Consider the following 56,157-nt stretch of genomic DNA (forward strand, 5'->3'; position numbering starts at 1 on the left):
CGACCACCGGCACACCGAGGTCCCGGATCTCCCCGGCGACCACCCTGGCCTCCGCCACGGTGCCGTGCCGGGTGAGGTCCCCCGCGAGCAGCAGCACGTCGGCGGTCTCCGGCAGCCTCTCGAAGGAGGGCCGCAGGGCGCCCTGACTGTCGGGGCCCAGATGGATGTCGCCGACGGCCGCCACGCGGATCACAGGAACTCCTCGGCACGGTCGGGCACGGACGCGTCCGCGATCACGAGGTCGGCGTGGACCGGGCAGTCCGGCAGCTCCGCACGGGCGAGCCGGACCACCTCGTCGCGGCACTCGGCGGAGGGGACCGTACCGGTCAGCAGCACCGCCTCGCCGCGGATCTCGATCCGCACGCCCAGTTCGGCGAGGGGTCCGGCCGCCAGATGGTCGTTGAGGTGGGCGACCCGGTAGTCCAGGTGGTGCGCTCGGCCGGGTCCGGGAGGGGGCTCGGCAAGGGGGTGGTTCATCGCTCCTCCTTCGGGGGCTCGATGACGTTCAGGCGCTCCAGGAGGAAGAAGAACGCCGCGGGCATGGGCTCGTCGCCGCAGTCTCGTCGTACGTCCTCCCAGTGGACCTTCTCGCGCAGGGCGCGGGCCACGGCGAGCGCGGACCCGAAGTCGCAGTAGTGCTCGGAGAAGGCCTCGATGAGGCCTCGCATCAGGTCGGTCGGGGCGAGGACCGGCATGTGCACCGAGTCGACCGCGAGTTCCTCGGCCCGGCCGAGCGTCTCCGTGGTGACCGGGCGGTGTGCCAGCTCGAAGATGATGTCGACCTCCTGACCCAGACAGGTGGTCTTCATCAGCCAGTCCTCGGGCGGTGTGCGGACGGTCAGACCGGCTTCGGTGAGCGTCCTGGTGACCGCCTCGGTGTCCTCGCGCCGCACGCAGAAGTCGACGTCGTGCCGGAGCCGCGCACCGGCCCCGTGGGCGTAGGCGGCCACGCTTCCGGCCAGGGCGAACAGGTGATCGCCGCGTTTGAGCAGCGCCGCGACCTGCTTGGTCGCCTCCAGGATCGCCTGGCTCCTGTCGTGCGGCGGACCCTGGGAACCGGCGTTCGGCAGATCGTGCACAGGCAGCAGGACGGTCTCCTGCGCGGCCGGTTCGCGCGGCGCGCTCTCCACGACCGGGCGGAAATCGGGGATCGCCGCCCGCCGGGTGGGCGTCGGGCTTTCACCGTTCTGCGTCATGGTCTCTCCCTCGCGGTACGCCGGTCCCGGGCATCACCCCCGGTCAGGGCAGGTGCTGCCTGGGATGCGGCCCCGAGTACCCGGCTCCGGCGGCCTTCACGCCGACGGTCCTGACACCGGGGCGCCGCCCGTCCACCGACTGCGACAGCACCACGCCAAGGCATCGGTTGCCCGAGGTCAGCCACCGCACACCTACCGGCTCCGGCGCCATCCGGACCCGAGCGAGAGCAGCCCGGTGGCGCCCCCGTGCGCCCGCCGACCGCCGCCGCATCACACCGCAGGACCGCCGGCCGGTCTTCGCCCCCCGCTCACCCACCCGAACAGCACCACCGAACACACCGCCGCCACGGCACACCACGTGGAGACGAACTCCGTCCGCCACAGCCCCGTGCAGAGCAGCGCCCCCACGGCCACCAGGTACCCGAGGCGGACCAGCCCGCGGTCGCCGGAGAGGAGGAGCGAGCCGATGGTGGCGAGCAGATAGCCCGCGATCAGGACCTCGGCATGCGGCAGATCCACCACGTAGCCGATGGTGTGGCCGCGGATCTCCGCCCGGACGGGGCGCGTGGCCAGGGCCAGGCAGAGCATCGCCGTGGTCGCGATGCCGACGGCCAGCGGCAGCAGCAGCCGACGCCGGGCCCGGCGGGGCGCGGCGGCGAGGACGCCCGCCGGCACCCACAGCGGTAAGAGGGGAAGGGCGATGACCGCCCAGAGCACGGTGGCCGGGCCCGTACCGCCGTCCCGGGCCCACACCGCCGCCTCGACCATCTGGTGGACGCCCAGCAGCAGCGGCAGCGACGCCAGCGGCAGGTCCCGGACGCGGTGGGCCCGGGCCATGCAGGCCACGCCCACGGCGGCGATGCCGACGCCCGCGACGAGGTCGGCCTCGGCACTCCAGCACATCGCTCCACCCGGGGTCGGACGGCAGGAGCTCCAGTTTCTCCTGTGAACGCCGGTTGCACTCAGTTCCCGCCCGGGCAGCACTGAGTGCCATGCGCAGTGATCAGGTGCTACGTTCCGGGCCATGAGCTCCAGCAGTGCGGCGCCCGGCCGCGACGGGACGGACCAGGTGGCGGCCGCGAAGCCGCCGATGCGGGAGGCGCTGGTCGCGGCGGCCTTCCGGCTGTTCCTGGAGCGCGGGTACGAGCAGACCACGGTGGACGACATCGTGGCGCTGGCCGGGGTGGGGCGCCGGTCGTTCTTCCGGTACTTCCCGTCCAAGGAGGACGTGGTCTTCCCCGACCACGAGCGGTGCCTGGCCGACATGACCGCTTTCCTGGCCGCCAGTGCGCCGGACGTGGAGCCGGTGGGCCGGGTGTGCGACGCGGCCCGGCTGGTGCTGCGCATGTACGCGGAGAACCCGACCTTCTCCGTGCAGCGCTACCGCCTCACCAAGCAGGTGCCGGGGCTGCGCGCCTACGAACTGTCGGTGGTGTGGCGCTACGAGCGGGCGCTCGCCGAGTATCTGCGGGCGCGCTTCGCGGCCCGGCGCGAGGGCACGCTGCAGGCCGATGTGATCGCGGCCGCCGTGGTGGCGGCGCACAACAACGCGCTGCGCTCCTGGCTGCGCTCGGACGGCCGCAGCGACGCGAGCGCCACGGTCGACCATGCGCTCGGCTACGTGCAGTCCGCCTTCGGCACCACGGCCCCTCCCCCTCCCCTGCTCCCGTCCCGGGCCTCCCTGGCGCCCCTGGCCGACGAGCAGCCCGAGGACGTGGTGGTCGTGGTGTCGCGCCGGGGCGCGCCGCTGTGGCGGATCGTCCAGGAGCTCGAGACCACCCGGGCGAGCTCCCCAGATTGAGGGTACGCAGTGCCTTTACCTGTGGCACTGAGTGCCATACGCTGACCGCGTGCACGGTGGCACAGCGACCGGGCACGTACGTGCGCGGCCGTCCCGCGTGCGTGGGATTTCCGGCCGAGCGCAGGGAGTTGACCAGCGTGTACCACCACTCAGGAAGCGTTGCTCGTCCGACAGCCGGTTCCGCCGTCGGCGTGCTGGAGACGACCGGCGCGGCCCAGGACTCGGACGCCATGCTGTTCCAGCGCTGCACCTGGTGCGGCACCGCGATGTACCACCGGCTGCTGTGTCCGGTCTGCCAGGGCAGCGACCTGCGCACGGAGCGCAGCGAGGGCACCGGCACGGTGCGGCACTCCACGGTGGTCCACCGCAACAGCCCGGCCGCGCGCAATGTGTCGCTGATCGAGATGGCCGAGGGGTTCGTGGTGCGGGGCCGGGTGATGGGTCCGCCGATCGGCATCCACAGCGGGGACCGGGTGCGGCTCTCGCAGGCGAAGGACCCGGTTCGCGGCGAGCCCGTCTTCCAGCTCGTCGACGAGCCCTACCGCGCCTGGACCTGAGAAGACGGGTCAGCCCCCGGCACGTTCCTGCGGTGCGAGGCTGACGCGGATGCCGACCGTCCCGTCCGCTCCCCTGCGGATCCGGCTGCCGAGCAGGGTGAGGCGGCCGACCATCCCGTACTTGCGGGCGATCAGCTTGCGGTAGCGGGCGACGGTCTCCCGGTCGGTGATCTCGGCCGTGGCCGGGATCTGCTCGCCGGTGGGCTTGCCGCGCAGGTCGCAGGGGCCGACCAGGACATCGGCGCGGGCCCGGATGCGCTTGACCTTCCAGGAGTCGGCGACGGTCCACACGCCGAGGGCGTCCCCGTCGCGCACCACCCACACCGGGGTGGGCACCGCGGTGCCGTTCTTGCGGTAGGTGGTGATCAGCAGGTACTGGCCGGTGCCGAGCCGCTCCAGCGGCGTGTCGTCCATGGGCGGCAGTCTAAGCAGGCACGGCACGGACCTCGCGCGAGGGACGGCGGCGAGGGCAGCACCCATGATGCGGGCCGCACGAGGTGAACGCGGCCGGTCCCGGCCACGTATGGAGTGCGGGCCCTCAACTCCGGGAGGGCCCCGCGGTGTTGCCACCGCGCTGCTCGGGTTCGGGAGCCAGGCATGAGGCACGCACGACGACGGATCGTCCGGCGAGTGACACGGCTGGCGGCCGTCGGCGGACTGCTGCTCGGCTCGGCGATGGTGACCCGCGCCGTCGCGAGCGAACCTCCCGACCCCTCCGCCCGGGGCGCGACCGTGCGGTCGGCCGGCGACACCGCCGCCGCTCTCGTCGAACGGCTCGGCACCTCCCGCACGGCGGGCAGCTGGATCGGCGCCGACGGCCGGCCGGTCGTCGCGGTGACCGACGAGGAGGCCGCCGCCGAGGTGCGCCGCGCGGGCGGGCGGCCGAAGACGGTGTCGCACAGCATGAACGAACTCAAGTCGGCGACGCACACGCTGGGGTCCGCGCCCCGGGTGCCCGGTACGGCCTGGGCACTGGACTACCGGTCCAACCAGGTGGTGGTGCGGGGCGACAGCACCGTCTCCACGGGCGACTGGTCGAAGCTGACCCAGGTCGCCGGCGGCATCGGCGCCTTCGTCCGCATGGAGCGCACCGAGGGCGCCTTCACCACCCGCCTCAACGGCGCGCTGCCCATCCTGTCCACCGCCGGGCGCTGCTCGGCGGGCTTCAACGTCACCGACGGGCAACGGGACTTCATCCTCACCGCCGGGCACTGCGGGCCGAACGGCTCGGTCTGGTTCGCCGACAACCGCGGCCGGGACCAGGTCGGCAGCACGGTGCGGCAGAACTTCCCCGGCGCGGACTTCTCGCTGGTGCAGTACGCGGGCGGGGACGCCGGGGAGGGCGCCGACGTAATCGCCGTCGGGGGCGGGCAGGGGGTGCGGATCACCGGGGCGGGCGATCCGTCCATCGGGCAGCGGGTGTTCCGCAGCGGCAGCACCAGCGGGCTGCGCGACGGCACGGTGACCGCGCTGAACGCGACCGTGAACTACCCCGAGGGCACGGTGACCGGGCTGATCGAGACGAACGTGTGCGCGGAACCCGGGGACAGCGGCGGGCCGATGTTCTCCGAGGGCATCGCGCTCGGTCTGACCTCGGGCGGCAGCGGGGACTGCGCCTCGGGCGGCACGACCTTCTTCCAGCCGGTGACGAAGGCGATGGCCGAGGTGGGCGTCCGGCTGATCACGCCGGCCGCTCAGGGCGCGGGCCGGCAGGACGCGGCGCCCTCGCCCGAGCCGTCGGCCCCGCAGGGCGCGGTCGCACCCGGGGCGGCCACACCGGGGTCGTCGGCGCCGGTCGGCGGCGAGGGGTCGCGGCTGCTGGCCCGGCTGGCCGATCCGCGCAATGTCGGGCCGGGACTGCTGATCGTCGCGGGGTCGCTGGTCGCCCTGGTGGCGACGCGGTTCATCCGGGCCGAGCAGGACCGCAAGGCGTACCAGCGGTACTACTCGGCGACCTGGGGATGAGACCGCCGGGAAAATGAACCGGAAAAGTAAAGGGGCACCCCGTGTGATGCAGGGTGCCCAGGGGGTCTTCGAGGCCTACGGGGCGACTGCGGCCCACTCAAGGACGAGTCGCTGGTACTCCTCGCGCTCTTCGACGCTCAGTGTCCCGCCCGCCCGGCGCCACAGGGCCCGGATCTCCTCGTTGACCTCGTCAGCCGATCGATCGGAAACGGGTTCAACACTGGTGGACATGCTGTGAAGCATACGGCCATGGAGGTGAAGGCCATGTGAGTAAGCATGCCCAATACGGACATAACAGACCGTGTTGCTGATCACGTCCCATCACGGCCGTACGTCAAGCCCCTGGGGCCTGCCAATTTTCCCGGCCGACGGGGACACCCGGAGGTGTCGATGGTCACAGTGAAAGGCATCCACCCCATGACGCTCTCCCTCGGCATCGTCGGCGCGGGGCAGTTCGCCGGCAGCCTCGCCAAGCTGTTCCTGGCCCACCCCGGCGTCAGCGACGTGCACGTCACCGATCTGCTGCCCGAGCGCGCCGAGCAACTGGCGGCCGCCGAAGGGCTGTCCGGCACCTTCCCCTCCTACGACGCGATGCTGGAGTCGCAAGCGGTCGACGCGGTCGCGCTCTTCACCCAGCGCTGGACCCACGGCCCGCTGGTCCTCCAGGGCCTGCGGGCCGGGAAGCACGTGTACTGCGCCGTCCCCATGGCGGTCACCACCGAGGAGATCGCCGCGATCATCGAGGCGGTCGAGGCGACCGGACTGACCTACATGATGGGCGAGACCAGCCACTACCACCCGGCCACCGTGCACGCCCGCAACCGGATCGCCGAGGGCGCCTTCGGGCGGCTCTTCTACGCCGAGGGCGACTACGTCCACGACATGGACCTGGGGTTCTACGACGCCTACCGGTACAGCGGCGGCGAGAACTGGAAGGCGACCGCCTCCTATCCCCCGCTGCTGTATCCGACGCACTCCGTGGGCGGGGTGCTGGGGGCCTGGCAGACGCACGCGGTGAGCGTGTCGGCGATCGGGGTGGTGGACGAGCGGGGCGACGGCGTCTTCGACAAGAGCGTCAGCCAGTTCGGCAACGACATCTCCAACGCCACCGCGCTGTTCGAGGTCGCGGGCGGCGGAGCGTTCCGTACGAACGAGTTCCGGCGGGTCGGATATCCCTCCCACATCCGGGAGTCACGGTTCCGCTTCTTCGGTACGGAGGCGAGCATGGAGCAGCTCGCCACGGTCGCCCTCTGGCAGGACAAGCAGGGCGTGCGGGACATCAGCGAACTGCTGGAGCCCAAGGCCACCCTGTCCCCCGACGACCCCTCGCTCCAGCACATCCCGCCGGAGCTACGGGCCGCCTTCACCTCCGGTTCGGCACCGGTGCACGACCGCGCCCGGCTGCCGCGGGTGTTCGACCGCCTGCCCAACGGCCACGAGGGCAGCCACCACTTCCTGGTGGACGACTTCGTGACCGCGGTCACCACCCGCACCCTGCCGTCCGTCAACGCCTGGGTCGCGGCCCGCTACACCCTGCCGGGCATCATCGCCCACGAGTCGGCACGGCAGGGCGGGGCGAGGCTGCGGATCCCGGACTTCGGGGACGCGCCGCGAGGGTGACTCAGGTGCCCGGCTTGCGGCCGTACACGAAGACGTCGTCGCCCTTCTTCAGCAGGGACCAGTACTTCTTGGCGGTGGTCGTGGTCATGTTGACGCAGCCACGGGAGCCGGGCGGGTTCCACATGCTGACGCCGGCCTGGTGGAAGGCCTGGCCGCCGTCGAAGAACTGGGCGTAGGGCATGGGCACGTCGTAGATGGACGAGACGTGGTCGATGTTGCGCCAGTAGATCTTCTTCAGGCCGGTGCGGGTCTCGTAGCCGTCACGGCCGGTGCGCACCGGCACCGGACCGTAGACGAGCTTCTCGCCGTCCTGGATCCAGCTGAGTTGGAGGGTCAGGTTCACGCAGGCGATGCGGCCCTTGTTCACCGGGCACTTGCCGTCCTTGTTGGGCGTGTTGCCGACGGCCTTCTGCTTGTTCATGAGGTCCATCACGCCCCAGGTGACGGGACCGGCGTAACCGGCGTTCGGCGTGATGCCGTGCTTGGTCTGGAAGGCCTGGATGACCTTGCAGTCGGAGCTGGACTGCTTGCCGTCGACGGTCAGCCCGAGGAACTTCTCCACCTGCTTCTGGTACGGCCCGGTCTGTGCCGTGCAGCTCGCGGCCTGGGCCGGCGCGGCCCCGAGCGCGAACGTGAGCGGTGCCGTCAGCGCGGTGATCCCGAGGATGACGGCTCCTCGTCTGCGTATGTCCCCCATGGTCGCCCATTCCCTTCCGCCAGTGCGTCGCGCTGTCCCGCGATCTCTGCCTTCTAGACAGGTGCGCGAGGGCAGAGGTTGTAGGGCGGCCCCGGCTGTGACGAAACGGTGAACTTCAGGCGCCGTGTCAGGAGGGGTGGGCTCACTCCCCGTCGTCCACCGGCACGGCCGACCGGAACCCCGTGTTGACGGAGGTGAGGCCGCCGTCGACGACCAGGGTCGTGCCCGTGATCCAGGAGGCGTCGCGGGAGGCGAGGAAGGCGACCGCGGCGGCGATGTCCTCCGGTTCGCCCACCCGGCCCAGGGGATACACCTGCCGGAACGCCTCCAGCTGGTCCTCGCGGCCCGCCCAGGCCGTGGTGCGTACCGTGCCGGGGGCGACCAGGTTGACGCGCACCCCCCGGGGTGCCGCGTGCCCGGCGAGGGTGCGGGTGAGGGACCCCAGGCCCGCCTTGGCGGCGCTGTAGGCGTGGTTGCCGAAGCTCTGGATGCCGTTGACCGACCCGATGGTGACGATCGCGCCGCGCCCGGAGGCCACCAGGTGGGGCAGGGCGGCCCGGCAGCAGCGGTAGGCGCCGGTCAGGGTGAGGTCGAGGTCACGGGCCCAGACGTCGTCCGGTTCGTCCTCGAAGAGGGGCGCGTCGGGGGTGCAGCCGTAGGCGTTGTTCACCAGCACGTCCAGCGAGCCGAAGGCCGTCACGGCGTGCGCCACGGCCGCCTCCACGGACGCCCGGTCCCCTACGTCGCAGAGGTACGCCTCCGCCGAGAGGCCCTGCCCCCGCAGCGAGGCCGCCGTGCGCTCTGCCTCCTGCTCGTCCACGTCCGTCACCAGCACCCGCGCGCCCTCCGCGGCGAACCGGCGGGCGGTGGCCGCGCCGATGCCGCGGGCGGCGCCGGTGACCAGAACCCCATACCCCTGGAAGCGTGTTGTGTCGGTCATGGCAGCACCGTAGTGCCGTTGAGATCAACTCGGCAGATACCGTGCACCCATGTCTGCCTTTCTCCAGCAACTGCCCGCTCTGATAGGCGTGGTGATCGGGGCCCTCGGCTCGTATCTGGCCCTCGTCCGCAGCGACCAGGCCCGGTTCCGCAGGGAGGAGGCGGCGCGGTGGGAGGAGCGGCGGCTCGCGGTGTACTCCGACTACGCGCGGTCGGTGAAGAGGACCGTCACGGTGACCTACCGGGTCGCCGCCGCACTGGACTGCGGCACGCACCCCGACCCCCTCCCCCTGGACGAGGCCAAGCCCCTGCTGGCCGAGGCGAACAACGGACGGGACCCGTCGGGGGAGGCACTGCTCATGCTGGGCAGTGTCGAGGTGGTGGACAAGGGACGCGCCTGGGTCGTGACGGTGATGGAGATGGAGCGGTTCGTGCGCGACGGCCAACGGGATCCCGACGCGTGGCAGGCGCTGCTGGCTCGGCAGCGTGCCGGTCGTGAGGGCTTCTACACGGCGGTGCGGCAGGACCTGGGCCTGCCGCCGGGCCATTCGGCTCGCTGGCGGCTGCCGGTGACGGAGCCGGCGCCCCCTCAGCGGTAGCCGGTGGTGTCGGCCGGTTTGCCCGGGTCCTGGACCTCGACCAGGTAGCGCCAGGCGTCGGGGCGGCTGCCGTCCAGGTCGGTGAAGCCGTACTCCTGGGCCAGGCCGCCGCTGGAGAGGGACGCGCCGTTGAAGCGGGCCACGCCGGGGTCGGCGGCGAGGGCGGCGACGGCGCGGCCGACGTAGCGCGGGGTCTCCGAGATGGCGAAGTGCGGGACGCGCTCGAGGGCGTCGCGCCAGTTCTCCTCGCGCACCCCGTAGGTGTCGAGCATCATCTCCGAGCGCAGCCAGCCCGGTGTGAGCGCCAGGGCCGTGGCGCCGCGCGGGCCGAGTTCATGGCCGAGGGAGAAGGCCATGCGCAGGACGGAGGACTTGGCGAGGTCGTAGAAGAAGGAGGCGCGGTAGCGGTCGCGGTTGTAGTCGGCCGTGCCGTCGGTCATCTCGACGACCAGGCCGCCGGGGTGGCGCAGCAGCAGGGGCAGGGCGTGGTGGCTGGTGATGGCGTGGGTCTCGACCGCGAGCCGCAGCAGGCGCAGGCCCTTGTCGAGGTCGTGCTCCCACACCGGGGTGTCCCAGCCGAAGAGGTGCTCCCCGCCCCAGACGTCGTTGACGAGCACGTCCAGCCGGCCCTGCTCGTCGGCGATGCGGTCGACGAGCGCGCGGACCTGGTCGGGTTCGAGATGGTCGGTGGGCACGGCGACACCGTGGCCGCCCGCCTCGGTGACCAGGTCGGCGGTGTCCTCGATGGTCTCCGGGCGGTCGTACTCGGAGCGGCGCTCGCGGGTGGTGCGCCCGGTGACGTAGACGGCCGCCCCGGCGGCGCCGAGTTCGACGGCGATCCCCCGCCCGGCCCCGCGGGTCGCTCCGGCGACGAGGGCGACCTTGCCCTTGAGTGGCTGTGACATGTCCGGCCTTCCGTGTGACGGCTTTGTAGCTGCCACCCTCCCCGGCAAGCCGGACATCTTCTGTCACCTTTTACGGCGGGTCACTCCTGTGCCGTCAGTGGCCCCGGGCGATCCACTCCTCCAGGTGCGGGGTCTCGGCGCCGATCGTCGTGGCGTCGCCGTGGCCGGTGAGGACCTTCGTCTCGGGTGGGAGCGTGAGGAGGCGGTCGCGGATCGAGTCGATGATCGTCGGGAAGTGGGAGAAGGAACGGCCGGTGGCGCCGGGGCCGCCCTGGAAGAGGGTGTCGCCGGTGAAGACGGTGCCGAGTCCGGGGTCGTAGAGGCAGACCGCGCCGGGCGCGTGCCCGGGGGTGTGCAGGACGCGGAGGTCGGCGCCGGCCGCCTCGATGACCTGGCCGTCCAGGAGGTGGGCGTCCGGGTCGCGGTCGGGGTGGGTCTGCTTCCACAGCGGCAGGTCGTCGGGGTGCAGCCAGATGGTGGCGCCGGTGCGCTCGGCGAGGGCAGGCGCGGCGTCGATGTGGTCGTTGTGGGCGTGCGTGCACACGATGGCGGTCAGCCGGCGGTCGCCGACGGCCTCGGCGATGGCGTCGGCGTCATGGGCGGCGTCGATGACGACGACCTCGTGATCGTCGCCGACGATCCAGACGTTGTTGTCGACGTCCCAGGTGCCGCCGTCGAGGCTGAACTGCCCGGAGGTGACGAGGCGTTCGATGCGGGCGGCCATCACAGCACCACCACCGAGCGCAGGACGTCACCTTCGCGCATCCGCTCGAACGCCTTCTCGACATCGGTGAGTTCGATGGTCTCCGTCACGAACGCCTCCAGGTCGAGGCGGCCCTGCAGGTGCAGGTCGATCAGCATCGGGAAGTCCCGGGAGGGCAGACAGTCGCCGTACCAGGACGACTTCAGGGCGCCGCCGCGGCCGAAGACGTCCAGGAGCGGCAGTTCGAGCTTCATCTCGGGGGTGGGCACGCCGACCAGGACGACCGTGCCGGCCAGGTCCCGGGCGTAGAAGGCCTGCCGGTAGGTCTCGGGCCGGCCCACGGCCTCGATGACGACGTCGGCGCCGAAGCCGCCGGTGAGTTCACGGATCGCCTCGACCGGGTCGGCCGTACGGGAGTTGACGGTGTGGGTGGCGCCCATGGTGCGGGCCTTGTCGAGCTTGCGGTCGTCGATGTCCACGGCGATGATCCGCGCGGCGCCGGCCAGCCGCGCCCCGGCGATGGCCGCGTCCCCGACGCCCCCGCAGCCGATGACCGCGACCGTGTCGCCCCGGCCCACGTTCCCGGTGTTGATCGCGGCCCCGATGCCGGCCATCACCCCGCAGCCCAGCAAGCCCGCGACCTGCGGGGACACCGCCGGGTCCACCTTGGTGCACTGCCCTGCCGCGACCAGTGTCTTCTCCGCGAAGGCGCCGATGCCCAGGGCCGGGGAGAGTTCGGTGCCGTCGGTCAGCGTCATGCGCTGCCCGGCGTTGTGGGTGTCGAAGCAGTACCAGGGCCGCCCGCGCAGACAGGCCCGGCACCGCCCGCACACCGCACGCCAGTTGAGGACGACGAAGTCACCGGGGGCGACCTCGGTGACGCCGTCGCCGACCGACTCGACCACACCCGCGGCCTCGTGGCCGAGCAGGAAGGGGAACTCGTCGGAGATGCCGCCCTGTTTGTAGTGCAGATCGGTGTGGCAGACCCCGCAGGCCTGGATCCGTACGACGGCCTCGCCGGGACCGGGGTCGGGCACGACGATCGTCTCCACCCGTACCGGTTGGTCCTTGCCCGGTGCGATCACGCCGCGTACCTGCTGAGCCATGGTGCCGACCCCTCTTCCCTCCAGCGGTGTCCGTCTTTTCCGACCCTACGCGTGACCGATCGGAAAACGGCACGCGACCCGGAAAGCGGCTCAGCCGCGCAGGACCTGCTCCAGCGACGTGGCGGGACGGCCGGTCAGGTCCTCGATCGCGGTGGTCACCCCCGCCAGGGAGCCGTCGGCGATGGCCGTGTAGGTGGAGACCCAGGCGTCGAGCTGCCAGTCGGGCGCGCCGTGGCCCTTGCGGGAGGCGTAGGCCTCCTCGACCGTCTCCGGCACGTAGCTGACGGTACGGCCGGTGACGGCGGTGAGGGTGGCCGCGACGTCACCGAGGCCGAGCGCCTCGGGCCCGGTGAGTTCGTAGGTACGGCCCACGTGCCCGGCCGGGTCGCGCAGGACCGCGACGGCGGCGTCGGCGATGTCGTCCTGGGCGACCACGGCGGCGCGCCCGGTCCCGGCCGGGCCGCGGATGACGCCGTCCTCCCCGACCAGGGCGGGCATGAAGTCGGCGTACAGGTTGTCCCGCAGGAAGGTGAACGGCACCCCACTGGCGCGCAGGTGCTGCTCGGTGTGCCAGTGGTCGCGGGCCAGGGTGAAGGTGGCGTCGGGGGCGGCGCCGTAGAAGGAGATGTACACCAGGTGCGCGACGTCGGCGGCCGCGGCGGCGTCGATGAAGGTGCGGTGCTGTGCGACGCGGTCGGGGGTCTCCGAGGCGGAGACCATCAGGACGTGGTCGGTGGGGCGCAGGGCGCGGGCGACGGCGTCGTGGTCGTCGTAGGCGCCGGGTACCGCGGTGGCGCGGGGCAGTTCGGGGGCGCGGGCGGGGGTGCGGACGAGGAGGGTCTGGGGGATTCCGGCCGCGGCCAGACGGCGGGCGATCCGTCCGCCCAGGCGGCCGGAGGCGCCGGTGACGGCGTAGGTGGGGGCCATGGTGGTTCTCCTTGCGGCGGGCGAGGGGACCGACGATCCGTATCAGACAGGTGTGCGCACGCCCGGAGGCGACACGCCGAGGCCCGCGCGCCGGAGGGCTCGTTAGGCGAACGGACCCGCACGGGGTGCGCGAGGGCCCCTGCGCGGGGCCGTGCCGGGACTGAGTTCGAGCAGGCGGACGACGCGGTAGCGGTGCGGGCGGAAGGGGGCGTAGAAGGGCTCGACCTCGTCGTCCGCCAAGGGGCGGCCGAGGAGCGCCAGGCCGGTCATGGTGGCGAGGTGGTAGTCGCCCAGCGGCAGCGCGTCCGCGTCGCCCAGGGCCCGGTGGCCGACCTGGGCGGCGGTCCAGACGCCCACGCCGGGCAGTTTCGCCATCACTGCGTAGGCGTCTGCCGGGTCGCCGGCCGCCCGCTCCAGGCGGGCCGCGTGCCGGGCGGCCTCGACGAGGGTGGCGGACCGGTGCAGGTCCACCCCCGCCCGGCGCCATTCCCAGCTGGGCACGGTCCGCCACGTCTCGGGTGGCGGCGGCAGGCGCATGCCCTCGGGGGCGGGGCCGGGCGGCGGATCGCCGTACCGCCGGACCAGGCGGGCGAAGGACGCGAAGGCGTCCAGGCCGACGACGCGTTGTTCGAGCACGGCGGGCACCAGGGCCTCGAAGAGGCGTCCGGTGCACGGGACCCGCAGACCGGGCAGCCGGCGCACGGCGTCGCGCAGGACGGGGTGGTCGGTCCGGAACAGCTCGGGCCGGTCGTCCGCGCCCAGCTCACGGCGCACCGAGTCGGCGAGTTCGGCCGCTCCGGGCCCCCAGGCGTCGATGCGGAGGTCGTCCGGGCGGTGCTGGCGGATGCGGTAGGTGACCGGTCCGGAGGCGGTCAGCGCGGTGCGCCACAGCGTGCCGTCGGACTCCAGCCGGTGCGTGGGATCGCGCGGGCCCCGGCGCAGGCTGCTCAGGGTCAGGCGGGCGTCGACGGGGAAGCCGGGCTGCCAGCGCACCGACCGGTCCGGCGGCTGCGGCACCGCTCACGCTCCTGTGGGGGACATGCCGAGGGCCGCCCGGCGGTGCGGGCGGCCCTCGTGGATACGGCGGGTCATTACCGGATGCCGGGGAGCAGTCCCGTGACCGGGGAGACCATGCCGGTGACCTGCTGCAACTGGTTCAGATCCCGGAGCCGGTTGAGCTGGTTCAGCTGCACGGAGGGCCGCGGGATCGCCGTTTTGTGCTCCTTGGGGATGTCGCTCACGGTGAGCGAGTCGAGCGTCCTCAGCGGGCTGAGCCCGGCACCCGGGGCCTTCCCCTCGGCCGCGCTCGCCAGCGGGGCGGCGAGGCCGGTGGCAGCGGCGGCCAGGCCGACGGCGGCGACGATACGTCGTGTTGAGATCATGTCGGGAGCAACGCCGCGGGGCCCCCGCCGGACACGGCCGCGGGGCGCGGCTCACCCGTCAGGCGGACCGCCGCGGCTGGGCTTGCCGAGGCCGCCGGGGCGGAGGAGCCTCGAAGGAGAGGGCCGTCGCGGCACGCTCCCCGAGGCCGCGGGCCGTCGAGGAGGTCACCATGGGCAGCGCGGCAGGCACCGGCTTCGACACCGAAGCACTGCGCCGGGGCATCGAGGGAGACACGGCGACGACGCTCATGTCGCTGTACGCGGACGACGCGGAACTGCGCGTCGTGGACCGCAACACCCAGCCCAGCAGTCCCCGGGTGCTGCATGGCCGGGACGAGATCGGCGAGTTGCTGGAGGACGTCTACCGCCGCGACATGACGCACAAGCTGGAGCGGTGCGTCGTCGAGGGAGACACCGTCGCCTTCACCGAGTCGTGTCGGTACTCCGACGGGGTACGCGTGCTCGCCGAGTCGATGGCGTCCCTGCGGGACGGCAAGATCGTCGAACAGACGATGATCCAGGCCTGGGACGAGTAGCGGGGTTGGCGACCCCGCGGCGTGCGCACGCGGTGACGGTTCCCGGGGCCATACTGGCGGGCGTGCGCGTTGCGATCATGACGGCGGGTTCCCGGGGCGATGTGGCTCCCTACACCGGTCTGGGCCATGCACTGGCCCGGGGCGGACATGAGGTCACTCTGGTCACCCATGGCTGCTTCGAGCGGCTGGTGACGGGGTCGGGCGTGGGTTTCCATCCGCTGCCCGTCGATCCGCGGGCGGAGCTGGAGTCCGCCCGCGGACGGGGGCTGCATCGCAGCGCGACCGGCGTGGGGAAGCTGATGCGGGTGTCCGCGCTGGCGCGGGCGCTGGTGGGGAGGATGACGGACGATCTGGTGACGGCGGCGCGCCGCAGCGACGTACTGCTGCTGTCCAGTTCGCTCGCGCCGCTCGGCCGGACGATCGCCGAGGGGCTTCGGCTGCCCGGCATCGGTGTCTACCTCCAACCGGTCGCCCCCACCGGGGAGTTCGCGCCGCCGGTGCTCGGGGGCGGCTCCTGGGGGGCCGTGGGCAACCGGGTCGCCGGGCACGGGGTGAACCTGGTGATGGACCGGATCTTCGCGTCCACGCTGCCGTCGGTGCGGGCCCGGCTGAGGCTGCCGCGCACGGGCGGCGCGGGTGCCCTGCCGGTGCTGCACGGCTTCAGCCCGCTCGTGGTGCCCCGCCCCCGGGACTGGTCACCGGGACTGGACGTGACGGGCTACTGGTGGCCGTACGACCTCGATGCCCGGCTCCCCGCCGAGGTCGAGCGCTTCCTCGACGCCGGGGAGCCGCCGGTCTTCGTGGGTCTGGGCAGCGCGACCGTGCCCGATCCCCGCGGGCTCAGCGCCCGGATCGTGCGGGCGCTGCGGCGGGCCGGTCTGCGCGGGGTGATCCAGCGCGGGTGGGGCGGGCTGGCGGCGGACGGCGAGGACATGCTGACCGTCGGCGAGGTGCCGCACTCCGTGCTGTTCCCCCGGATGGCCGCCGTGGTGCATCACGCGGGTGCCGGTACGACGGCGGCGGGGCTGCGGGCCGGGGTGCCCGCGGTGCCGGTGCCGGTCCAGTTCGACGAGGGATTCTGGGCGGAGCGCCTGGTGGCCCTCGGGGTGGCTCCCCGCCGGGTGCCGCTGCGCGGTCTGACGGAGGACGTCCTGGCCCCGGCCCTCGACCGTGCGGTACGCGATCCCGGGCACCGGGAGCGGGCGCGGGCGCTGGGCGTACGGATCCGCGAGGAGGACGGCACGGCGCCGGTGCTGACGGCGGTGGAACGGCTCGCGGGGTAGGGCGCGAGGGCCCGCCAGGAGCACTTCCGCGACGACCCCGCCCAGGGCGCTGCCCCGACGGCCCCGCTCGGAGCACTCCCCGACACCCCGCCAGCCGGTGCTGACGGCGGTGGAACGGCTCGCGGGGTAGGACGCGAGGGCCCGCCAGGAGCACTTCCGCGACGACCCCGCCCGGGGCGCTGCCCCGACGACCCCGCTCGGAGCACTCCCCGACACCCCGCCAGCCGGTGCTGACGGCGGTGGAACGGCTCGCGAGGTAGGACGCGAGGGCCCGCCAGGAGCACTTCCGCGACAACCCCGCCCGGGGCGCTGCCCCGACGACCCCGCTCGGAGCACTCCCCGACACCCCGCCCAGGGCCCTGCCCCAACAACGCGCCCAGGGGCGTGCCAACAACCCGCCCGAAGCACCCCCCGACGCCCCGCCCAGGGTGCTGCCCCGGCAACCCCGGCGCCCTTGAGCAGCCGCGTCGCTCGCCGCTACGCCGCCTCCCACCCCACCGGCCGCAACATGGACAGGAGTTGGCGGACCAGTTCCTCCACCACCTCGTCCAGGGTCGCGGCCACCCAGCCGGCGCTCCAGTCGTGCAGCAGGCCGTTCACGCTGCCGATGAACGCCGTAGCGGCGAGGCGGTAGTCGCGGGGCGCCGCTTCTCCGCGGTCGGCGGCCGCCCGGGCCTCCGCGCAGATGAGGTCGACCCAGCGGGAGCGGCGGGCCAGGCGCTGCTCCTCCAGCCGGGGGCTGACGCCGACGATCTCCACGAAGGTGATGCGGACCCGGCGGGGATCGGCGGTGACGTGGGCCGCGTAGGCACGGAAGATCGCGGCGGCGCGTTCGGCGATCGGTGCGTCGCCGATGGCGGCGGCGCCTGCCAGGACGGCCTGCTCGGCCCAGTCGTTGACCTGGAGATGGAGGGCCGCGAGGACGTCCTCCAGGGTGCGGAACTCCTCGTAGAACTGTCGCGTCGACAGGCCCGCCGCCTCGCTGAGCGCCGCGACGGTGGTGCCGCGGTAGCCGGGGGTGTCGCCGAAGAGCTGGAGTGCGGCGTCCAGGAAGCGGCTGCGGCGCTCGGCCTTGCGTTCCTGCGCCGACTTGCCGCCGTAACGGCCGGTCGGTGATCTGAGCCTGCCCTCCAACGCCCCTCGCCTCCCTCGCCGTTCGCCATTTTGTCGGGTACGCAGTCTTGTGCAGAAGGCCCCCCGCTCCTTACTTTCCAGTAAGTCGAACTCTGAACGACCGCGTTTTCAGAGTCTCGCTTTGGCATGCACACGCCATCTCCCATCCTGAGGAAGCACTCATGCCTGTCATCGGAGCCCGCCGCCTGCGCACCCTGGCCGCCGCCCTCGTCCTGACCGTCACCGTCCCCGCGACCGCCGCCTCGGCCGCCACGGACACAGCCGCGCTGCGCGAGGTGCTGTTCGTCGGCAACAACTGGGACGGCACCGCCGATGTCCTCCGCTCCAGCGGTGACTTCGCGAGGATCGGGCGGATCGACGTCGTCCCGGACAAGGACCGGCGGATGGCGGAGATCAACGCCGACCCCATCAAGTGGATCTACTTCATGGCGATCCGCAACAGCGTCGGCGAGGGGCACGACCAGTTCGTCGACGACATGTACTCGACCCCGGACGGAACCTCCGTGGTCGTCTCCCGGCCGAGCTTCGCCGACGTCGTCTCCATCGACCTGGCCACCGGCGCGCTCAACTGGCGCTTCCCCGTGTCGGGTTACCGCTCCGACCACATGGCCGTCTCCCCCGACGGCACCCGGGTGGCGGTGTCGGCCTCGACCTCCAACACCGTGCATGTGCTCGACATCGACACCGGCAGGGAACTGGGGAAGTTCGGCACCGGCGACAAGCCGCACGAGAACATCTTCACGCAGGACGGCAAGTACCTCTACAACATGGCGATCGGCGACGTGAACACGCAGACCGACGCGCCCTGGCTGGACTGGACGAAGGGCAACCGGTACATCACGGTCGTCGACGCGAGCACCTTCCAGCGGGTCAAGGTCATCGACATGCGGCAGCGGCTCGACGCCATCGGTCTGACCGGCTACTCCGACGCGGTCCGGCCCGCGGTGTTCTCGCCGGACGAGTCCAAGCTGTACTTCCAGGTGTCGTTCTTCCACGGCTTCTTCGAGTACGACCTCGCCACCGACCGGATCACCCGCACCAAGGCCCTGCCGAAGAACCCGGCGACCGGCGACGACCGCACCACCTTCGTCAACGACTCGCGCCACCACGGCCTTTCGATGAGCCCCGACGGCCGCAAGCTGTGCGTCGCCGGCACCATGGACGACTACGCGACCGTCGTCGACCGCGCCACGCTCCAGGAGGGCCCGCTGGTCACCGTCTCCAAGCCGTACTGGGCGACGGTCAGCGGCGACGGCAGGTCCTGCGTCGTCTCCGAGAGCGGCACCGACCAGGTCACGGCCATCGACTTCGCGACCGGCCGGAAGCAGGTGTCCGTCCCGGTCGGCGACCACCCCCAGCGCGTCCGGCTGGGCCACGTGGAGTCCGACTGGACCTCCCCCACGGCCCGTTGACCGGACCGGCACTTCCGTCGGGTGAACGCGCCCGCCGCGGGTAACCGCCCGTACATGATTGCTCTGTCGACCTACCGCACGTACCACGGCGCGACGACGGTATGGGCCTTCGTGGTCGCCATCCTCATCCTCCTGGTGGCGGCGTGGTACATCCGCCGCCGCCGGTAGGGCCCCGGCTCAACCACCCACCCGGCGCGTCACGTTCAGCAGGTACTCCTTCCGGTCGAGCGGGTTGTGGTCGGTGCGGGCCCGCTCGGGGACCGCACCGCGGGTGACCGGCGCGTAGTGGTCGAAGGCGCTCTCCAGCTCGCCCTCGCCCCGGGTGAGCCCCGGCAGCCGCTGCTCCAGCCCGTGCACCCGGGCCGCGGGCACCGCGCCCTCCAGGACACAGGCCGCCCCGCGGGTCTCGGTGGACCCCGGCACCGCGCCGAGCGCGGCCAGCACCGGCAGCAGGGCGCCGAGGGTGTCCGCCGGGGCCTCGATGCGGAAGCGGTGCATCGGCTCGTGCACCCGGGTGCCCGCCCGGCGCAGCGCCTCGATCAGGACCAGCGGGGTCAGGCCGCGGAAGTCGTAGCCGGTGCTGGACATGCTCTTGTCGAAGCCCTGGTGGGCGTGGCTCTGCCGGGGCGAGTAGCCGCAGTGCGTCATGGTGACCGCGCAGTCGGGGATCCGCCAGCCGTGCAGGCCCTCGCCGAGGGTCTCGCGGACGGTGTCCTCGACGGCCTTGAAGAAGGCGTACGGCATGGAGCCGAGCTCCACCTCCAGGGCGAAGGTGACGCCGGTTCCGGGCGGGGCGGGGTCGACGCGCAGGCCGACCGTCGCGAGGAAAGGGTTGGCGTCCTTCTTGTTGAACTCGACGGCCGCCCCCGGCCCCACGGGCCGCTCGATGCACAGCGGGGTCGTCTCCCGGAAGGTGACCTCCAGGCCGTAGTCGTCGGCGAGCGTGGCCTGGACGACCTCCTTCTGCACCTCGCCGTAGAGCGAGACCGAGGTCTCCCGGCGCATCTCGTCGTGGCGCAGGCCGATCAGCGGGTCCTGTTCTGCGAGCTGGGTGAGCGCGACATGCAGGGCCCCCGGGTCGGTGCCCGGTGCCGGCACGACGACCGTCTCCAGGGTGGGCGGGGCGAAGAAGTGGCTCTCCGCCGAGCGGGGCCGCCCGAGCGCGTCGCCGATCCTGATGTCGGCGAGGCCCCACAGCTTGGCGATCCGGCCCGCGGGAACCTCGTCGCGGCGCACCTCGCCGCCGTGCTCGAAGACGCCGGCCGCGGTGACCTTGCCCTCCCGGCGGGCAGCGCCGAACAGGACGGGGCCGCGGACGCGGAGAGTGCCGGAGAACATCCGGGCATAGGCGACCTTCTCCCCCGCCGGGCCGCGCTCCACCTTGAAGACGGTGCCCGAGACCGGACCCCGGGGGTCCCCCTCGGCAGGGGGCAGCAGCTCCTTGATTCCGCTGATCAGCGCGTCCACGCCCGCACCGGTCACGGCCGAGCCGAAGTACACCGGGTGGACGAGGCACTGCCGGGTCTGGTCGAGGAGGGCGGCGCGCAGGCGGTCGTCGCCGACGGTGTCCTCGACGTACGCGGTGAGCAGGTCGTCGTCGTGGTCGGCGAGCGCGTCGAGCGCGGACGGGCCGAGCCCCGGCGTGAACCCGGCCGCGCGGGTGCCGAGCCCGGCGGCGCGCCCCATCGGTGCCACGGCGATGCCCAGCCGCCGGGTGAGCGCCCGCAGCAGCTCCCGCTCCCGGGCCCCGCGCCGGTCGATCTTGTTGACGAAGATCAGGGCGGGGATGCGCAGCCTGCGCAGGGTCCGCATCAGGACCCGGGTCTGCGCCTGGACCCCTTCGACGGCGGAGACGACGAGGACGGCCCCGTCGAGGACGCCGAGCACCCGCTCCACCTCGGCGATGAAGTCCGGATGGCCTGGGGTGTCGATGAGGTTGACCGTCACGTCGTCGACGGGGAAGGAGACGACGGCGGACTTGATGGTGATCCCGCGCCGGCGCTCCAGCGCCAGGGTGTCGGTCCGGGTGGTGCCGGCGTCGACGCTGCCGATCTCGTCGGTGACCCCGGCCGCGTGCAGCAGCCGCTCGGTCAGGCTGGTCTTACCGGCGTCGACATGGGCGAGGATTCCGAGGTTGAGCAACGGCACGAAGCGTCATGTCCTTCGATGAGGGGGTGATTCCTTCCTGGGGGGACATGAACGCAGTGCGCATGGAAGCTCCTCGTGGTGCGGCGTCGGCTCCCGTGCAGTGCAGCAGCAACGGGCCCGCACCGGCAATGGATTAACGTTCAACGACCTCTGGCGGGGTACCCGGTCCGGCAAGGGCGAAAGGAGCCGGCCATGCGTGACCTGTTTCCGGTGCTGGGCGCCTGGTACGCGGCGGGATCGCCCTTCGGTCTGGCCACGGTCGTCGCCACGAGCCGCAGCGCGCCGCGCGATCCGGGGGCCGCGATGGCCGTGGGCCCGGGCGACGAGGTCGTGGGCAGTGTCTCGGGCGGCTGCGTCGAGGCAGCGGTGTTCGAGCTGGCGCAGGAGGTGGTGGCGAGCGGCGAGGCGCGCCTGGAGACCTTCGGCTACAGCGACGAGGACGCCTTCGCGGTGGGGCTGACCTGCGGCGGCGAGATCACCCTGCTCGTCCGTCCGGTGACGGCCGCCCTCGATGCGTCCTTCGGCGCGGTCGCGGAGTCCGTCGCCGCCGGCGAACCGGTCACCGTGGCCTCGGTGACCGACGGGCCCGCGCCGCGCGGGGCAACCCTTGCGGTCTGGCCCGACCGGGTCCTCGGCACCCTGGGCGCGGCGGGCCTGGACGCGGCGGTCACCGCGGACGCGCGCGGCGAACTCGCCCTCGGGGTCACCGGCCTGCGCCACTACGGGCCGCACGGCGAGCGCCGCGAGGACGCCGTCACCGTCTTCCTGCACTCCTTCGCGCCACCGCCGCGGATGCTGGTCTTCGGCGCGATCGACTACGCGGCCGCCGTCGCCCGGATCGGCGACTTCCTCGGCTACCGGGTCACCGTCTGCGACGCCCGCCCCCTCTTCGCGACCCCGAAACGCTTCCCCGAGGGCGTGGAGGTCGTCGTGGACTGGCCGCACCGCTATCTGAACGGCACGGACACCGACGGCCGCACGGTGATCTGCGTGCTCACCCACGACCCCAAGTTCGACGTGCCGCTGCTGGAGGTGGCCCTGCGCAGGCCCGCGGCCTACATCGGGGCGATGGGCAGCCGCCGCACCCACGACGACCGGGCGCGCCGGCTGACCGCGGCCGGACTGAGCGGCGCCGAACTGTCCCGGCTGCGCTCACCGGTGGGACTCGACCTGGGCGCCCGTACGCCCGAGGAGGTCGCCGTGTCGGTCGCCGCCGAGATCGTCGCCCTGCGCTGGGGCGGCACCGGCGCCCCGCTGACCGCGACGCAGGGGGCGATCCACGCGGCGCCCTGACGCACCGCCCGGGACCGCCCGGCGTCAGCGCGGTGGCAGGCGGTGCAGTTCCACGTCCGTGAGGGAGCCGTCGGTGACCGTCGCCGTGAGGTAGGTGCAGTGCGGCTGGCGGCGGCGGTCGGTCGGGGAGCCCGGGTTGAGCAGGCGCAGCCCGGTGGGCGCGGTGGTGTCCCAGGGGATGTGACTGTGCCCGAACACCAGCACGTCCAGGTCGGGGAAGCGGGCGGCGCAGCGCGCCTCGCGGCCCTGGGCGGGGCCGGTCTCGTGGACGACGCCGAAGCGCAGGCCGCCGAGGTCGGCGCGGGCCACCTCGGGGAGCCTGGCGCGCAGTTCGGGGCCGTCGTTGTTGCCGTACACCGCGATCAGCCGGCGGCTGCGGCTCTCCAGCAGGTCGAGGGTGGCCGCGTCGACCCAGTCCCCGGCGTGGATCACCACGTCGGCGTCCGGGAGTTCGGCGAGGAGCGGACCGGGGAGTGCGCGGGCGCGCTTGGGCAGGTGAGTGTCGGACATCAGCAGCAGACGCACCCCGCCAGCCTACGGCTCGGGCCGGGCGGAAGGTGGCAAGCGACGGGGAGCGGGTTAGCATCGGGAGGCGCACCGTGCCGCACCCAGCAGACGCAGGCGAACACCCGAGGGGACTTGGAGCGCGATGCCGGTCAAGGTCAGCGTCATCGTTCCCGTGTACAACCCGGGGGCCTACATCGAGGACTGCATCTCCTCGCTGCTGCGGCAGTCCCTGCCGCCCGATACCTATGAAGTGATCTTCGTCGACGACGGCTCCACCGACGACACGCCCGGGCGGCTCGACGAGCTCGCCGCCGCGGACCCCCGGGTGACGGTCGTGCACCAGGAGAACTCCGGCTGGGCGGGCAAGCCCCGCAACGTCGGCATCGCCGCCTCGCGCGGCGAGTACGTGATGTTCGTGGACAACGACGACCACCTCGGCGACGAGGCCCTCGAGCGGATGTACGACTACGGCGTGGCGAACGGCGCCGATGTCGTCGTCGGCAAGATGGCCGGCCAGGGCCGCGGAGTGCCGGTGGAGCTGTTCCGCCGCAACCATCCGCGGGCCACCGTGGAGAGCGCGCCGCTGATCGACAGCCTCACCCCGCACAAGATGTTCCGCCGCGCCTTCCTGGACCGCATCGGCCTGCGCTTTCCCGAGGGCCGGCGGCGCCTGGAGGACCATGTCTTCGTCACCGAGGCCTTCCTGCGGGCGGACAACGTCTCGGTCCTCAGCGACTACGTCTGCTACTACCACGTGCGCCGGGACGACGACGCCAACGCCGGCTTCCAGCGCTTCGACCCGGTCGGCTACTACAAGAACCTGCGCGAGGCGCTGGACGTCGTCGAGCGCTACACCGAGCCGGGTCCGCTGCGCGACCGGCTCTTCCGCCGCTGGCTGCGGGTGGAGATGGTCGAACGGATGCGCGGCAAGCGGCTGCTGGCCATGCCCCCCGACTACCGCAGGGAGCTGTTCCGGGAGATCCACTCCGTGGTCGTCGAGCGGTTCGGGCCCGGTGTCGCGGCCGGACTGCAGCCCACGCAGCAGGTCGTGGCCGCGCTGATCGCCGCCGACCGCTACGACGACGTGGAGGCGTTCGCCGAGTGGGAGGCGGGCATCGTCCTCAAGGCCGTTCCGGAAGGGATCGAGTGGGCGGACGGCACGCTGCAGGTCTCCTTCGCCGCGGAGTACCACGCGGGCGGGGCGCCGCTGACGTTCGGCGCGAGAGGCGGCGGCGATCCGCTCCAGGCGCCGCCGAAGGACGTCACCGAGGCCATCGCCTGGGTGGGCGCCGACACCGTCTCCCGGTTCGGCTCCGCGACCGCGGACCTGCTGCTGCGCCGGCGCTCCGATGCCGCCCAGTACTTCCAGCCGGTGCAGTTCACCCGGGAGACCGTGCCGACCGAGGACCCGGGTCGCTTCCGGCTGATGCTGCGGGCCACGGCCACCGTGGACCCGGCGGCGGCCGCCGAGGGCGCGCCGCTGGCCGGCGGACTGTGGGACGCCGTGGTCCGGGTCAAGCTGGGCGGCTGGACCAAGGAGTGCCGGCTCGCCCCGGCCCCGCGCGCCGAACGCCCCACGGTGCCGGCCGGAGTCGTCGCCGGGCGGGTGGTGCTGCCGTACTGGACCGCGCGGCACCTCTCGCTCGCCCTGGACGTCGACCGCGCGAGCCGCACCCTCGGACTCGGCCGGGTAGTGCCCGAGTCGGTCACCGCCACCGACGACCGGCTCAGCGCCCCGGTGCCGCTGTACGTGCCGCACGCCACGGACGTGCTGGTGCGGCTGACCGCGCGGGGCAGGGCACTGGACGCGAACGGCACGCTCTCCCCGGCGCCCGACGGCTCCGGAGCGCTGCTGACGGCAGCTCTGCCCGCCCTGGTGATGGGCGGTGCGACCTGGCGGGCCGCGCTGGTCCCGGCCCCGGACGCGGCCCAACAGCGGGTTCTGGCGCTGCCGTTCGCGCTGCGCGCCGGCGCGCACGGGGTGCAGGTGCGGCGCACTCCCCGGCCCGGGGTGCTGCGCCGGCTGGGACGCAAGGCGAAGGTCCTGCTCAGGGCCCGACGGAGGTGACGGAGTGCGCTCACTGGGGATCGACGGTGCCTGGCTGCTGGAGCCCAAGGTCTTCCCCGACGACCGGGGCACCTTCCACGAGTGGTACCGGGGCGAGGAGTTCCGCGAGGCCACCGGCTACGACCTGACCCTCGCGCAGGCCAACTGCTCCGTCTCCCGGCGGGGCGTGGTGCGCGGGGTGCACTTCTCCGACGTGCCGCCGGGCCAGGCCAAGTACGTCACCTGCGTGCGGGGCGCCGTGCTGGACGTCGTGGTCGATCTGCGCACCGGTTCCCCGGCGTTCGGCCAGTGGGAGGCGGTCCGCCTCGACGACGACACCCGGCACGCGGTGTTCCTCGCCGAGGGCCTCGGGCACGCCTTCATGGCCCTCACCGACGACGCCACCGTCATCTACCTGTGCTCCACCGGCTACGCCCCCGACCGCGAGCACGGCGTGCACCCGCTCGACCCCGACCTGGCCCTGCCCTGGCCCGAGGGCGTGGAGCCGGTGCTCTCCCCCAAGGACGCCGAGTCGCCGTCCCTGGCCCATGCCCTGCGCACCGGCCTCCTGCCGTCCTACGAGGACTGCGCCACCCACTACAGAAGCCTGCGACAGGGGTAGCCCCGGTCCACGACCGGAACTCCAGCCTCCCGCGAGCGGGGTGCGGCACCGTCCGGAGCGGTGTGTCGGCCCATTCCCAGTGAGGAGGCGGGGCGCGATGACGAGCTCCATCGGTGAGTCGTACGACCCCCTCGGCACGCATCTGCAGGACCCGTACCCCTTCTTCGCGCTGGCGCGGGAGCAGGAGCCGGTCTTCTACTCCGAGGTGCTGCGGGCCTGGGTGGTGACCCGGTTCGACGACGTGCGCACGGTGCTGCAGCGGCACGAGACGTTCTCCACGGCGAACGCCCTGCGCTCCCCGCTCCCGCTGCATCCGGACGCGCTCGCCGTGCTGCAGCGCGGCTTCCCGCCGTCCTCCGCCATCATCAACGTCAGCGGCGACCGACATCTGAAGGTGCGGGCGCCGCTCGCCAAGCGGCTCGGCACGGACGCCGTCGCGGTGCTGGAGCCGGAGATCCGCAAGCGGGCGACGGCACTCGTCGACGCCCTGGCGGCGGACGGCTCGGCCGAGCTGATGAGCCAGTACGCGCGCGTGCTGCCCGTGGAGACCATCAGCGACATGTGCGGCATCGACGCGGCGGACCGGGCGATGATCCGGGACGGCGCCTATGCCTGCGTCGCGGTCATCACCGGCGGCGCCTCCCGCGAGGAAGAGGTCGCGGCGGCCGAGCTGTTCCTGGAGTTCCAGCAGGTCATGGCGCGGTATGTGCGCGAGCGCAGGGACCGTCCGGGCACGGACGCCTTCAGCGAGATCGCCGGTGTGCTCGCGCCCCCGGGGCCGATCGACGACGAGCAGCTCGCCGAGCTGGTGTGGACGTTCATCGGGCTGATCACCGCCGGGCACTCGACCACCACCGCCCTGCTCGGCAACGGCCTGTGGCACCTGCTCTCCCACCCCGAGCAGTGGGAACTCCTCTGCCGCCGGCCCGAGTTGATCCCGGGCGCCGTGGAGGAGATCGCCCGCTACGACACCCCCGTGCACGCCTTCTTCCGGGTGACCACCCGCGACGTGACCCTCGGCGGGCGGACCCTGCCGGAAGGGGCCGACGTGGTGGCGCTCTACAGCGCGGCCAACCGGGACCCCGAGGAGTTCGAGCAGCCCGAGACGTTCGACATCACCCGCCGGATGACCCGGCACCTGACCTTCGGCCACGGCGTGCACGCCTGCGTGGGCGCCCGGCTGGCCCGGCTCCAGCTCGCGGTGACGCTGGAGGCCCTGACCACCCGGCTGCCGGGACTGCACCTGGCGCCGGACAGCGAGGTCCGCATGGCACGGCAGTTCGTCGACCACGCCCCCGTCGCCCTGCACGTCGCCTGGTGACGACGCCCGGCCCGAAGGGACACACGGCAGTGACCGACAGCGCATCGCACCCGACGCACCCCCGGCCGGCCCCCGCGCCGGCCGGTGCCGAGGACCAGGCCCGCGCCCTGCAGCTGGTGCACGGCTACATGGCCTCCCAGGCCCTCGGCGCCGCCGTCCGCCTGAACCTCCCGGACGTGCTCGCCGAGAGCCCGAAGAGCTGCGCCGAACTGGCCGCGGCCACCGCCACCGACCAGGACGCGCTGCGCCGCCTGCTGCGGGCCCTGGAGACACTGGGCCTGGTGGAACGCCCCGACCGCACCGACCGGTTCGCGCTCACTTCCTTCGGCCAGGTCCTGCGCTCCGACGCCGACGCCCCGGCCCACGCGCTCGCCGACCTGTTCACCTCCCCCGCGGTCTGGCGGCCCTGGGGCGAGCTGCACCACAGCGTGCGCACCGGCACCACGGCGTTCGAGGCGGTCTTCGGCATGCCGGCCTTCGCCTACATCGGCCAGCAGCCGGAGCTGTCCGCCCTGTTCAACAAGGCGATGGCGGAGACGGCTCAGGGCGCTGCCGACGTGGTGGCGGCCGGCTACGACTTCTCCGGCTTCCCCACGGTCGTGGACGTCGGCGGCGGCAACGGCACCCTGCTCGGGGCCCTGCTCACCGCGCACCCCGGCAGCCGGGGCGTGCTGTTCGACACGCCGACCGGGGTGCGGGAGGCCGCCAAGGTGCTCGCGGACGCCGGAGTCGCCGACCGCTGCGAGATCGCCACCGGCGACTTCTTCACCGCCGTACCGGGCGGGGGCGACGCGTACGTCCTCAAGAGCGTCATCCACGACTGGGACGACGACCGGGCGCGCACCGTGCTGCGGCGCTGCCGCGAGGCCATGCCCGGCCACGCGAAGCTGCTCCTCGTCGAGCCGGTCCTGCCGGCCGAGAACGGTCCCGCGGCCGAACTCAGCGTCGTCCTGAGCGACCTGAACATGCTGGTCATGGCCGGTGGCCGGGAACGCACCGAGGCGGAGTACGCCGCCCTGCTCGACTCCGCGGACCTCGAACTGACCGCCGTGGGCGCCCCCTTGGCCCCCACCCACTTCCAGGTGCTGGAGGCGGCGCCCCGCTGATCAGCGGCCGGTGAGGTCCTCCAGGGCGCGCCGCAGCGGCTCCCAGCCCCGGGAGCGTCGTACGCCGATGTTCCTGGCGCGGGCCAGCGGGCGCCAGAAGGACGCGCCCAGCAGGGCCTCGGGCCGTACCGCTCCGGTGCGGTCCAGGATCGTCTCCGGCACCTTCTGCGGGTCGGGCACGTCGTACTCGGCGACGATCTCGTCGTACCGGTCGCGCAGCACGGTGTTGTGCGGGTCGGCGCCGAACACGACGAGCTGTCCGGTCGGCTGGGTGTCGACCAGGACGGTCACCAGGTCGGGGCGGTGGCGGGCGAGGATCTCGCGCAGCTTGTAGACGTCGCCGGTCCAGGCGCCGGTGTGGCGGTCGCGGGCCGCCTCGTCGGTGTTGCGAGGCAGCATGTCGTCGAAGACGATCACGCTGGCCCAGTCGGAGTACTTCTCCACGTTGATGAAGTCCCGCAGCGCGTACTCGAACAGGTGCATGCCGTCGATGAACGACAGGTCGAGGGTGGTGCGCCGCCAGTGGCCGACCGGGCTGCGGCCACGGCGCAGGTTCCGGACCGGATGCCGGCCGCCCTTGAGGTGGGCGAGGGGATTGGCGCGGGCGAAGAAGTCGTCGCTGGTGGCCTTCACCAGGTGGACGTCGCAGCGGATCTCCGTGACCACCTTGAACGCGGGGTCGATCGCGATGCTCGGCACCCGGGACAGTCTCAGGCTGCGACCGTCGTTGACGCCGATCTCCAGGTAGTTGCGGTTGGCGGTGACCTTGTGCAGTTCCTTCAGGAACTCATGGCGTTTCACGAAGGGGACTCCTTGCGGATGCGGGGAAGTGCCTCGTGCAGGGCGGTACGCCAGTCGCGCAGCGGCGGCAGGCCGAGGCTCTGCCAGCGGTCGTGCGCGAGGGCGCTGTACTCGGGGCGCGGGGCGGGCCGCGGCTGGGGCGTGGTGTCGGTGGGGCGCACTCGCGCGGGATCGGCGCCCAGCAGCCGGAACACCTCCCGGGCCAGCTCGCACCAGGTGGCCTCGCCCGAACTGGTGGCGTGGAAAACGCCGTTGACGTCCGGGCCGATGCGCGGGCCGAGGTCGGCGATGCGGGCGGCGACGTCGGCGCACCAGGTGGGCTGGCCGGTCTGGTTGTCGACGACGTCGACGGTGGGGCGGCTCGCCTCGATGCCGATCATCGTGCGGACGAAGTTCCGGCCGTGGACGCCGTAGAGCCAGGCGGTGCGCACCACCGCGCTCGCGCCCGGCAGTTCCTCCCGCACCGCCCGCTCCCCGGCGAGCTTGGTGCGGCCGTAGGCGGTGCGCGGAGCGGGCGGGTGGTCCTCGGGGTAGGGGGTGGTGCGGCCCTCGCCGGAGAAGACGTAGTCGGTGGAGACGTGGATCAGGCGGGCGCCGTGCGCGGCGCAGGCGCGGGCCAGCAGGCGCGGGCCGTCGCCGTTGACGCGCAGGGCGCCGGCCTCGTCGGACTCGGCGTCGTCCACGGCCGCGTAGGCGGCGCAGTTGACGACGATCTCCGGGCGATGCGCGGCGAACGCCCGCTGCACGGAGGCGGGTTCGGTGATGTCCAGGGCGCTGTGGCCGAGGCCGGTCACGTCGGCGCCGCGCCCGCGCAGTTCGGCCACGACGTCGTGACCGAGCATCCCGCCCGCGCCGGTGACCAGCCACCTCATCCTCGCTCCTCCGCCATGCGTCGTTTGAGCGGTTCCCACCATGCCCGGTGCTCCCGGTACCAGTCGACGGTGGCGGCCAGCCCGGTGCGGAAGTCGTGCCGGGGACGGTAGCCGAGTTCGGTGCGGGCCTTGCTCCAGTCGACGGAGTAGCGCAGATCGTGTCCCTTGCGGTCCTCGACCCTCGTCACCCGGTCCCAGCCCGCCCCGCACGCCTCGAGGAGCAGTCCGGTGAGTTCCTTGTTGCTCAGCTCGGTGCCGCCGCCGATGTTGTAGACCTCGCCGGGCCGGCCCTTGGTGCGCACGAGTTCGACGCCGCTGCAGTGGTCGTCGACGTGCAGCCAGTCGCGGACGTTGAGGCCTTCGCCGTAGAGCGGGACGGGGTGGCCGTCGAGGAGGTTGGTGACGAAGAGGGGAATGACCTTCTCGGGGAACTGGCGCGGGCCGTAGTTGTTGGAGCAGCGGGTGACCCGCACGTCCAGGCCGTGGGTGCGGTGGTAGGCCAGGGCGAGCAGGTCGGAGGAGGCCTTGGAGGCGGAGTACGGCGAGCTGGGCCGCAGCAGGTACTCCTCCGTGGAGGAGCCGGTCTCCACCGAGCCGTACACCTCGTCGGTGGAGATGTGCACGAAGGTGGCGACGCCGCCGCGCAGCGCGCCCTCCAGCAGGGTCTGGGTGCCCACCACGTTGGTCAGCACGAAGTCGGACGCCCCGCTGATCGAACGGTCCACATGGGACTCGGCGGCGAAGTGCACCACCTGGTCGGCCTGGGCGGTGAGCTTGCCGACGAGTTCGGCGTCGCGGATGTCGCCCTGCACGAACTCCATGCGCGGATGGTCCAGCGGGAGGTTGTCGAGGCTGCCGGCGTAGGTCAGCTTGTCCAGCACGGTGATCCGCGGCGCGTCGGGCGCCTCGGCGGCGAGCAGCATGCGGACGTAGGCCGAGCCGATGAACCCGGCGGCACCGGTGACGAGGAGGTTCATGTGTGGATCTGCACCTTGCTGTGGTCGCCGAGGACGAAGCGGTGGGCACTGGGGACGTGGTGCGCCGGAGTCACCTCCGCGTGCCGGCCGATCAGGGAGGACTCGATGCGGCCCACTCCGGCGATCGAGGAGTCCCGCAGCACGATGGAGAACTCCAGCTCGCTGTCGGTGATCCGGCAGTTCTCGGCGATGGAGGTGAACGGGCCGACATAGGAGTTGGCGACGAGGGATCCGGCGCCGATGACGACAGGACCGACGATGCGGGAGTTCACGATCCGCGCACCCTCCTCCACGATCACCCGGCCGATCGTCTCGGACACCTCGTCGACCTCGCCGTCGATCCGCCGGTCGATCCCTTCCAGGACCGTCCGGTTGACCTCCAGCATGTCGTCGACGTTCCCGGTGTCCTTCCAGTAGCCCTTGATCACCGTGCACCGGACGTCGGCGCGGGTGTCGATGAGGCGCTGGATGGCGTGGGTGATCTCCAACTCGCCGCGCCAGGACGGCTCGATGGCGCGCACCGCCTCATGGATCGCGGGGGTGAAGAGGTAGACGCCGACCAGCGCGAGATCGCTCTTGGGGTGCTCGGGTTTCTCCTCCAGGCCCACCACCTGCCCCGCGCCGTCCAGTTCGGCCACGCCGAAGGCGCGGGGGTCGGGGACGCGGGTGAGCAGGATCTGGGCGTCGGGACGGTTGCGGCGGAACTCCTCGACGAGGGGACGGATGCCGCCGACGATGAAGTTGTCGCCGAGGTACATCACGAAGTCGTCCTCGCCGAGGTAGTCCCGGGCGATCAGCACCGCGTGGGCCAGGCCCAGCGGGCGTTCCTGAGGGATGTAGGTGACCTGGAGACCGAACTTGGAGCCGTCGCCCACCGCGTCCTGGATCTCCGCGGCGGTGTCGCCGACGATGACCCCGACCTCGGTGATGCCGGCTTCGGCGATGGATTCCAGCCCGTAGAACAACACAGCCTTGTTGGCAACCGGGACCAGCTGTTTGGCCGATGTGTGGGTGATCGGCCGCAGCCGTGTGCCGGCTCCGCCGGACAGCACGAGAGCCTTCATCTGGTTCACCATAGCGTCGATCCGGCGTAACCGGACGGTCAGGTGTTGGGCCGGGCCACACTGATGTCACCGAGCGCCGACTCCGGGTCGCGCTCCATGGCGAGGTCCCCGAGCGAGACGATCCCCACGGGACGGCCGTCGTCGACGACCGGGATACGGCGTACGGCGTGCTCGCGCATCAGCCCCACCGCGATGTCCAGGTCCTCGTCGGGCCCGACGGTCACGAGGTCGTCGCTGCACGCTCCGGCCACGGTGGTCTGCTCGGGGTCACCGCCCTCGCAGACGGACCTGACCACCAGGTCGCGGTCGGTCACCAGGCCGCGCAGCCGGTCGTCGTCGACCACCAGGACGGCTCCGAGGTCCTCGTCGCGCATGAGGCGGGCCACCGACGCCACGGAGGTCTGCGGGGCCACGGCCGCCGGGGCGGCGGTCATGATGTCACGGACGTGCTGGGTCATGACGTACTCCTTCGTCGAAGGGCCGTGAACCTCCGGGTACCCAGACTCAGCGGTTCAGCTGGAACTCGCTCCAGACCTGTTTGCCGCCGCTGACCGGGAGGGTGCCCCAGGCATCCGACATGGCCTCCACCAGGAGGATGCCGCGGCCCCCGGTGGCCTCCCAGCCGATGCTGGTGGGCTTGACCGGGCTGCGCGGCGAGGTGTCGGCGACGGCGATCCGCAGCCGGCTGTTGACCAGCGCGAGGTCGAGGCGGACCGGTCCCTCGGTGTGCACGAGGGCGTTGGTGACGAGTTCGGAGACCACCAGGAGGACGGCGTCCCGGTCGCCGGTCAGGCCCCAGGAGCGCAGGGCGCGCCGGGTGAAGCGGCGGGCGTGGCCGACCGCCTCGGGCACCCGCCACACGGTCCAGCTCTCGCGCAGCGGGCGCAGCGCCATCCCGTCGTAGCGCATCAGCAGCAGGGCGACGTCGTCGCTGCGGCGGGCGTTGCCGAGGAGGGCATCGGCGACCAGGCCGAGGTGGGAGGGGTCGGCGGCGGCCAGTTCGCGGGCGAAGCGGTCCATGCCGGCGTCGATGTCGGCCTCGACCGACTCCACCAGCCCGTCGGTGGTCAGCGCGATCAGGGTGCCGGGCCGGATCCTGAGCGGGCTCATCGGGAACTCGGCCTGCTTCACCACCCCGAGCGGCGGACCGCCCTCGGCCTCGGCGATGTCCGTGGTGCCGTCCGGATGCCGCAGCACCGGCGGGAGGTGCCCGGCGCGCACCGCCCAGGCGGTGCCCTCCTCCAGGTCGACGTCGACGTAGGCGCAGGTGGCGAAGAGGTCGGTCTCCAGCTCCATCAGCAGCCGGTTGGCGTGCGAGACCACCACGTCGGGCGGGTGGCCCTCGGCGGCATAGGCGCGCAGGGCGGTGCGCATCTGGCCCATCAGGGTGGCGGCGGCCGCGCTGTGGCCCTGTACGTCGCCGATGACGAGGGCGACGTGGTTGTCGGGCAGCGGGATCACGTCGTACCAGTCGCCGCCGAGCTCGAGCCCCGCGGTGCTCGGCAGATAGCGGGCGACGGCCTTCGCGCCGGGCAGCCGGGGCAGCCTGCGCGGCAGCAGCTGGCGCTGGAGCATGCCGACGAGCTCGTGCTCGGCGTCGAAGGCGTGGGCGCGCATCAGGGCCTGCCCGGCGAGGCCCGCGGAGGCGGTGAGCAGGGCACGCTCGTCGGGGCCGAAGTGGTGCGGGGCGTCCCAGCCGATCAGGCAGGCGCCCGCCATCCGGCCCCCGGCGGGCAGCGGCAGGACCGCCAGACCGCCGGGGCCGACCTCGGCGAGGGCGGGTTCCAGGGCAGTGCCGGCGGGCCAGATCTGGGCGCGGCCCTCGCGCAGGGCGGTGGCGAGGGTGGGCATCGCGCGCAGCGGCGCGTCGGGCCACTCGGTGCGCCACTCCAGGCGCCACAGCTCGGGCCAGGACTCCGGCGCGGGCGGGTCCAGGACGGTGACCACGAGCCGGTCGTTCTCCAGCTCCGCCAGCGCGATCCGGTCGGCGCGCAGCGGGGCACGCAGGGCGGCGACCACGGCGTGGCTGACGTCGCGGACCGTGCCGGCGGTGGCCAGGGCGGCCGCCAGGCGCTGCACGCGGGCCACGTCGGTGACGTCGGAGCGCAGCTTGGAGGCGTCGGCGACGGTGCCCGCCAGCCGGGCCGGCCGGCCCTCCCCGCCGGGCACCAGCCGCCCGCGCAGCCTGAGCCATTTGGGCGGGCCGGCCGGCTGGAGCACCCGGAACTCCAGCTCCCGGTCGCCGATGGACATGTGGTCGGCCTCCACCACGGACATCAGCGAGGGCAGGTCCTCCGGCACGGTCAGGCCCAGCAGCGTCTCCACCTTGCCGTCGAAGTCGTCCGGGGCGATCGCGAACAGGTCCAGGATGTCGTCGCCGACCTCCACGCGGCCGGTGTCCATGGCGAGGCTGAAGGCGTTGGAGGCCAGCTCGCCGCCCTCGGCCCGTGGGACGGGCACCGGATAGGCGAGGGCGCGGGCGATCAGATCCAGACAGTGGCGGTCCTCGGCGTCGAACCCGTCGGGACGCTCGCTCACCGCGACCAGACAGCCGCCGCCGTCCTGGCCCCGGGCGGGCAGGACCGCCAGATGGAAATCGCCCGCCGTCGCCCGCCGGGACTGGGCCCGCTCGGCGAGCTCCTTCGGCCCGAGGAAGGCGGGCCGCCCGGTGTGGTGGGCGTCTGCGACCACGGAACCGCCAGTGGCGGCGTAGCTGTCGCGCAGGCCGTACTGGATGCGCGGGACGCCGGCCCACTCCACCAGGCACAGCAGCTCGCCGTCCTCGGTCAGCGTGTACACGGCCGCGAGAGAGGCGTGGGCGAAGACGAGCGCCTGCTCCAGGATGCGGCGCAGCCGGTCGGGGGCGTCGGGCGCGTCTCCGACCGTGGTGAGGGCATCGTCGGCACGCTGCCTGCGCGATCTGCGTCCCGTCCCGTCCTCACCGCCCACGTTGGCCATTACAGCGCTTATGAGACACCGGCGCAGCCCCTGTGACCGCTCCACGGCCGTACGGCCCCAAGGCTCGGACGTCGGCGGGGCCACTTCTCGACGCCCCGGCACCCCGGCCCGGAGACGCCCACCTGGGTGAGACGGGACCTGGACATCTCCGGGCCGCGACTGCCGGCCCCGCACCCGGGTGGCCTGCGCACCACTCGTACGCACGGAACGGTGCGCGTGTAAATCGCCGATGACGTCTCCGCGGGCCGCGGATCCCCGCCTCAGCGCTGGACGTCGTTCCAGTGCCCTACCAGATCGCGGTAGAGAGCCGACCGTACGAGCAGGTCCTCGTGGGTACCGTACTGGGCGCGAGTGCCGTCCAGGACGAGGATCCGGTCCGCGCGCAACGCCGAGGACAACCGGTGGGCGACGACGACCAAGGTCCCGGGCCGGGCGTGCAGGGCGTGTTCGGCCCGTGCCTCCGCGACCGGATCCAGGTGGCAGGTCGCCTCGTCGAGCAGCAGCAGCGGGGCGGCGCAGAGGTGGGCGCGCGCGAGGGCGATGAGCTGCCGTTCGCCGAGTGACAGGTCGTCCGGCCGGACCTGTCCGTCGAGCCCGCCGACGCGCTCGACCAGCCGTTCGAGGGCGAGGGCCCGTACGGCGTCGTCGACATCGGACGGGCGGGCGTCGGGTCGCAGGTAACGGAGGTTGTCCCGCAGGCTGCCCGTGAAGACGTACGCCTCCTGGGGGATCAGTGTGCGCAGGGCGGCGAGTTCGGACGGCGGGAGGCAGCCGACGGGCCGGCCGGAGAGGAGCACCTCGCCCCGGTCCGGCGCCAGCAAGCCCGCCGCGACCTGCAGCAGAGTCGACTTGCCGATGCCGCTCGGACCGACCACCGCGATGTGCTCCCCGTTCTCGACGGTCAGGTCCAGCGCGTCGAGGACGGCACGGGCGCCCGGGCCGTACGCGGCTCGGACACCGCGCAGCTGCAGCGCCGCCGTCGCCGGAGCCGCAGGGGTGTGTCCGTGTGCGCCGGGCGCGGCGGCCGGAGGTGCCGCGAGGGTGGCGGACGGGACGGGGAGCGGCCCGGTGAGCCGGTCGAGGATGACGAAGAGACGCGCCCCCGCGGCACCCAGGACGGTCATCAGCGTGTGCAGGGCCGGCAGCAGCGCCTGGAGGACGTAGGTGAGCGCGCCCACGAGCGCCCCGGCCGTCACTCCCTGGCGCACCAGCCACGGTGTCGCGGCCAGGAGCAGGAACACGGGCAACTGCCCCGCCGTCGCCACGGAGAGCGTACGGACCGCCGCCCAGCGGGCCATGGCGCGCTGGGCGGCGGCGGCCTCCTCGACCGCACGGCGGTTCCGTGCGGCCGTCGGCTCCTGGGCGCCGCACGCGACGATGTCGCGCAGGGCGGTACGGGTGATCTCCGCGCGCCGTCCCACGGCCTCGTCCGCGTCGAGGTAGCGGTGCTGGGCCCGTGCCATGGGACGCAGCGAGGCGGTGAACAGGGCGACGCCCAGCACGAGCGGCGGGAGGACCACGAGGAGGAACTGCGGCGCGAGGGACACCAGGCCGACCAGGGCTCCGGCGGCGACGAAGACGAAGGAGCGGGCCGCGAGCACCAGCCCGGCGAAGCTGTCCCGGGCGATCTCCGTCTGGCTCGTCAGCCGGGAGACCGCGGTGGTGTCCACGGTCCCGCCCCCGGCGGTGGCCGCGCGCAGCGCACGCACGACCGAGCGACGGACCAGGTGATCCCGCAACGGTTCGGTGAGATGCGGGAGTTGGGCGAAGACTCCGCGGACGACCGGCGCGCCGAGCAGGATGACCACGGCCGCCGCCGTGAGCCACAGCAGACCGGTGGCGGTGCTGCCCCGCAGGAATCCGTCGTCCAGCGACCGGGCCACGCAGTAGCCGCCGAGGAAGGTCTGCGCCGACTCGGCCGCGGACCATGCCGCCAGTCTGGCCAGGACGCGCTTACGGCGTCCGAGGAACGTACGCCCCGAGGCCATGATCCGCCGGGACGTCCGGCCGGTGACCGGTCCCGGGTCGGCGGAGGTCGTCCCGGCCGCCACCGGGCCCGGCGCCGGCCCGGGGCCTCCCGTGGCCGGCTGGGGCTTCGGGCGGGGAGCCGGTCCGCTTCCTTCCGCGCCCGGGTGGGGCTTCGGGCCCGTCGTTGTCCGGCCCGTCCTCGCCGCGGACGTCATGTGCCGCTCCCGGCGTCGTCGTGGGCGGGCCGCCCGGCAGGAGGGGTGTCCTGCGCGACCGCCGCTCCCGGAGCCACCGCCTGACTCTCGGCCCTCCCCGGGGGCACCGGAGACGACTCGGCCAGGAACACCGCGCGGTAGTCCGGGTCCTCCCAGAGCAGGCGGTGCGGTGCGCATCTGCGTACTCGTCCCGCCTCCAGCCAGACCACCTGGTCCGCGCGGGCCGCCGTGGAGACCCGGTGGGCCACGACGAGCTTGGTGCACGGCCGCAGCGACGAGGCGAGCGCGAGTTCCACCTGCCGCTCCGTCGCGGTGTCCAGGCTCGACGTCGCGTCGTCCAGGATCATCAGCCGCCCGGCGCCGATGAACGCCCGCGCCAGGCCCAGGCGTTGACTCTCGCCGCCGGAGAGTGGCGCGTCGGCCAGGGGAGTGTCGTACCCCTGGGGGAGAAGGCCGATGAAGGAGTCGGCGCTCGCGGCCACCGCGGCGTGACGGACCTTCTCCGCCCCCTCCTCGGCGCTGCGCGCGGTGGGCCCGCGCCCTGCGGCGATCGCGCGGCGGACCGTGGGCGTGGCGCCGCTGTCGAAGGCGGGACGCGCGAAGGCGTAGGCCGTCGCCCCGCGCAACTGCGGGCGGGCCAGCTCGGCCAGGTCCGTCCCGTCCAGGAGAACGCGCCCCTCGTCGGGGTCCGTCAGCCGGCCCGCGACGGCGGCCAAGGTGGACTTCCCGGCGCCGGAGCGGCCCACGACGGCGACCGTCGAACCGCCGTCGATCGCGAGCGTCACGTCCGTGAGCAGCGGGACGCCGTCGCGCACCACCCCCACCCCCCTCAGTTCCAGCCGGCCGGGCCCGTCGGCCGGCAGGGCGGCGAGGCCATGGGCCATGGGGGGCAGATCGGCGAGTGCGGCCGTACGGCGGCCCGCGTTGCGGGCGCGGACCAGCGTGCCGAGCGGTGCCGCGATGCCTCCGATTCCCGCGGCGAGGGCGGCGTACCGCGAGGCGGCGAGCAGATCGCCGACGCTGAGCTGTCCGGCGGCCAGCCTGGCCCCGGCCACTGCCACGACGGCCGTGGTGAGCAACGGAAGTAGGACGCCGCTGCGTGCCACCGCGCGGCCGTGGACGAGCCACATGCGGGTGCCGTACCGCGTCATGTCCTCCAGCGGGGCGAGGATGCGTTCCTCCTCGCGGCGCGCCGTGTGGGCGGCGGCGATGGTACGCGCGCCGCTCAGCGCCTCGGTGAGCCGGGCGGCGATGGCTCCCTGCGCCTGCTGGTACCGGCCGACCGAGTCGGACGACTGGTGCGCGAACGTCCGCAGCAGCATCAGGAGCAGCGGCAGGCCGGCCGCGAAGACGACGGCGGTCCAGGGGTCGATCAGGGCCAGGGCGACGAGGGCGCCGGCCGGGACGAGGACGGAGGTCACCGAGGTCGCGAGGGCGGCCGGGGCGGCGCCGCTGTCCGAGGCGTTGACGCACAGCCGGGCGGCGACCTCGCCGCCCGAGTACGGTGCGGCCCGGTGGGGGGCCGTGCCCAGCAGACCGGTCAGCGCGCGGAGGCGGACCCAGGCGGTGGCGCGGGCGGTGGTGAGCTGTGTCAGCAGGACCGAAGCGGTCTCCAGCAGGACTTCCGCAGCGAGCAGTACGGCGGCCCAGGCCAACCACGTACCCGCGGCGGGTTGGTGATGCAGCAGCAGGTCCAGCGTGCGGCCGGCCACCGCCGGGACGGCGAGCGCGCAGGCCGCACCGGCGACCGAGCAGACGAGAAGCGCCGCTGTGCTGCCGGCGGTGTGCCGTGCGGCGCCGCGCAGCAGCCGGTCGGACCCGGTCGGGGAGGCCATCCGATGCCCTTTCTCCTGACGAGTGCGCCAGGCACGACCGTCGCGGTCGGCCCGGCCCGGGCTCCCGCGCCGCCCGCCGCGGCGGCCGGTGGCGCGATGACCGGTGCCCCGGGAGCTGGGCTCCCGGGGCACCGTGACTACGCGCCGGCGCCTCGACGGACCGTTCGCGGAGCCGGATCAGGTCAGTTACAGGTCGTCACGCTGAGGCTGCTGTCGCCGCAGAGGAGCAGGCTCGCGCGGCTGCCGGTCTCGACGTCGCCGATGGCCTCGTCCTTGGGGGTCTCCAGCGACTGCAGGTCGAACAGGTTCATGATCGTTTCCTTTCGTTAGGGGACGATGGTGCTGTGCGACCCCGAAAGTGGGGCCGGTTCATGGGCCCGCCGGAGCGGCGGGAGGAAGGGCAGCTGCGCCGGGCGGTCGCCCAGGGCTGCCGAGAGGGCCAGCAGGACGCCCGCCGTGCCGGTGGCGAGGTCCATCGAGAGCCGCATCATCTGTTCGCCGGGGAAGGCGAGGTGGCCGTCGTAGGACATGGCGTGCCAGGTCAGGCAGCCGACCTGGCGGCGTACGTCCTCGGGCGCCGTGCCGGGCCCGTCGGCGTGGGTGCGGGCGAGGTGCAGGACCATGCCCGCGACGCCGCGGAAGAGGCCCGGCTGGGCGTAGAAGGTGGCCTGCGCCGCCTGCACGATGTCGCGCCGGGCTTGGTCGAGATCCTCGTCGTGGCGGTGGAGGAGGTAGTCGTCGATCACCATGCCGATGCCCACGCTGCCGGCGCCGAGGTACGGCATCGTGCGCCAGCCCTCGTCGACCTGCAAGGTGCCGGAGACTCCGCGCACGCAGCGGGTGAGGTCGTCGTGGAGCGCTTCGGCGGCGAGGTCGAGGAGCGCGGTGTCCCGGGTGCGTTCGTAGAGCCGTACGAACAGCAGGGCTCGACCCGCCGCACCGTGCAGCAGCCCGGTACGCACCCGGCCCTGCGACGCGGGCAGGGCGGACTGCGTCGACGCACTGGGCGCCCGGGCCGCCAGTTCGGCGCACCTGAGCGCCGCCGCGTGCAGGCCGGACTCGCCGGTGGCGCCGGCGAGGGCGTCCAGGGCGAGGCCCATTCCGGCCGTACCGCCGTAGAGGTCCGACGCGAGCGCGTCGTGGTCCTCTGCGAGGACGAGCTCGGCCAGTTCGAGGGCGGACGCCGTATGGCCGAGTCGCTGGAGGGTCCACGCGATGCCCGTGAGCCCGTCGTAGAAGCCGAGCGGTGTGCCGGACTCGGGCTGCTTGGCGAACCGCAGGAGCCTTTCCTCCGCCGCGGGGATCCGCGCCGCCCCGCTCTCGTGCAGGGCATGGAGGACCCCGGCGGTGCCGTGGCCGACGGACATGCCGCCCCCGGCCGTGGCGAACTGGGCGATGTCGCCGGGGAAGAAGCGGTCCTCCCGGTCGGGCGTGGCGGACGCGAGGATCGCGCGGACCATCGAGTCGCGGCTGTCCGGCCACTGTCCCGGCTCCACGGGCAGGAACGGGACACCGCTGCCGGGCGCGGTCGCACGACGTCCGGGGCCGCGGGAGGGGGCGGCGACGGGCTCCCGCAGGATCTCCCGCACCGCCTCCTCCAGGAAGCCCGGAGGCACAGGGAACTGCGCAGCCGCGACCTCGGCCAGGTGGGCGGCCTTGCCGCGGTCCACGGCGAGCAGACTGGTGAGCGGGACGAACAGGGCGATCCGCAGGCAGGCGAGGGCGTACCGGTCCACGTCGAAGCCGCGCCGGTCGGCGGGTGCGACGAACGCCGGGTTGGCGACGGTCTGCCGCCCGCCCTCCGCCGCCGGCTGGGCCGCCTCGAAGTCCAGGAGCACCACGGAGCTCTCGTCCTCGGAGACCATGATGTTGAACAGATGCAGGTCGTTGAAGACGATCCCCCGGGCGTGCACCGCGGCGACGGCCTGCTCGACCAGACCGTGGATCCGCAGGGCCCAGTCCGTGTACTCGGCCAGCCGCTCCGCCGGGGGGTCGGACTCCATCAGCGGATGCCTGCGGGCGAAGAACGTGTTGAGCGGGCGGCCCTCCACGAACTCGAGGACCAGGAAGTGATGGTCACCGACGGTGAAGCTGTCGAGGACCTCCGGAGTGCAGGCGAGCCCGGACAGCTGTTCCAGCGCGGTGCGTTCGCGGTGCAACCGGGTCACGGCGTCCGCCCCGTCGGCGGCCAGGCCGGCGTACGGGCGCGCCTCCTTGAGGACGACCCGCCGTCCGGTCTCGCGGTGCCGCGCCTCGTACACGCCCCCGCCGTTGGAGAAGTGCAGGGCCTTGTCGATCTCGTACGGCATCTCCCCCACCGTCACCGCGGCTCTCGCGTCGAGGTGCGGTCGCAGGAACGGCGGAGGAGTGACCCAGTCGGGCACCCGGAAGACGGGCCCGCGCCGGTCGGGCACGAGGGTGCCGGAGCCGTCCTCCATGGCCGGCCGCAGCTCACCGTGCTCGTCGTAGCAGTGGCGGCGGGTGAAGCTGCCGTACCGCAGGTGCACGGGGCCCTTCCCCCAGCGAAGGTCGCTGAGGATGTACGGGCCCGGCTCGCCGTCGAGCAGCCGCGCGAGGTCGGTCGCCAGGCGCTCGCACTGCTCGTCGTCGGCCGGGTAGACCGTGATGAACTTGCCACTGGCCGCCCGGTCGGCGTACTTGGCGTTCCGCTGGTGCAGCAGGTACCGGCTCGGGACGAACTTGAACGCCACCTCGTGCCGCAGGCAGTACTCCCGGACCGTTGCCAGGACCCGCTCCGCGTTGTCGAGACAGGCCGCGACGTGGATCTTCCAGCCCTGCGACGGGAGCGTGCAGCCCACCGGACGCAGGGCGAGCCAGTCACCCGTGCGATGGCTGGTCCACCCTTCGGGCACGGGGAGGGTGGCGGCCGGGTAGAGGGACTCGCCCGCTCCGTCGGCGAAGACGAGACGGTGCGGCGCGTCGTAGAAGTGACGGTCGGCGTCGCAGAAGACCGCGTACCCCTTGTTCACAACGCACTCCCTCGGTCGGTGACGGAAATGACGTTGTCACGGGCCGGGAGGGCCCCAACAGTCGCCGCTGTCACCTCTCGCCCATGCAGTACGCACGGGTAACCGAGGCCGCGTGCACCCGGGAGGGTCGTTCGGCGTGGGGTGGGCGGCTCGCGCTGGACGCGGTCAGCGCCTAGCGGTAGGGGGAGGGCGAGCGGGGGCCGCTGGCCCGGACCGCGTCGCCACCTGTCGGCGCCCCGCTCGGCCTCTACGACGGTCTCACGGGCGTCGCCCACGTCCTGGAACGTGTCCTGGAACGGCTCGGCCACCGGCAGCGGGCCCCGACGTGGTCGAGACGACCCCGAGCGAGCGCCGGCAGAACCTCGCCTCTGACCTGCACGGCGGCCTCGCCGGGCGCGGCTGGTTCGCCATGCCCTGCCGGGGCCGGCTGGCCTTCCCCGGACACCGGGGAGCCCTGACCCGGTACCCGAGGCGGAGCTGCACGCCGCGGCGCGGGCGGGTGGTGGGGCCGACCCCGCTGCTGAAGACGCTCGGCGGGCTGCGGGCGGCGAAATGCGGGCTCCGGGCGACGGTCGATCCGGCTGCCCCGTCGGCGGGTCAGCGGCAACTCGTCGCGCTGACCCGGGCCTGTCTGTCGCCCGCGCCCCTGGTCCTGCTCGACGAGGCGGCCTGCCATCCGGACGCGACGGCGGAGGCACGGGCGGAACGGGCCTTCGCGGCCCGTCCCGGCGGCACGCTGGTGGTCGTCGCGCACCGCATCGGCTCGGCGCGCCGGGCGGACCGGGTCCTCGTCCTGGACGGCCGGCACACGGCCTACGGCACCCAAGAGGAGCTCATGGCCCGCTCGGCGCCGTACCGGGACCTCGTCGGCGGCTTCACCCCGGTGCCCGCCGGGCGCTCAGAGCCAGCCCTCGCCCTGCGAGATACGGATGGCCTCGATGCGGTTGCGGGCCCCGGTCTTGCGGGTGATGGCCGCCATGTAGTTGCGCACGGTCCCGCTCGACAGATGCAGGCTCCCGGCTATCTCCGCGATCGAGGCGCCCTCGGCGGCGAGGGACAACACGCTCAGCTCTCTTCGGGTCAGCGGCATCTGCGCCGCCTTGAGGAACCCGAAGCCCAGCGAGTCGTTGACGAAGCGTTCGCCCTGGGCGACCCGCCGGATGCCGTCGACCAGGTTCTCCGGCGAGCCCTCCTTGTCGACGTAGCCGAGCGCCCCCACCTCGACCGCCCGCTTCAGCAGTCCGGGCCGGTTCGCGGTGGCAAGGACCAGCAGCCTCGGGTGCACCGGATCGGGGCCGCGCACGCACAGCTCGCCGAGCGGCGGGATGCCGTACGAGTCCGAACACTCCAGATCAGCGGCGCAGACGTCCGGCCGCAGGGATTTCACATGTGCGGAAGCGCTCCCCCAAGGACTGTCGAAAACATTGAGGTCGGGCTCCCGGCACAGCCACTCCGCCAGGACCGACCGCACTAAACACACGTCGTGCACCAGAAGCACCGTGATCACTACCGCCCCTTCAACCCATGTCGCCGCCGGTTCTCGGTGTTGAGCGCGTGTCCCATTCTTCGCGGCCCTCACACCTCCTGCGTGCGCAGAACCGGCCATCGGGGTGCGCGGGGGCGCACACCCGGCTCTCGCGCCCCACCGCGCGCATCGACTGTAGGGGCATGGGTTCGCGCCATCGGGGTACCACGCGCGCCTCCCCATGCCAGGGCGTCCATGCCCGCGCCGAATCCTCGCCGCCGAGGGCTCTCGCCGTGCGCGATGAGCCGTCAAGGGGCAGATTTGACCTCTGGGACCCGTCGCCCAGCCGTGCGAGGAGGTGGTCGGCGTGTCCGACGGGCAACCGTCCCACCAGGCACCGGCGACCGCCAGGACGCGGGTCGGTCGTCCGCTGCTGTCGCTCGCGCTGGCCTCGATGATGGACGAGGTGCACGCGCACTCCGGCGCGGTCTATCTGCTGGCGCCGCAGGAGCCGGTCCTGGAGATGGCGGTGATGGCGGGGCTCCCCCGGGCGTTCGCGGCGCCCTGGGAGCGGGTGGGGCTGAGCGCGCCGATCCCGGTGGCCGACGCACTGCGCGAACGGCGGCTGGTCTGGGTGGGCGGCGAGGAGGAGATGGCCCGTCTGTATCCGCGGATCTCCGTCGTGCTGCCCTATCCCTTCTCGCTCGCGGCGCTGCCGGTGGCCACCGAGTCCACGGCGTACGGCGCGGTCTTCGTGACCTGGCCGGGATCGCACCCGCCCGAGCTGTCGGACCGGGAGCGCACCCATCTGAGCGCCGCCTGCGACCGGCTCGCCGCCCGGCTGGCCCGCGCCCTGGAGGAGAGCGTTCCGCTGCTGCCGGAGCCCGATCTGCTCGCCGCCCCCGTCGTCACGGGCGCCGCCGGCACCCTCGGCACGGTCGAGTCGGCGCGGATGGTGGCCCGGCTGCCGTACGGGCTCTGCTCGCTCGACCTGCACGGCCGGATCTCGTTCGCCAACGCGGCGGCGGCCGAGCTGATCGGCGCACCGGTGAGCCAGTTGCTGGGCACCCAGCTGTGGGCGTCGGTGCCGTGGCTCAACGACCCGGTCTACGAGGACCGGTACCGGGCCGCGCTGTTCAGTCAGCAGACCACCTCGTTCGTGGCGCTGCGCCCGCCCGGCGACTGGCTGTCGTTCCGGCTGTACCCGAGCACCAGCGGGCTCACCGTCCGGATCACCCGGGCGCGGGCGGTGACCGAGATGAACCGCGCGCACCGCCCGACGGCCGGCGACACCCCGTCCCGGCTGGTCACCATCTCCCAGGTGCTGAGCCTGGCCGGTGCGCTCACCGAGGCGGTGAGCGTGCAGGACGTCGTCCAGCTGGTCGCGGACGAGATCGCCCCCGCGGTGGGCAGCCAGGCCCTGGTGGTGCTCGGTTCCCGGGCGGGCCGCCTCCATGTGCTGGGCCACCAGGGCTATCCCGACGCGCGCGTGGTGGAGCGGTTCGACGGGCTGCCCCTGCTGGAGCGGACCCCCGGCACCCAGGCGCTGACCACCGGGGTGCCCGCGTTCTACGAGAACGAGCAGGAGTTGCAGCGGCTGTACCCGGCGCGCCAGGCCACGCCCGACGGGTTCGCCGCCTGGGCCTATCTGCCGCTGATCGCCTCCGGCCGTCCGGTGGGCACCCTGGTGCTCGCCTACGCCGAGCCGCACCCCTTCGCCGCCGACGAGCGGGCGGTCCTGACGAGTCTGGGCGGGCTGATCGCGCAGGCGCTGGAGCGGGCGGTGCTCTACGACGCCAAGCACCACGTCGCCCATGGCCTCCAGGCGGCGCTGCTGCCGCACTCGCTGCCGCTGCTGCCCGGCATCGACGCGGCGGCCCGCTATCTGCCGGCCACTCAGGGCATGGACATCGGCGGCGACTTCTACGATCTGGTGCCCGCGCAGGGACAGGCCGCGGCGGTGATCGGGGACGTGCAGGGACACAACGTGACGGCAGCCGGCCTGATGGGCCAGATCCGCACGGCAGTACGGGCGTACACGACCGTCGGGCAGCCGCCCGGGGAGGTCATGCGCAGCACCAACCGGCTGCTGATCGATCTGGGCGCCGATCTCTTCGCGAGCTGTCTGTATCTGCGGCTCGACCCGGAGCACGGGCGGGCCGTGATGGCCCGGGCGGGGCATCCGCCGCCGCTGCTGAGACGGCCGGACGGGCGGGTACGGGTGCTCGACCTGGCCGGGGGGCCGCTGCTGGGCATCGACGGCTCGGCCACCTACCAGACGACGGAGGTCGATCTCGCCCCCGGATCCGTCCTCGTCCTGTACACCGACGGGCTGATCGAGTCACCGGGCACCGACATCGAGGACGCGCTCGCCGATCTCGGGCGGGTGCTCGCACAGGCGGGTGATCTGCCGCTGGACGAGCTGGCCGACCTCCTGGTGGAGTCCTGCGCGACGCCCCGGGGCCGGATCGACGACGTGGCGGTGCTGTTGCTGCGGGCCCGGGGCTAGGCGGTCGACGCGCGGACCCGGGTCCGCGAATGGCCGGCCCTCCCGCCGAAGGGCCGGCCACCCGGGCTCATGCGGTGACGCGGGGTCAGTGCGTCTCGGTCAGGCCGGAGTCGTCGGCTTCGCCGGCACCGGCGTCCTCACCGGCACCGGCCTCTTCGCCCGCACCGGCGTCCTCGCCCGCGCCCGCCTCTTCGCCTGCACCGGCGCCCGCTCCCTCACCGGCTCCGGCCTCCTCACCGACGCCCGCCTCCTCACCGACGCCTGCTTCCTCGCCCGCGCCGGCCTCGCCGCCCGCCGCGTCACCCGCGCCGAGGGTCGCACCGACCGCTTCCAGCGCGGTCGTGACCGGCTGGAAGAAGGTCTCGCCGCCCACCGTGCAGTCGCCGCTGCCGCCCGAGGTCAGACCGATCGCGAGACCGTCCTGGGTGAAGAGCGAGCCGCCGCTGTCGCCGGGTTCGGCGCAGACGTCGGTCTGGATGAGCCCGGTGACGGTGCCCTCGGGGTAGTTGACGGTGGCGTCGAGACCGAGGACCTGACCGTCGCTCAGCCCGGTGGTGCTGCCCATCCGGATGACCTGGAGGCCGACCTCGGCCTCCGCGGCCTGGCTGATCTGAACGGTCTGGCCGCCGCCGACGTTGACCTCGCTCGGTGCCTCGGTGGCCGGGTCGTCGTACTTAACCAGGGCGAAGTCGCCCGCGCCGGGGAAGGTGGCGGTGGCCGCGTCGACGGTGGCGATCGGCGCGCCGCCCTGGGCGTCGGACCACTCGGCGGCGGCGACCCCGCAGTGACCCGCCGTCAGGAAGGCCGGGGTGCCGTCTCCCGCGGTGACGTTGAAGCCGGCCGAGCAGCGGGCACCGCCCGCGAAGATGGCGTCGCCGCCGGAGAGGAAGGTCTTGAAGGTGCCCTGGGACTTCTTGATGGTCGCCATGCCGGAGCCGAGGCTCTGCACGGTCGACTCCAGCCGGTCCCACTTGGCGCCGGTGACGGTGCTGTCGGCGGTGACCAGGATCTTGTTGGTCCGCGGGTCGACGGCCCAGGCGGTGCCCGGGATGGTCGCCTCGGACTTCAGGGTCTGCGCGCCGGCGTCCAGTTCGGACAGGCTGTTGTCGACCTCGCGGACCTTCGCGCCCGCCTTCTTGGCCTGCACGATGACGTTGTTGTTGTCACCGGGGATGACATTGACGACCAACTGCCGGCTGTCGGCGTCGTAGTACGAACCGGCGAAGGCGTCGCCGAGCAGTCCGGCGAGCTGGGAGGCGAGGTCCGAGGCGTCCGCCGCCTTCAGGGTCCGGGGCGCCGCGGAGTCGTCCGAGGCGCCGTCCTGGGACGCGTTGGCCTGGGGCAGCAGGATGGCCGCCGCTCCGAGCGCCGCCACACCGCCCGCCGCTATCGCGGCCTTGCGCTTCGGCATTCGCTTGTGACTCAACCTTCTCGACCTCCTGGGGGGACGGGGTCCGTGCCGCCTTGTGTGCGACGGCTGTTCGGGGCGCCTGGATGGCCAGTGGTACGCACGGGTCGCACGGGGCGTTCAATTCTGCGGGCGCGCGCCCCGGTCGCCACGCCGATTCGGCCAAGGGCCGCGTCCCGGTGGCCGGGCCCGGGAACAATCCCCCCATGACGATGACCACGGCCGAAGCCGACAAGATCCTCGCCGACAACTTCGCCGCCTGGGTCCTCGAACTGGGGCTCACCGTGGAGGGGCTGGACGACCGTCGCGCGGTCCTGCGGCTGCCCTGGTCGGAACGGCTGGCCCGGGAGGGCGGGGCGATGTCGGGGCAGGCCCTGATGGCGGCGGCCGACACCGCGACGGTGATCGCCGTGTCGGCGGCGCGCGGGGCCTACGGGCCGATGACGACGGTGCAGCAGTCGACCTCGTTCCAGCGGGCGGTGTCCGGATCGGATGTCCTGATCGAGGCGGTGGTCACCAAGCTGGGCCGCCGGATGGCGTTCGTCGACATCGCGATGACCGACGGCACCACGGGCGAGATCGCGGCCCGCGCGAGCACGGTCTACGCGCTTCTGGGCTGACACGCTCCGCATCGGGCCGGTGACATTCCGCTGAAGACCCAGAGCGGAATCTCAGCTTCAGCGAATCTGCACATCGAATGCCCAAGCAGGTCACGGGAGACCGGACTCCCCCACAACCCGCTACCGCCGGTCACACGATTGGGGCGGGAGTGTCGCTTTCGCCTCCCGCCCCGCAAGAGCGCGCACGCGCCGATGCCGTGACCGATGTGAAGAAGTCGCCGACAAGCCGTGCGCGGCCCGTCACCGTTGACCGCCTCTGCGGCTCAAGTGCCCAGGTGAGGGGCTTGGTTGATTGGAAGCGCGCACCGGCTGCGTGCTTTGATCCATCGCACCGCGGGGGCCGCTGCGGCACCCGGAACCGGGCGCCGGGCGCCTGCGGTCGCGGCCGTCATCTGTCCCCAGAGGGGGCCGCTCCCCCCTTGTGAAATACCCCTACGAAGGGAAGTTCCATCATGAACTCCACCCCCCAGGTTGAGACCGTCGAGATCTCCGACGCCGAGCTGGACAACGTCTCCGGCGGCCTTTCCGTGAACGCCCTCGGCACCGTCACCGGCCTGGTGGACGGCATTGCCCCGGTTTCCGGCCTGGTCAACACGGTCGTCGGCACGGTCGAGGGCGCCACCGGCCTGAACACCGCCCCCGTCACGAACCTGGTCGCCGGTCTCTGATCGCGCCTTGTGTGACGTCGAGTCCCGGAGCCGCCCCCCGGCTCCGGGCTCTTCGGGTGCCACCGCACCCCCGTATGCCGCCTCAAGCTCTCCCGCACAGGTGAGGGAAGTCCCTTGCAGTTCCGCCAACAGGCCCTCGCCAAGCTCCAGTCGCCGGAGGAGCTCGATCTTCCGGTGCGTTTCGCCCGTCCGCAGGGCTGGCTCACGCTCTCCGTGACGATCGTCGTCATGGCGGCGGCCTCCGTATGGGCGGTGACCGGATCGGTCGCCTCCACCGTCGGCGCACCCGCGATCCTCACCCACGGGCAGGGCAGTTACCTCCTGCAGAGTCCGGTCGCGGGCCAGGTCACCGCCGTCCTCGCCGAGCAGGGCGAGCGGCTGCCCGCCGACTCCCCCGTCCTGAAGGTCCGTACGGCCGACGGCGACACGATCGTGCGCACGGTCGCCGCGGGCCGGGTCACCGCGCTCGCCGCCACCATCGGGCAGATCATCCGGGCCGGCGCCGACGTCGCCGCGGTGGAGAAGGTGACGCACGCGAAGGATCCGCTGTACGCGACGGTGTACGTCCCCGCCGGGAACGCGGCCGCCATCCCCGACGGCGCCGCCGTCGACCTCACCGTCCAGTCGGTGCCCACCGAGCAGTACGGCGTGCTGCGCGGCCGGGTGACGTCGGTGGACCGCAGCGCCCAGTCCGCGCAGTCCATCGCCGCCTTCCTCGGCGACAGCCAGCTCGGCGAACAGTTCACGAAGGACGGCAGGCCGGTGGCGGTGCTCGTGCGGCTGGAGGCGTCCAAGGACACGAAAAGCGGTTACCGGTGGTCGTCCGCGGACGGCCCGCCCTTCGCCCTCACCTCGATGACCCTGGCCGACGCCTCGGTCCGGCTCGCCGACGAGCGTCCCGTCGACTGGCTGCTGCCGTGAGCGCCGCCCAGGACACCCGGGGCCGCCGCCGCGCCGCCCCGCCGAAGAGACCCGTGCCCAAGGGCGGGGCGAAGACGGTCCGTACGCCCACGGTGCTCCAGATGGAGGCCGTGGAGTGCGGCGCCGCCTCCCTCGCGATGGTCCTCGGCCACTACGGCAAGCACGTCCCGCTGGAGGAGCTGCGCATCGCCTGCGGTGTCTCCCGCGACGGCTCACGCGCCAGCAACCTCCTGAAGGCCGCGCGCAGTTACGGCCTCACGGCCAAGGGCATGCAGATGGACACGGCCGCCCTCGCCGGGGTGCGGACCCCGGCCGTGCTCTTCTGGGAGTTCAACCACTACGTCGTCTACGACGGCATGGGGCGCCGCTTCGGCCGCCGCGGGGTGTACATCAACGACCCCGGCAAGGGCCGCCGTTTCGTGCCCATGGAGGACTTCGACGGCAGCTTCACCGGAGTCGTGCTGGTGATGGAGCCCGGCGAGGGCTTCAGCAGGGGCGGCCGCAAGCCGGGCGTCCTAGGAGCCATGCCGGCCCGGCTGCGCGGCACCGCGGGCACGCTGCCCGCGGCGGTGCTGGCGAGCCTGCTGCTGGTGGTGGTCGGCGCGGCGGTGCCCGCCCTCAGCCGTACCTATATCGACATGTTCCTGATCGGCGGCCAGACCTCCCTGCTCGGCGTGCTGTTCGCGTCGATGGGGGCGTCCGTCCTGCTCACGGTGGTCCTGACCTGGCTGCAACAGGCCAACCTGCTGCACGGCCGGATCATCTCCTCCACTCTCTCCAGCGCCCGCTTCCTGCGCCATCTGCTGCGCCTGCCGGTGACGTTCTACTCCCAGCGCAGCCCGGCCGACCTGGTGCAGCGCCTGCAGTCCAACGACGCGGTGGCCGAGACCCTGGCCCGCGACCTGGCGGCGGCGGGCGTGGACGCGGTGGTCGTCGTCCTGTACGCGCTGCTGCTGTACACCTACGACCCCCAGCTCACCGTCGTCGGCATCGGGGTCGCGCTGCTGAACATCGTGGCGATGCGGGTGGTGATCCGGCTGCGCGCGACACGCACGGCGAAGCTGCGCGCCGACAGCGCCCGGCTCACCAACACCGCCTACACCGGCCTGCAGCTGATCGAGACGATGAAGGCGACCGGCGGCGAGGACGGCTACTTCCGCAAGTGGGCCGGGCAGCACGCCACCACCCTGGAGGAACAGCAGCGCCTCGGGGTGCCGAGCGCCTGGCTCGGCGTGGTCGCGCCCACGCTGGCGACCCTGAACAGCGCGCTGATCCTGTGGATCGGCGGCATGCGCGCCGTCGAGGGCCATATCTCCGTCGGTCTGCTGGTCGCGTTCCAGGCCCTGGTCACCCGCTTCACCGCCCCGCTGACCCGTCTCAACGGCGTCGCGGGCCGCATCCAGGACTTCGCGGCCGACGTGGCCCGCCTGAAGGACGTGGAGAACTTCCGGGCGGACCCGCTCTACGACCGCCCCGGCGGCGCCGACTCCACGCGCAGGCTGCACGGGCACGTGGAGCTGCAGAACATCACCTTCGGCTACAGCCCGCTGGACAAGCCGCTGCTGACGGGGTTCGACCTCACGGTCGGTCCCGGTCAGCAGGTCGCCCTGGTCGGCGGCTCGGGCAGCGGAAAGTCCACCGTGTCCCGGCTCATATCGGGCCTGTACACGCCCTGGGAGGGCGTGATCCGCATCGACGGACAGCGCCTGGAGGACATTCCGCGCGGCGCGCTCGCGTCCTCCGTCTCCTTCGTGGACCAGGAGGTGTTCCTCTTCGAGGGCACCGTCCGCGACAACGTGGCGCTGTGGGACCCCTCCGTCCCGGACGACGCGGTGACCGAGGCCCTGCGGGACGCGGCCCTGTACGACGTGGTCATGCGCCGCCCCGGCGGCATCCGCAGCAAGGTCGAGCAGGACGGCCGCAACTTCTCCGGCGGCCAGCGCCAACGCCTGGAGATCGCGCGGGCGTTGGTGCGCCGGCCCAGCATCCTCGTCCTCGACGAGGTCACCAGCGCGCTGGACGCGGAGACCGAGCAGACGGTGATGGACAACCTGCGCAAGCGCGGCTGCGCCTGTGTGGTCATCGCGCACCGGCTGAGCACCGTGCGCGACAGCGACGAGATCGTCGTACTGGAGCACGGCACGATCGTGGAGCGCGGCCGGCACGAGGACCTCGTCGCGCGCGGCGGTGCCTACGCGACTCTGGTCAGGGAGCGGTGAGATGACTGCCGTGCACGAGGGCGACCTCGTCCTGAACGCCCTGGGTTCGCTGGGCGGCCGGATCGACTGCGCCGGCTTCAGCCGGCTCGACCTCGAAGGCCCGCAGGTGCTGTGGCTGGTGGCGTCAGGCGCCGTGGACCTGTTCGCGGTGGACGCCGGGCAGCAGGGCCACTGGCACCATCTGGGCCGTCTGGAGGCGGGCTCGCTGCTGCTCGGGCCGGTCGCCGGACCGCAGCACACACTCGTCGCCCGGCCTCTGCGCGACTGCGTCGTGCACCGCATCGGCCTGCGCGAGCTGTACCAGCCGGCCCCCGCCCAGACCTGGTCCTACGACGCGTACGGCAACCCGCAGTACGTCCCGCCGACGACGAGCCCGCTGGAGTACGCCCTCGCCCTCGGCGTCGGCCGGGGCCTGTCCGTCCTCTTCCAGGCGCCGATGGCCACCCAGGGCGCCGCCGACCTCACCGACGACGACGTCCTGTGGATGCAGGTCCCGCCCGGCAGCGTCCAGTACGGCTCCCTGTACGGCCAGGAAGCAGCCGCCGACCTGCTGATGGACCCGGCGGTCTGGCAGTCCATGGTCGACCAGCAGTACCGCCTGCTGACCACCCTGGACCGCTGGATCGAGCAGCTGGAGCGCACCCACGAGACACGCACCGCGCAGGGCATCAGGGCCGGTGAGGCGGTGCGCGCCCAGGCCGACCGGACACTGCTGGCGTCGATCGGCGGGCGCGGCGCCAAGCGGGCCACGGCCGCCGACGCGGACGCCTGCTACGCCGCCTGCGCGCTGGTCGCCGAGGCGGCCGGGATCACGCTGGCCGAGCCCGCGCAGAGCGGCACCGAGAGCGACCGGCTCGACCCGGTCGAGCGGATCGCCATCGCCTCCCGCGTCCGCACCCGGGCGGTCCGCCTCGATGGCCGCTGGTGGCGGGAGAACGTCGGCCCACTGGTGGGCCACCGGGCCCTGTCCGGGGCGCCGGTGGCGCTGCTGTGGCGGCGCGGCGGGTATGTCGCCGTGCACCCGGCGACGGGCCGCGAGACACCGGTCGAGAAGGCCAACGCCGAGGAGTTCGAGCCGCGCGCGGTGATGTTCTACCGGCCGCTGCCCGATCGTCCGCTCGGCCCGCTGCGCCTGCTCAGGTTCTGCCTGCGCGGCACCGCGGGGGATCTGACGAACCTGCTGCTGAGCGGTTTGGTGACGGTCGCGATCGGGGCACTGGTGCCGGTCGCGACCGGCAAGGTGCTCGGCCAGTTCGTGCCGAGGGCGCAGACGGACCTGATCGTGCAGGTGTGTCTGGCGGTGATGGTCAGCAGTGTGGTGGCCGCCGCCTTCATGCTGCTGCAGAACCTGACGATCCTGCGCCTGGAGGGCCGGATCGAGGCGATCCTCCAGCCGGCCGTCTGGGACCGGCTGCTGCGGCTGCCGACGAAGTTCTTCACCGAGCGGTCCACCGGTGAGCTGGCGAGCGCGGCCATGGGCATCAGCGCGATCCGCCGCCTGCTGGCGGGGGTCGGCCCCACGGTCGCCCAGTCGGTCACCGTCGGCGCGATGAACCTGGGGCTGCTGCTGTGGTTCAGCGTCCCGATGGCGCTCGCGGCGATCGGCATGCTGGTGGTCATCGCCGCGGTGTTCCTGGGGCTCGGGCTGTGGCAGGTGCGCTGGCAGCGGCGTCTGGTGGTGCTCGGCAACAAGCTGAACAACCAGGCGTTCCAGACCCTGCGCGGACTGCCCAAGCTGCGGGTGGCCGCCGCCGAGAACTACGCCTACGCCGCCTGGGCCGCGCAGTTCGCCCGCAGCCGCGAACTGCAGCAGAAGGTCGGCCGGATCAGGAACCTCACCGCGGTGCTGGGCGCCGTCTACCTCCCGCTGTGCACCCTGCTGATGTTCATGCTGCTGGCGGGCCCGGCGCGCGGCTCGATGTCGGCGGCGGCGTTCCTCACCTTCAACACCTCGGTGACGATGCTGCTGACCTCGGTCACCCAGATCACCGGCGCGTTCGTGTCGGCGGTGGCCGCGCTGCCGCTGTTCGAGGAGATCAAGCCGGTGCTGGACGCGACCCCGGAGGTCCGCGCGGCGAGCACCCGCCCCGGCCCGCTGACCGGCGCGATCGAGGCCCGCCGTCTGTCCTTCCGCTACTCCGACGACGGCCCCCTGGTCCTGGACGACGTCTCCTTCTCGGTCCGCCAGGGTGAATTCGTGGCGATCGTCGGCCCGAGCGGCTGCGGCAAGTCGACGCTGCTGCGCCTGCTGATCGGCTTCGACAAGCCGCTCTCCGGCAGCGTCCTCTACGACGGCCAGGACCTGGCCGCGCTCGACCGGTCCGCCGTACGCCGCCAGTGCGGGGTGGTGCTCCAGCACGCGCAGCCGTTCACCGGGTCGATCCTGGACGTCATCTGCGGCACCGAGCCGTACACGCCGGAGGAGGCCATGGCGGCGGCCGAGATGGCCGGGCTCGCCGAGGACATCAAGCGGATGCCGATGGGACTGCACACGATCGTCTCGGGCAGCGGCGCGATCTCCGGCGGCCAGCGGCAGCGCCTGATGATCGCTCAGGCGCTCATCCGCCGCCCGCGGATCCTGTTCTTCGACGAGGCGACCAGCGCGCTGGACAACGAGACCCAGCGCACGGTGATCGAGAGCACCAAGGCGCTCAAGGCGACGCGGATCGTCATCGCGCACCGGCTGTCGACGGTGCTGGACGCGGACCGGGTGATCGTGATGGAGGACGGCAAGGTGGCCCAACAGGGGCCGCCCGCACAGCTCCTGGCGGACACCGGCGGACGCCTGCACGAGCTGGTCCGGCGTCAGCTGGCCTGACGGACCCCGGCACCGACGCGTAACTGGCCGAAGAGGGACCACTGTCCGCAAGGACACAGCGGTTCGTCGTTCGTTCCCGGGGAAAACGGGTACTCACGCCGCCATGCGAATCAGCGTGGTGGATGTGGGCTCCAATACGGTGCGCCTGGTGGTGGCGGACGCCGAGGACGGCGTACCGCTCCCGGTGCACACCGCCAAATGGCGACTACGGCTGTCCCAGCACGTCAGACCGGGGGACGCGATTCCGGAGGAGGCGGTCGAACGGCTGGTCGGCGCGGTCGCCGAGGCGAGCAGAACCGCGGCCCGGTGGCGGGCGACCGATCCCGTGGCCTTCGCCACGGCCGTGGTGCGGGCCGCACCGAACCGGCGCGAGGTCCTGGGTACCGTCCGGGCTCGCACCGGAGTGGACCTGTGCACCCTGCCCGGCGAGCTGGAGGCCGAGCTGACGTTCCTCGGGGCGCGGCGGTGGATGGGCTGGCGGTCGGGACCGCTCGCCCTGCTGGACATCGGCGGCGGCACGCTGGAGGTGGCGTTCGGCCGGGGCCGGCTGCCGGACTTCGCGGCCTCCCTGCCGCTCGGCGCGGGACGGCTGACCCATGAGTTCTTCGGCGACGACGATCCGCCCTCGCCCGAGCAGGTGCGGGCACTGCGCCGCAAGGTGCGCCATCAGCTGCGGGACGTCGCGGCCCGGATCCGTTGGGAGGGGCCGCGTACGGCGGTCGCGACCTCGCGGACGTTCCAGCAGCTGGGCCGGTTGTGCGGGGCGGCGCCCGGGCGCGACGGCCCGTTCGTGGAGCGGCTGCTGCACCGACGTGACCTGCGCGGAGCCGTGGAACGGCTGGCCGCGCTGCCCGCGGCCGAGCGCTCCCGGCTGCCCGGCATCTCCGCGCCGCGGGCCGCGCAGAGTTTGGCCGGGGCGGTCATCGCGCACACGACGATGAAACTGACCGGGCTGCGGACGATCACCGTCTGTCCCTGGGCGATCCGCGAGGGAATCCTGCTGCGCCACATCGAGGACGGCGCGTCCTGGTGGACGCAGGTCGCCCGGGCCGGCGAGGAGCCGGCACCGCCCGAGCCGGTGCCGCTGCGCCTCGCGGGCTCGAACGGCATGGCGGGCGTGAGCAGCTGAGAACCGGGACCGGAGAAAGGACCGGGCCCCGGGGAAAGGAGATCCCATGAGCAACGACCGGCACGACTCCCCGGCGGAGTCCGAGACGGCGATGGACGAGGTTCTGCGCGAGGTGTCCGAGGCGCAGCAGCGCACCGGCGACACCGCGGACCCGGCGCGGCGACACCGCCGTACGGGTGAGGCCGCCGACGCCATCACCCCGAACACCCGGGCCCAGGAGGAATCCGAGGGCGACTGAGGAATCCCGCAAAACCACTCCGCGCGGGGCGCGCCACTCCGTAATGGTTCTGGGACGGATGGCCGCGCCCCGCGCGGGTACCCGGCACGCATGCCACACCAGCACGACACACCACGCCTGCCCGCCGCCCGCGGCCCGGTCTCGGACGCCGTGATCCGGTATCTGCGGGGAACGGGCCCCCGCCCCGAGGAGGGCGACCTGGCGAGCGCCGACGTCTACGGCGACGATCTCCAGCTCGCCCTGTACGTCTGCTACGAGCTGCACTACCGCGGTTTCGCCGGCGTGTCCGCCGACCGCGAGTGGGACCCCGACCTGCTGCGGACCCGGGCGGCGCTGGAGCACCGCTTCGAGTCCGCCCTGCGCGCGGACACCCCCACCCACGACGGCGTCCCGGAGGCGGTCGACGAGCTGCTCGTCGAGCCGGTCGACGGCACGGGCGTCTCCTTCTTCCTGCGCGACGAGGGCGAGCTGTGGCACTTGCGCGAGTACGCGGCGCTGCGCTCCCTGTACCACCTCAAGGAAGCCGACCCGCACGCCTGGGTGCTGCCCCGGCTGCGGGGGCGGGCCAAGGCGGCGATGGCGGCGGTCGAGTTCGACGAGTTCGGCGGCGGCCGTGCCGAGCGGGTGCATGCCCGTCTCTTCGCCGACCTGATGACGGACCTCGGCCTGGACACGA

General features: G+C 73.0%; 52 protein-coding genes and 1 pseudogene (2 of these 53 running past the window's edge). 24 read left to right on the top strand and 29 right to left on the bottom strand.

What is annotated here, in order from left to right; all coding sequences use genetic code 11:
* The 4 genes from M8H82_RS07605 to M8H82_RS07620 all read right to left on the bottom strand — a co-directional run.
* A protein-coding gene (locus tag M8H82_RS07605; protein ID WP_250071700.1) for a metallophosphoesterase crosses the window boundary here: on the bottom strand, window positions 1-193 show its 5' end (the start). Its footprint begins 590 nt before the window's first position; 193 of the gene's 783 nt are visible here — the first part of the coding sequence; it begins with the start codon at window positions 191-193; the stop codon falls past the left edge of the window.
* Window positions 190-477, bottom strand: a complete 288-nt coding sequence (locus tag M8H82_RS07610) for a BON domain-containing protein (protein WP_250071701.1) — start codon at window positions 475-477, stop codon at window positions 190-192. Before M8H82_RS07610 ends, M8H82_RS07605 begins: the two co-directional genes overlap by 4 nt.
* Window positions 474-1,196, bottom strand: a complete 723-nt coding sequence (locus M8H82_RS07615) for a nucleotidyltransferase family protein (RefSeq protein ID WP_250071702.1) — start codon at window positions 1,194-1,196, stop codon at window positions 474-476. The genes M8H82_RS07610 and M8H82_RS07615 overlap by 4 nt, the downstream gene beginning before the upstream one ends.
* 270 nt (window positions 1,197-1,466) lie before the next feature.
* A complete protein-coding gene (locus M8H82_RS07620; protein WP_250071703.1) occupies window positions 1,467-2,099 on the bottom strand; it encodes a DUF6629 family protein in 633 nt (210 codons plus the stop codon).
* Between the two features lie 121 nt (window positions 2,100-2,220).
* Between M8H82_RS07620 and M8H82_RS07625 the strand changes: the two genes are divergently transcribed.
* Window positions 2,221-2,997, top strand: coding sequence for a TetR family transcriptional regulator (locus M8H82_RS07625; protein WP_250071704.1), 777 nt, complete (start codon window positions 2,221-2,223; stop codon window positions 2,995-2,997).
* Between the two features lie 137 nt (window positions 2,998-3,134).
* Window positions 3,135-3,554 (top strand): zinc ribbon domain-containing protein, encoded by a 420-nt coding sequence (locus tag M8H82_RS07630; RefSeq protein WP_250071705.1) that lies wholly within the window; start codon window positions 3,135-3,137, stop codon window positions 3,552-3,554.
* 9 nt (window positions 3,555-3,563) lie between these two features.
* Here the strand turns inward: M8H82_RS07630 and M8H82_RS07635 are convergent, their stop codons facing one another.
* Complete coding sequence (locus M8H82_RS07635; RefSeq protein WP_250071706.1) at window positions 3,564-3,968, bottom strand: PPOX class F420-dependent oxidoreductase; 405 nt, start codon at window positions 3,966-3,968, stop codon at window positions 3,564-3,566.
* Window positions 3,969-4,151: 183 nt separating this feature from the next.
* Here M8H82_RS07635 and M8H82_RS07640 point away from each other — a divergent pair, with 183 nt between their 5' ends.
* The gene (locus M8H82_RS07640; protein WP_250071707.1) at window positions 4,152-5,519 is read left to right on the top strand and encodes an alpha-lytic protease prodomain-containing protein; all 1,368 of its coding nucleotides are present in this window, start codon (window positions 4,152-4,154) and stop codon (window positions 5,517-5,519) included.
* Between the two features lie 75 nt (window positions 5,520-5,594).
* Here the strand turns inward: M8H82_RS07640 and M8H82_RS07645 are convergent, their stop codons facing one another.
* Window positions 5,595-5,750 carry a hypothetical protein gene (locus tag M8H82_RS07645; protein ID WP_250071768.1) on the bottom strand — a complete coding sequence of 52 codons (156 nt, stop codon included), beginning with the start codon at window positions 5,748-5,750 and terminating at the stop codon, window positions 5,595-5,597.
* Window positions 5,751-5,936: 186 nt separating this feature from the next.
* Here M8H82_RS07645 and M8H82_RS07650 point away from each other — a divergent pair, with 186 nt between their 5' ends.
* The gene (locus M8H82_RS07650) at window positions 5,937-7,139 is read left to right on the top strand and encodes a Gfo/Idh/MocA family protein (protein ID WP_250071765.1); all 1,203 of its coding nucleotides are present in this window, start codon (window positions 5,937-5,939) and stop codon (window positions 7,137-7,139) included.
* 1 nt (window position 7,140) lies between these two features.
* On the opposite strand, the gene M8H82_RS07655 is transcribed toward M8H82_RS07650, so the two are convergent.
* Window positions 7,141-7,836: a L,D-transpeptidase gene (locus M8H82_RS07655; RefSeq protein WP_250071708.1), complete on the bottom strand. Its 696-nt coding sequence runs from the start codon at window positions 7,834-7,836 to the stop codon at window positions 7,141-7,143.
* Between the two features lie 142 nt (window positions 7,837-7,978).
* Window positions 7,979-8,776, bottom strand: coding sequence for an SDR family NAD(P)-dependent oxidoreductase (locus tag M8H82_RS07660; protein WP_250071709.1), 798 nt, complete (start codon window positions 8,774-8,776; stop codon window positions 7,979-7,981).
* Window positions 8,777-8,825: 49 nt separating this feature from the next.
* Between M8H82_RS07660 and M8H82_RS07665 the strand changes: the two genes are divergently transcribed.
* Window positions 8,826-9,374: a hypothetical protein gene (locus M8H82_RS07665; protein ID WP_250071710.1), complete on the top strand. Its 549-nt coding sequence runs from the start codon at window positions 8,826-8,828 to the stop codon at window positions 9,372-9,374.
* On the opposite strand, the gene M8H82_RS07670 is transcribed toward M8H82_RS07665, so the two are convergent.
* The 6 genes from M8H82_RS07670 to M8H82_RS07695 all read right to left on the bottom strand — a co-directional run bounded on the left by M8H82_RS07670 (window position 9,365) and on the right by M8H82_RS07695 (window position 14,397).
* Window positions 9,365-10,279: an SDR family oxidoreductase gene (locus M8H82_RS07670; protein WP_250071711.1), complete on the bottom strand. Its 915-nt coding sequence runs from the start codon at window positions 10,277-10,279 to the stop codon at window positions 9,365-9,367. The genes M8H82_RS07665 and M8H82_RS07670 overlap by 10 nt on opposite strands.
* 94 nt (window positions 10,280-10,373) lie before the next feature.
* Window positions 10,374-11,003: an MBL fold metallo-hydrolase gene (locus M8H82_RS07675; protein ID WP_250071712.1), complete on the bottom strand. Its 630-nt coding sequence runs from the start codon at window positions 11,001-11,003 to the stop codon at window positions 10,374-10,376.
* Complete coding sequence (locus M8H82_RS07680; RefSeq protein ID WP_250071713.1) at window positions 11,003-12,088, bottom strand: S-(hydroxymethyl)mycothiol dehydrogenase; 1,086 nt, start codon at window positions 12,086-12,088, stop codon at window positions 11,003-11,005. Before M8H82_RS07680 ends, M8H82_RS07675 begins: the two co-directional genes overlap by 1 nt.
* A 90-nt stretch (window positions 12,089-12,178) precedes the next feature.
* Window positions 12,179-13,015 carry an SDR family oxidoreductase gene (locus M8H82_RS07685; protein ID WP_250071714.1) on the bottom strand — a complete coding sequence of 279 codons (837 nt, stop codon included), beginning with the start codon at window positions 13,013-13,015 and terminating at the stop codon, window positions 12,179-12,181.
* A gap of 102 nt (window positions 13,016-13,117) precedes the next feature.
* On the bottom strand, window positions 13,118-14,032 hold the full coding sequence (locus M8H82_RS07690; RefSeq protein ID WP_250071715.1) for a DNA-3-methyladenine glycosylase 2 family protein: 915 nt from the start codon (window positions 14,030-14,032) through the stop codon (window positions 13,118-13,120).
* A 74-nt stretch (window positions 14,033-14,106) separates the two neighbouring features.
* On the bottom strand, window positions 14,107-14,397 hold the full coding sequence (locus M8H82_RS07695; protein WP_250071716.1) for a hypothetical protein: 291 nt from the start codon (window positions 14,395-14,397) through the stop codon (window positions 14,107-14,109).
* Window positions 14,398-14,567: 170 nt separating this feature from the next.
* Between M8H82_RS07695 and M8H82_RS07700 the strand changes: the two genes are divergently transcribed.
* Together M8H82_RS07700 and M8H82_RS07705 are read left to right on the top strand one after the other, a co-directional pair.
* Window positions 14,568-14,933, top strand: a complete 366-nt coding sequence (locus M8H82_RS07700; RefSeq protein WP_250071717.1) for a nuclear transport factor 2 family protein — start codon at window positions 14,568-14,570, stop codon at window positions 14,931-14,933.
* 77 nt (window positions 14,934-15,010) lie between these two features.
* Window positions 15,011-16,216 (top strand): glycosyltransferase, encoded by a 1,206-nt coding sequence (locus M8H82_RS07705; RefSeq protein WP_250071766.1) that lies wholly within the window; start codon window positions 15,011-15,013, stop codon window positions 16,214-16,216.
* Between the two features lie 477 nt (window positions 16,217-16,693).
* Here the strand turns inward: M8H82_RS07705 and M8H82_RS07710 are convergent, their stop codons facing one another.
* Window positions 16,694-17,350 carry a TetR/AcrR family transcriptional regulator gene (locus tag M8H82_RS07710; RefSeq protein WP_250071718.1) on the bottom strand — a complete coding sequence of 219 codons (657 nt, stop codon included), beginning with the start codon at window positions 17,348-17,350 and terminating at the stop codon, window positions 16,694-16,696.
* 161 nt (window positions 17,351-17,511) lie between these two features.
* Between M8H82_RS07710 and M8H82_RS07715 the strand changes: the two genes are divergently transcribed.
* Together M8H82_RS07715 and M8H82_RS07720 are read left to right on the top strand one after the other, a co-directional pair.
* Window positions 17,512-18,762, top strand: a complete 1,251-nt coding sequence (locus M8H82_RS07715; protein WP_250071719.1) for a YncE family protein — start codon at window positions 17,512-17,514, stop codon at window positions 18,760-18,762.
* 54 nt (window positions 18,763-18,816) lie between these two features.
* Complete coding sequence (locus tag M8H82_RS07720) at window positions 18,817-18,930, top strand: LPXTG cell wall anchor domain-containing protein (protein WP_250071720.1); 114 nt, start codon at window positions 18,817-18,819, stop codon at window positions 18,928-18,930.
* A gap of 9 nt (window positions 18,931-18,939) precedes the next feature.
* Here M8H82_RS07720 and M8H82_RS07725 read toward each other — a convergent pair whose 3' ends face one another.
* Window positions 18,940-20,910: a translation factor GTPase family protein gene (locus M8H82_RS07725; protein ID WP_250071721.1), complete on the bottom strand. Its 1,971-nt coding sequence runs from the start codon at window positions 20,908-20,910 to the stop codon at window positions 18,940-18,942.
* A gap of 192 nt (window positions 20,911-21,102) precedes the next feature.
* On the opposite strand from M8H82_RS07725, the gene M8H82_RS07730 reads away from it, so the two are divergent.
* Window positions 21,103-22,203 (top strand): XdhC/CoxI family protein, encoded by a 1,101-nt coding sequence (locus tag M8H82_RS07730; RefSeq protein ID WP_250071722.1) that lies wholly within the window; start codon window positions 21,103-21,105, stop codon window positions 22,201-22,203.
* A gap of 24 nt (window positions 22,204-22,227) precedes the next feature.
* Here the strand turns inward: M8H82_RS07730 and M8H82_RS07735 are convergent, their stop codons facing one another.
* Window positions 22,228-22,728, bottom strand: a complete 501-nt coding sequence (locus M8H82_RS07735; RefSeq protein WP_250071723.1) for a metallophosphoesterase — start codon at window positions 22,726-22,728, stop codon at window positions 22,228-22,230.
* A 124-nt stretch (window positions 22,729-22,852) separates the two neighbouring features.
* Here M8H82_RS07735 and M8H82_RS07740 point away from each other — a divergent pair, with 124 nt between their 5' ends.
* The 4 genes from M8H82_RS07740 (at window position 22,853) to M8H82_RS07755 (ending at window position 27,806) form a co-directional block, all read left to right on the top strand.
* Complete coding sequence (locus tag M8H82_RS07740) at window positions 22,853-24,778, top strand: glycosyltransferase family A protein (RefSeq protein WP_250071724.1); 1,926 nt, start codon at window positions 22,853-22,855, stop codon at window positions 24,776-24,778.
* 4 nt (window positions 24,779-24,782) lie between these two features.
* Window positions 24,783-25,379, top strand: coding sequence for a dTDP-4-dehydrorhamnose 3,5-epimerase (gene rfbC / locus M8H82_RS07745; RefSeq protein ID WP_250071725.1), 597 nt, complete (start codon window positions 24,783-24,785; stop codon window positions 25,377-25,379).
* Between the two features lie 97 nt (window positions 25,380-25,476).
* Window positions 25,477-26,700: a cytochrome P450 gene (locus M8H82_RS07750; protein ID WP_250071726.1), complete on the top strand. Its 1,224-nt coding sequence runs from the start codon at window positions 25,477-25,479 to the stop codon at window positions 26,698-26,700.
* A 29-nt stretch (window positions 26,701-26,729) separates the two neighbouring features.
* The gene (locus M8H82_RS07755; protein ID WP_250071727.1) at window positions 26,730-27,806 is read left to right on the top strand and encodes an acetylserotonin O-methyltransferase; all 1,077 of its coding nucleotides are present in this window, start codon (window positions 26,730-26,732) and stop codon (window positions 27,804-27,806) included.
* Here the strand turns inward: M8H82_RS07755 and M8H82_RS07760 are convergent, their stop codons facing one another.
* The 10 genes from M8H82_RS07760 to lanKC all read right to left on the bottom strand — a co-directional run bounded on the left by M8H82_RS07760 (window position 27,807) and on the right by lanKC (window position 41,486).
* Window positions 27,807-28,607 carry a class I SAM-dependent methyltransferase gene (locus M8H82_RS07760; protein WP_250071728.1) on the bottom strand — a complete coding sequence of 267 codons (801 nt, stop codon included), beginning with the start codon at window positions 28,605-28,607 and terminating at the stop codon, window positions 27,807-27,809.
* Entirely contained in the window at window positions 28,604-29,479 is an 876-nt protein-coding gene (gene rfbD, locus M8H82_RS07765) for a dTDP-4-dehydrorhamnose reductase (protein WP_250071729.1), read from the bottom strand. The genes M8H82_RS07760 and rfbD overlap by 4 nt, the downstream gene beginning before the upstream one ends.
* Window positions 29,476-30,456, bottom strand: a complete 981-nt coding sequence (rfbB, locus tag M8H82_RS07770) for a dTDP-glucose 4,6-dehydratase (RefSeq protein WP_250071730.1) — start codon at window positions 30,454-30,456, stop codon at window positions 29,476-29,478. Before rfbB ends, rfbD begins: the two co-directional genes overlap by 4 nt.
* Entirely contained in the window at window positions 30,453-31,520 is a 1,068-nt protein-coding gene (locus M8H82_RS07775) for a glucose-1-phosphate thymidylyltransferase (protein ID WP_250071731.1), read from the bottom strand. Before M8H82_RS07775 ends, rfbB begins: the two co-directional genes overlap by 4 nt.
* Before the next feature lie 38 nt (window positions 31,521-31,558).
* A complete protein-coding gene (locus tag M8H82_RS07780) occupies window positions 31,559-31,978 on the bottom strand; it encodes a CBS domain-containing protein (RefSeq protein ID WP_250071732.1) in 420 nt (139 codons plus the stop codon).
* A 46-nt stretch (window positions 31,979-32,024) separates the two neighbouring features.
* The gene (locus M8H82_RS07785; RefSeq protein ID WP_250071733.1) at window positions 32,025-34,478 is read right to left on the bottom strand and encodes a SpoIIE family protein phosphatase; all 2,454 of its coding nucleotides are present in this window, start codon (window positions 34,476-34,478) and stop codon (window positions 32,025-32,027) included.
* 260 nt (window positions 34,479-34,738) lie between these two features.
* On the bottom strand, window positions 34,739-36,466 hold the full coding sequence (locus M8H82_RS07790; RefSeq protein WP_250071767.1) for an ABC transporter ATP-binding protein: 1,728 nt from the start codon (window positions 36,464-36,466) through the stop codon (window positions 34,739-34,741).
* 191 nt (window positions 36,467-36,657) lie between these two features.
* On the bottom strand, window positions 36,658-38,496 hold the full coding sequence (locus M8H82_RS07795) for an ABC transporter ATP-binding protein (protein ID WP_250071734.1): 1,839 nt from the start codon (window positions 38,494-38,496) through the stop codon (window positions 36,658-36,660).
* 182 nt (window positions 38,497-38,678) lie between these two features.
* Entirely contained in the window at window positions 38,679-38,807 is a 129-nt protein-coding gene (locus M8H82_RS07800) for a SapB/AmfS family lanthipeptide (protein WP_015037662.1), read from the bottom strand.
* A gap of 15 nt (window positions 38,808-38,822) precedes the next feature.
* Entirely contained in the window at window positions 38,823-41,486 is a 2,664-nt protein-coding gene (lanKC, locus tag M8H82_RS07805; protein ID WP_250071735.1) for a class III lanthionine synthetase LanKC, read from the bottom strand.
* A 185-nt stretch (window positions 41,487-41,671) separates the two neighbouring features.
* On the opposite strand from lanKC, the pseudogene M8H82_RS07810 reads away from it, so the two are divergent.
* A pseudogene (locus M8H82_RS07810) lies at window positions 41,672-41,886 on the top strand (hypothetical protein); the annotation flags it as partial.
* A 498-nt stretch (window positions 41,887-42,384) separates the two neighbouring features.
* Here M8H82_RS07810 and M8H82_RS07815 read toward each other — a convergent pair.
* Complete coding sequence (locus tag M8H82_RS07815; protein WP_250071736.1) at window positions 42,385-42,993, bottom strand: response regulator transcription factor; 609 nt, start codon at window positions 42,991-42,993, stop codon at window positions 42,385-42,387.
* A 316-nt stretch (window positions 42,994-43,309) separates the two neighbouring features.
* On the opposite strand from M8H82_RS07815, the gene M8H82_RS07820 reads away from it, so the two are divergent.
* Window positions 43,310-45,460 carry a SpoIIE family protein phosphatase gene (locus M8H82_RS07820; RefSeq protein WP_250071737.1) on the top strand — a complete coding sequence of 717 codons (2,151 nt, stop codon included), beginning with the start codon at window positions 43,310-43,312 and terminating at the stop codon, window positions 45,458-45,460.
* A gap of 85 nt (window positions 45,461-45,545) precedes the next feature.
* On the opposite strand, the gene M8H82_RS07825 is transcribed toward M8H82_RS07820, so the two are convergent.
* A complete protein-coding gene (locus M8H82_RS07825) occupies window positions 45,546-46,886 on the bottom strand; it encodes a S1 family peptidase (protein ID WP_250071738.1) in 1,341 nt (446 codons plus the stop codon).
* A gap of 188 nt (window positions 46,887-47,074) precedes the next feature.
* Between M8H82_RS07825 and M8H82_RS07830 the strand changes: the two genes are divergently transcribed.
* The 8 genes from M8H82_RS07830 to M8H82_RS07865 form a co-directional block, all read left to right on the top strand.
* Complete coding sequence (locus tag M8H82_RS07830) at window positions 47,075-47,488, top strand: PaaI family thioesterase (protein ID WP_250071739.1); 414 nt, start codon at window positions 47,075-47,077, stop codon at window positions 47,486-47,488.
* 452 nt (window positions 47,489-47,940) lie between these two features.
* Window positions 47,941-48,156: a type A2 lantipeptide gene (locus M8H82_RS07835; protein WP_250071740.1), complete on the top strand. Its 216-nt coding sequence runs from the start codon at window positions 47,941-47,943 to the stop codon at window positions 48,154-48,156.
* A 114-nt stretch (window positions 48,157-48,270) separates the two neighbouring features.
* Window positions 48,271-49,077, top strand: coding sequence for an HlyD family efflux transporter periplasmic adaptor subunit (locus M8H82_RS07840; RefSeq protein ID WP_250071741.1), 807 nt, complete (start codon window positions 48,271-48,273; stop codon window positions 49,075-49,077).
* A complete protein-coding gene (locus M8H82_RS07845) occupies window positions 49,074-51,296 on the top strand; it encodes an NHLP family bacteriocin export ABC transporter peptidase/permease/ATPase subunit (RefSeq protein WP_250071742.1) in 2,223 nt (740 codons plus the stop codon). The genes M8H82_RS07840 and M8H82_RS07845 overlap by 4 nt, the downstream gene beginning before the upstream one ends.
* A gap of 1 nt (window position 51,297) precedes the next feature.
* Window positions 51,298-54,114 (top strand): NHLP bacteriocin export ABC transporter permease/ATPase subunit, encoded by a 2,817-nt coding sequence (locus M8H82_RS07850; protein WP_250071743.1) that lies wholly within the window; start codon window positions 51,298-51,300, stop codon window positions 54,112-54,114.
* A gap of 103 nt (window positions 54,115-54,217) precedes the next feature.
* Entirely contained in the window at window positions 54,218-55,243 is a 1,026-nt protein-coding gene (locus M8H82_RS07855) for a Ppx/GppA family phosphatase (protein WP_250071744.1), read from the top strand.
* A gap of 46 nt (window positions 55,244-55,289) precedes the next feature.
* On the top strand, window positions 55,290-55,481 hold the full coding sequence (locus M8H82_RS07860; RefSeq protein ID WP_250071745.1) for a hypothetical protein: 192 nt from the start codon (window positions 55,290-55,292) through the stop codon (window positions 55,479-55,481).
* Between the two features lie 90 nt (window positions 55,482-55,571).
* Window positions 55,572-56,157 carry the 5' portion of an iron-containing redox enzyme family protein gene (locus M8H82_RS07865; RefSeq protein WP_250071746.1) on the top strand. Its footprint extends 452 nt past the window's final position, so only the first 586 of its 1,038 coding nucleotides appear in the window; its start codon is at window positions 55,572-55,574; its stop codon lies off the right edge, out of view.

This window comes from Streptomyces sp. YS415 (assembly GCF_023544665.1).
Classification (GTDB): Bacteria; Actinomycetota; Actinomycetes; order Streptomycetales; family Streptomycetaceae; genus Streptomyces.

Bases quoted from the DNA above. Each gene is read 5' to 3' on its own strand.
- M8H82_RS07660 (WP_250071709.1), bottom strand. From the start codon at position 8,776: ATGACCGACACAACACGCTTCCAGGGGTATGGGGTTCTGGTCACCGGC.
- M8H82_RS07705 (WP_250071766.1), top strand. From the start codon at position 15,011: ATGACGGCGGGTTCCCGGGGCGATGTGGCTCCCTACACCGGTCTGGGC.
- M8H82_RS07680 (WP_250071713.1), bottom strand. From the start codon at position 12,088: ATGGCTCAGCAGGTACGCGGCGTGATCGCACCGGGCAAGGACCAACCG.
- M8H82_RS07780 (WP_250071732.1), bottom strand. From the start codon at position 31,978: ATGACCCAGCACGTCCGTGACATCATGACCGCCGCCCCGGCGGCCGTG.
- M8H82_RS07850 (WP_250071743.1), top strand. From the start codon at position 51,298: ATGACTGCCGTGCACGAGGGCGACCTCGTCCTGAACGCCCTGGGTTCG.
- M8H82_RS07685 (WP_250071714.1), bottom strand. From the start codon at position 13,015: ATGGCCCCCACCTACGCCGTCACCGGCGCCTCCGGCCGCCTGGGCGGA.
- M8H82_RS07720 (WP_250071720.1), top strand. From the start codon at position 18,817: ATGATTGCTCTGTCGACCTACCGCACGTACCACGGCGCGACGACGGTA.
- M8H82_RS07700 (WP_250071717.1), top strand. From the start codon at position 14,568: ATGGGCAGCGCGGCAGGCACCGGCTTCGACACCGAAGCACTGCGCCGG.
- M8H82_RS07665 (WP_250071710.1), top strand. From the start codon at position 8,826: ATGTCTGCCTTTCTCCAGCAACTGCCCGCTCTGATAGGCGTGGTGATC.
- M8H82_RS07640 (WP_250071707.1), top strand. From the start codon at position 4,152: ATGAGGCACGCACGACGACGGATCGTCCGGCGAGTGACACGGCTGGCG.
- M8H82_RS07645 (WP_250071768.1), bottom strand. From the start codon at position 5,750: ATGTCCACCAGTGTTGAACCCGTTTCCGATCGATCGGCTGACGAGGTC.
- M8H82_RS07855 (WP_250071744.1), top strand. From the start codon at position 54,218: ATGCGAATCAGCGTGGTGGATGTGGGCTCCAATACGGTGCGCCTGGTG.
- M8H82_RS07795 (WP_250071734.1), bottom strand. From the start codon at position 38,496: ATGGCCTCCCCGACCGGGTCCGACCGGCTGCTGCGCGGCGCCGCACGG.
- M8H82_RS07620 (WP_250071703.1), bottom strand. From the start codon at position 2,099: ATGTGCTGGAGTGCCGAGGCCGACCTCGTCGCGGGCGTCGGCATCGCC.
- M8H82_RS07740 (WP_250071724.1), top strand. From the start codon at position 22,853: ATGCCGGTCAAGGTCAGCGTCATCGTTCCCGTGTACAACCCGGGGGCC.
- M8H82_RS07650 (WP_250071765.1), top strand. From the start codon at position 5,937: ATGACGCTCTCCCTCGGCATCGTCGGCGCGGGGCAGTTCGCCGGCAGC.
- M8H82_RS07785 (WP_250071733.1), bottom strand. From the start codon at position 34,478: ATGGCCAACGTGGGCGGTGAGGACGGGACGGGACGCAGATCGCGCAGG.
- M8H82_RS07790 (WP_250071767.1), bottom strand. From the start codon at position 36,466: ATGGCCTCGGGGCGTACGTTCCTCGGACGCCGTAAGCGCGTCCTGGCC.
- rfbD (WP_250071729.1), bottom strand. From the start codon at position 29,479: ATGAGGTGGCTGGTCACCGGCGCGGGCGGGATGCTCGGTCACGACGTC.
- rfbB (WP_250071730.1), bottom strand. From the start codon at position 30,456: ATGAACCTCCTCGTCACCGGTGCCGCCGGGTTCATCGGCTCGGCCTAC.
- M8H82_RS07670 (WP_250071711.1), bottom strand. From the start codon at position 10,279: ATGTCACAGCCACTCAAGGGCAAGGTCGCCCTCGTCGCCGGAGCGACC.
- M8H82_RS07615 (WP_250071702.1), bottom strand. From the start codon at position 1,196: ATGACGCAGAACGGTGAAAGCCCGACGCCCACCCGGCGGGCGGCGATC.
- M8H82_RS07830 (WP_250071739.1), top strand. From the start codon at position 47,075: ATGACGATGACCACGGCCGAAGCCGACAAGATCCTCGCCGACAACTTC.
- M8H82_RS07675 (WP_250071712.1), bottom strand. From the start codon at position 11,003: ATGGCCGCCCGCATCGAACGCCTCGTCACCTCCGGGCAGTTCAGCCTC.
- M8H82_RS07835 (WP_250071740.1), top strand. From the start codon at position 47,941: ATGAACTCCACCCCCCAGGTTGAGACCGTCGAGATCTCCGACGCCGAG.
- M8H82_RS07695 (WP_250071716.1), bottom strand. From the start codon at position 14,397: ATGATCTCAACACGACGTATCGTCGCCGCCGTCGGCCTGGCCGCCGCT.
- M8H82_RS07635 (WP_250071706.1), bottom strand. From the start codon at position 3,968: ATGGACGACACGCCGCTGGAGCGGCTCGGCACCGGCCAGTACCTGCTG.
- M8H82_RS07730 (WP_250071722.1), top strand. From the start codon at position 21,103: ATGCGTGACCTGTTTCCGGTGCTGGGCGCCTGGTACGCGGCGGGATCG.
- M8H82_RS07860 (WP_250071745.1), top strand. From the start codon at position 55,290: ATGAGCAACGACCGGCACGACTCCCCGGCGGAGTCCGAGACGGCGATG.
- M8H82_RS07625 (WP_250071704.1), top strand. From the start codon at position 2,221: ATGAGCTCCAGCAGTGCGGCGCCCGGCCGCGACGGGACGGACCAGGTG.
- M8H82_RS07775 (WP_250071731.1), bottom strand. From the start codon at position 31,520: ATGAAGGCTCTCGTGCTGTCCGGCGGAGCCGGCACACGGCTGCGGCCG.
- M8H82_RS07655 (WP_250071708.1), bottom strand. From the start codon at position 7,836: ATGGGGGACATACGCAGACGAGGAGCCGTCATCCTCGGGATCACCGCG.
- M8H82_RS07715 (WP_250071719.1), top strand. From the start codon at position 17,512: ATGCCTGTCATCGGAGCCCGCCGCCTGCGCACCCTGGCCGCCGCCCTC.
- M8H82_RS07750 (WP_250071726.1), top strand. From the start codon at position 25,477: ATGACGAGCTCCATCGGTGAGTCGTACGACCCCCTCGGCACGCATCTG.
- M8H82_RS07610 (WP_250071701.1), bottom strand. From the start codon at position 477: ATGAACCACCCCCTTGCCGAGCCCCCTCCCGGACCCGGCCGAGCGCAC.
- M8H82_RS07800 (WP_015037662.1), bottom strand. From the start codon at position 38,807: ATGAACCTGTTCGACCTGCAGTCGCTGGAGACCCCCAAGGACGAGGCC.